Source organism: Herbaspirillum sp. RTI4, from assembly GCF_034313965.1.
Lineage (GTDB): Bacteria > Pseudomonadota > Gammaproteobacteria > Burkholderiales > Burkholderiaceae_D > Herbaspirillum.
Window position 1 is genome coordinate 1,901,733 of the sequence record NZ_JAVIWQ010000002.1, and the last position, 57,196, is coordinate 1,958,928.

Annotated in this window: 52 protein-coding genes (2 of these 52 only partly in view); 30 read left to right on the forward strand and 22 right to left on the reverse strand. The window is 56.7% G+C overall.

Annotation, left to right across the window (positions count from 1 at the left end; genetic code table 11):
• On the forward strand, positions 1–950 hold the 3' portion of the coding sequence (locus RGU70_RS08670; protein ID WP_322208999.1) for a diguanylate cyclase. The gene continues 733 nt to the left of window position 1, outside the view; only the last 950 of its 1,683 coding nucleotides appear in the window; its start codon lies off the left edge, out of view; it ends in the stop codon at positions 948–950.
• 14 nt (positions 951–964) lie between these two features.
• On the opposite strand, the gene RGU70_RS08675 is transcribed toward RGU70_RS08670, so the two are convergent.
• Positions 965–1,885: a LysR family transcriptional regulator gene (locus tag RGU70_RS08675; protein WP_322209000.1), complete on the reverse strand. Its 921-nt coding sequence runs from the start codon at positions 1,883–1,885 to the stop codon at positions 965–967.
• Positions 1,886–1,983: 98 nt separating this feature from the next.
• Here RGU70_RS08675 and metE point away from each other — a divergent pair, with 98 nt between their 5' ends.
• Positions 1,984–4,317 (forward strand): 5-methyltetrahydropteroyltriglutamate--homocysteine S-methyltransferase, encoded by a 2,334-nt coding sequence (gene metE, locus RGU70_RS08680; protein ID WP_322209001.1) that lies wholly within the window; start codon positions 1,984–1,986, stop codon positions 4,315–4,317.
• A 20-nt stretch (positions 4,318–4,337) separates the two neighbouring features.
• On the opposite strand, the gene RGU70_RS08685 is transcribed toward metE, so the two are convergent.
• Together RGU70_RS08685 and RGU70_RS08690 are read right to left on the reverse strand one after the other, a co-directional pair.
• The gene (locus tag RGU70_RS08685; RefSeq protein WP_322209002.1) at positions 4,338–6,572 is read right to left on the reverse strand and encodes an FUSC family membrane protein; all 2,235 of its coding nucleotides are present in this window, start codon (positions 6,570–6,572) and stop codon (positions 4,338–4,340) included.
• A 259-nt stretch (positions 6,573–6,831) separates the two neighbouring features.
• A complete protein-coding gene (locus RGU70_RS08690; RefSeq protein WP_322209003.1) occupies positions 6,832–7,362 on the reverse strand; it encodes a PaaI family thioesterase in 531 nt (176 codons plus the stop codon).
• A gap of 413 nt (positions 7,363–7,775) precedes the next feature.
• Between RGU70_RS08690 and aceA the strand changes: the two genes are divergently transcribed.
• From aceA to greB, 5 genes are all read left to right on the forward strand, one after another.
• Entirely contained in the window at positions 7,776–9,068 is a 1,293-nt protein-coding gene (gene aceA / locus RGU70_RS08695) for an isocitrate lyase (RefSeq protein ID WP_322209004.1), read from the forward strand.
• Positions 9,069–9,352: 284 nt separating this feature from the next.
• Positions 9,353–11,128 carry a ClcB-like voltage-gated chloride channel protein gene (locus RGU70_RS08700; protein WP_322209005.1) on the forward strand — a complete coding sequence of 592 codons (1,776 nt, stop codon included), beginning with the start codon at positions 9,353–9,355 and terminating at the stop codon, positions 11,126–11,128.
• A 265-nt stretch (positions 11,129–11,393) separates the two neighbouring features.
• Positions 11,394–12,326 (forward strand): 23S rRNA (adenine(2030)-N(6))-methyltransferase RlmJ, encoded by a 933-nt coding sequence (locus RGU70_RS08705; RefSeq protein WP_322209006.1) that lies wholly within the window; start codon positions 11,394–11,396, stop codon positions 12,324–12,326.
• A gap of 115 nt (positions 12,327–12,441) precedes the next feature.
• The gene (locus RGU70_RS08710) at positions 12,442–13,737 is read left to right on the forward strand and encodes an EAL and HDOD domain-containing protein (protein WP_322209007.1); all 1,296 of its coding nucleotides are present in this window, start codon (positions 12,442–12,444) and stop codon (positions 13,735–13,737) included.
• A 20-nt stretch (positions 13,738–13,757) separates the two neighbouring features.
• On the forward strand, positions 13,758–14,312 hold the full coding sequence (greB, locus tag RGU70_RS08715) for a transcription elongation factor GreB (protein ID WP_322209008.1): 555 nt from the start codon (positions 13,758–13,760) through the stop codon (positions 14,310–14,312).
• A 155-nt stretch (positions 14,313–14,467) separates the two neighbouring features.
• Here greB and RGU70_RS08720 read toward each other — a convergent pair whose 3' ends face one another.
• The 11 genes from RGU70_RS08720 to RGU70_RS08770 form a co-directional block, all read right to left on the reverse strand.
• Positions 14,468–16,594 carry a bifunctional (p)ppGpp synthetase/guanosine-3',5'-bis(diphosphate) 3'-pyrophosphohydrolase gene (locus RGU70_RS08720; RefSeq protein WP_323505569.1) on the reverse strand — a complete coding sequence of 709 codons (2,127 nt, stop codon included), beginning with the start codon at positions 16,592–16,594 and terminating at the stop codon, positions 14,468–14,470.
• A 207-nt stretch (positions 16,595–16,801) separates the two neighbouring features.
• Entirely contained in the window at positions 16,802–17,005 is a 204-nt protein-coding gene (gene rpoZ, locus RGU70_RS08725) for a DNA-directed RNA polymerase subunit omega (protein WP_322209010.1), read from the reverse strand.
• A gap of 42 nt (positions 17,006–17,047) precedes the next feature.
• A complete protein-coding gene (gene gmk, locus RGU70_RS08730; RefSeq protein WP_322209011.1) occupies positions 17,048–17,692 on the reverse strand; it encodes a guanylate kinase in 645 nt (214 codons plus the stop codon).
• Between the two features lie 196 nt (positions 17,693–17,888).
• Positions 17,889–18,590 carry an ABC transporter ATP-binding protein gene (locus tag RGU70_RS08735; RefSeq protein ID WP_322209013.1) on the reverse strand — a complete coding sequence of 234 codons (702 nt, stop codon included), beginning with the start codon at positions 18,588–18,590 and terminating at the stop codon, positions 17,889–17,891.
• A gap of 8 nt (positions 18,591–18,598) precedes the next feature.
• A complete protein-coding gene (locus RGU70_RS08740) occupies positions 18,599–19,372 on the reverse strand; it encodes an ABC transporter ATP-binding protein (protein WP_322209014.1) in 774 nt (257 codons plus the stop codon).
• A complete protein-coding gene (locus tag RGU70_RS08745; RefSeq protein ID WP_322209015.1) occupies positions 19,365–20,375 on the reverse strand; it encodes a branched-chain amino acid ABC transporter permease in 1,011 nt (336 codons plus the stop codon). Before RGU70_RS08745 ends, RGU70_RS08740 begins: the two co-directional genes overlap by 8 nt.
• Position 20,376: 1 nt before the next feature.
• Positions 20,377–21,249 (reverse strand): branched-chain amino acid ABC transporter permease, encoded by an 873-nt coding sequence (locus RGU70_RS08750; RefSeq protein ID WP_322209016.1) that lies wholly within the window; start codon positions 21,247–21,249, stop codon positions 20,377–20,379.
• Between the two features lie 124 nt (positions 21,250–21,373).
• Positions 21,374–22,489, reverse strand: coding sequence for an ABC transporter substrate-binding protein (locus RGU70_RS08755; protein ID WP_416186559.1), 1,116 nt, complete (start codon positions 22,487–22,489; stop codon positions 21,374–21,376).
• Positions 22,490–22,605: 116 nt separating this feature from the next.
• The gene (locus tag RGU70_RS08760; RefSeq protein WP_322209018.1) at positions 22,606–23,418 is read right to left on the reverse strand and encodes an alpha/beta hydrolase; all 813 of its coding nucleotides are present in this window, start codon (positions 23,416–23,418) and stop codon (positions 22,606–22,608) included.
• Positions 23,419–23,436: 18 nt separating this feature from the next.
• Entirely contained in the window at positions 23,437–25,020 is a 1,584-nt protein-coding gene (locus RGU70_RS08765) for a benzoate-CoA ligase family protein (RefSeq protein WP_322209019.1), read from the reverse strand.
• Between the two features lie 228 nt (positions 25,021–25,248).
• Positions 25,249–25,719 carry a DUF4863 family protein gene (locus tag RGU70_RS08770; protein WP_322209020.1) on the reverse strand — a complete coding sequence of 157 codons (471 nt, stop codon included), beginning with the start codon at positions 25,717–25,719 and terminating at the stop codon, positions 25,249–25,251.
• Between the two features lie 208 nt (positions 25,720–25,927).
• Here RGU70_RS08770 and RGU70_RS08775 point away from each other — a divergent pair, with 208 nt between their 5' ends.
• The 6 genes from RGU70_RS08775 (at position 25,928) to RGU70_RS08800 (ending at position 32,211) form a co-directional block, all read left to right on the forward strand.
• The gene (locus RGU70_RS08775) at positions 25,928–26,848 is read left to right on the forward strand and encodes a helix-turn-helix transcriptional regulator (RefSeq protein WP_322209021.1); all 921 of its coding nucleotides are present in this window, start codon (positions 25,928–25,930) and stop codon (positions 26,846–26,848) included.
• 169 nt (positions 26,849–27,017) lie between these two features.
• A complete protein-coding gene (boxC, locus tag RGU70_RS08780; protein ID WP_322209022.1) occupies positions 27,018–28,670 on the forward strand; it encodes a 2,3-epoxybenzoyl-CoA dihydrolase in 1,653 nt (550 codons plus the stop codon).
• Between the two features lie 61 nt (positions 28,671–28,731).
• Positions 28,732–30,159, forward strand: coding sequence for a benzoyl-CoA 2,3-epoxidase subunit BoxB (gene boxB / locus RGU70_RS08785; protein ID WP_322209023.1), 1,428 nt, complete (start codon positions 28,732–28,734; stop codon positions 30,157–30,159).
• 126 nt (positions 30,160–30,285) lie between these two features.
• Positions 30,286–31,521 (forward strand): benzoyl-CoA 2,3-epoxidase subunit BoxA, encoded by a 1,236-nt coding sequence (boxA, locus tag RGU70_RS08790; protein WP_322209024.1) that lies wholly within the window; start codon positions 30,286–30,288, stop codon positions 31,519–31,521.
• Positions 31,522–31,532: 11 nt separating this feature from the next.
• A complete protein-coding gene (locus tag RGU70_RS08795) occupies positions 31,533–31,700 on the forward strand; it encodes a hypothetical protein (RefSeq protein ID WP_322209025.1) in 168 nt (55 codons plus the stop codon).
• Positions 31,701–31,764: 64 nt separating this feature from the next.
• A complete protein-coding gene (locus tag RGU70_RS08800) occupies positions 31,765–32,211 on the forward strand; it encodes a MaoC family dehydratase (protein ID WP_322209026.1) in 447 nt (148 codons plus the stop codon).
• A 66-nt stretch (positions 32,212–32,277) separates the two neighbouring features.
• Here RGU70_RS08800 and RGU70_RS08805 read toward each other — a convergent pair whose 3' ends face one another.
• Complete coding sequence (locus RGU70_RS08805) at positions 32,278–33,192, reverse strand: LysR family transcriptional regulator (protein WP_322209027.1); 915 nt, start codon at positions 33,190–33,192, stop codon at positions 32,278–32,280.
• A 208-nt stretch (positions 33,193–33,400) separates the two neighbouring features.
• On the opposite strand from RGU70_RS08805, the gene RGU70_RS08810 reads away from it, so the two are divergent.
• Both RGU70_RS08810 and RGU70_RS08815 read left to right on the forward strand, forming a co-directional pair.
• A complete protein-coding gene (locus RGU70_RS08810) occupies positions 33,401–33,736 on the forward strand; it encodes a DUF4148 domain-containing protein (protein ID WP_322209028.1) in 336 nt (111 codons plus the stop codon).
• A gap of 615 nt (positions 33,737–34,351) precedes the next feature.
• Positions 34,352–34,687 (forward strand): DUF4148 domain-containing protein, encoded by a 336-nt coding sequence (locus RGU70_RS08815; RefSeq protein WP_322209029.1) that lies wholly within the window; start codon positions 34,352–34,354, stop codon positions 34,685–34,687.
• A 174-nt stretch (positions 34,688–34,861) separates the two neighbouring features.
• On the opposite strand, the gene RGU70_RS08820 is transcribed toward RGU70_RS08815, so the two are convergent.
• Positions 34,862–35,758 carry a YicC/YloC family endoribonuclease gene (locus tag RGU70_RS08820; protein ID WP_322210742.1) on the reverse strand — a complete coding sequence of 299 codons (897 nt, stop codon included), beginning with the start codon at positions 35,756–35,758 and terminating at the stop codon, positions 34,862–34,864.
• Positions 35,759–36,027: 269 nt separating this feature from the next.
• Positions 36,028–37,302 (reverse strand): D-amino acid dehydrogenase, encoded by a 1,275-nt coding sequence (locus RGU70_RS08825; RefSeq protein ID WP_322209030.1) that lies wholly within the window; start codon positions 37,300–37,302, stop codon positions 36,028–36,030.
• Between the two features lie 312 nt (positions 37,303–37,614).
• On the opposite strand from RGU70_RS08825, the gene RGU70_RS08830 reads away from it, so the two are divergent.
• The 3 genes from RGU70_RS08830 (at position 37,615) to RGU70_RS08840 (ending at position 39,377) form a co-directional block, all read left to right on the forward strand.
• Positions 37,615–38,106: an Lrp/AsnC ligand binding domain-containing protein gene (locus tag RGU70_RS08830; RefSeq protein ID WP_322209031.1), complete on the forward strand. Its 492-nt coding sequence runs from the start codon at positions 37,615–37,617 to the stop codon at positions 38,104–38,106.
• Positions 38,107–38,285: 179 nt separating this feature from the next.
• Positions 38,286–38,795, forward strand: a complete 510-nt coding sequence (locus RGU70_RS08835) for an HPP family protein (RefSeq protein WP_322209032.1) — start codon at positions 38,286–38,288, stop codon at positions 38,793–38,795.
• 87 nt (positions 38,796–38,882) lie between these two features.
• Positions 38,883–39,377, forward strand: coding sequence for an acyl-CoA thioesterase (locus RGU70_RS08840; protein WP_322209033.1), 495 nt, complete (start codon positions 38,883–38,885; stop codon positions 39,375–39,377).
• Positions 39,378–39,616: 239 nt separating this feature from the next.
• Here RGU70_RS08840 and RGU70_RS08845 read toward each other — a convergent pair whose 3' ends face one another.
• The gene (locus RGU70_RS08845; RefSeq protein ID WP_322209034.1) at positions 39,617–40,306 is read right to left on the reverse strand and encodes a M15 family metallopeptidase; all 690 of its coding nucleotides are present in this window, start codon (positions 40,304–40,306) and stop codon (positions 39,617–39,619) included.
• 574 nt (positions 40,307–40,880) lie between these two features.
• Here RGU70_RS08845 and RGU70_RS08850 point away from each other — a divergent pair.
• From RGU70_RS08850 to RGU70_RS08870, 5 genes are all read left to right on the forward strand, one after another.
• Positions 40,881–42,017: a branched-chain amino acid ABC transporter substrate-binding protein gene (locus tag RGU70_RS08850; RefSeq protein ID WP_322209035.1), complete on the forward strand. Its 1,137-nt coding sequence runs from the start codon at positions 40,881–40,883 to the stop codon at positions 42,015–42,017.
• A gap of 96 nt (positions 42,018–42,113) precedes the next feature.
• Positions 42,114–43,043 (forward strand): high-affinity branched-chain amino acid ABC transporter permease LivH, encoded by a 930-nt coding sequence (gene livH, locus RGU70_RS08855; RefSeq protein ID WP_322209036.1) that lies wholly within the window; start codon positions 42,114–42,116, stop codon positions 43,041–43,043.
• Between the two features lie 21 nt (positions 43,044–43,064).
• Positions 43,065–44,291 (forward strand): high-affinity branched-chain amino acid ABC transporter permease LivM, encoded by a 1,227-nt coding sequence (locus RGU70_RS08860; protein ID WP_322209037.1) that lies wholly within the window; start codon positions 43,065–43,067, stop codon positions 44,289–44,291.
• Complete coding sequence (livG, locus tag RGU70_RS08865; protein WP_322209038.1) at positions 44,288–45,058, forward strand: high-affinity branched-chain amino acid ABC transporter ATP-binding protein LivG; 771 nt, start codon at positions 44,288–44,290, stop codon at positions 45,056–45,058. The genes RGU70_RS08860 and livG overlap by 4 nt, the downstream gene beginning before the upstream one ends.
• A gap of 35 nt (positions 45,059–45,093) precedes the next feature.
• The gene (locus RGU70_RS08870; RefSeq protein WP_322210743.1) at positions 45,094–45,798 is read left to right on the forward strand and encodes an ABC transporter ATP-binding protein; all 705 of its coding nucleotides are present in this window, start codon (positions 45,094–45,096) and stop codon (positions 45,796–45,798) included.
• A 133-nt stretch (positions 45,799–45,931) separates the two neighbouring features.
• Here the strand turns inward: RGU70_RS08870 and hppD are convergent, their stop codons facing one another.
• Positions 45,932–47,035: a 4-hydroxyphenylpyruvate dioxygenase gene (gene hppD, locus RGU70_RS08875; protein ID WP_322209039.1), complete on the reverse strand. Its 1,104-nt coding sequence runs from the start codon at positions 47,033–47,035 to the stop codon at positions 45,932–45,934.
• A 183-nt stretch (positions 47,036–47,218) separates the two neighbouring features.
• Between hppD and RGU70_RS08880 the strand changes: the two genes are divergently transcribed.
• The 5 genes from RGU70_RS08880 (at position 47,219) to RGU70_RS08900 (ending at position 52,713) form a co-directional block, all read left to right on the forward strand.
• A complete protein-coding gene (locus tag RGU70_RS08880; protein ID WP_322209040.1) occupies positions 47,219–47,740 on the forward strand; it encodes an Lrp/AsnC family transcriptional regulator in 522 nt (173 codons plus the stop codon).
• Between the two features lie 434 nt (positions 47,741–48,174).
• A complete protein-coding gene (locus RGU70_RS08885) occupies positions 48,175–49,437 on the forward strand; it encodes an MFS transporter (RefSeq protein WP_322209041.1) in 1,263 nt (420 codons plus the stop codon).
• A 128-nt stretch (positions 49,438–49,565) separates the two neighbouring features.
• Entirely contained in the window at positions 49,566–50,237 is a 672-nt protein-coding gene (locus tag RGU70_RS08890; RefSeq protein ID WP_322209042.1) for a glutathione S-transferase, read from the forward strand.
• Positions 50,238–50,324: 87 nt separating this feature from the next.
• Positions 50,325–51,656, forward strand: a complete 1,332-nt coding sequence (locus RGU70_RS08895) for a hemolysin family protein (RefSeq protein ID WP_322209043.1) — start codon at positions 50,325–50,327, stop codon at positions 51,654–51,656.
• 112 nt (positions 51,657–51,768) lie between these two features.
• A complete protein-coding gene (locus tag RGU70_RS08900) occupies positions 51,769–52,713 on the forward strand; it encodes a hypothetical protein (protein WP_322209044.1) in 945 nt (314 codons plus the stop codon).
• 263 nt (positions 52,714–52,976) lie between these two features.
• On the opposite strand, the gene RGU70_RS08905 is transcribed toward RGU70_RS08900, so the two are convergent.
• Positions 52,977–54,338, reverse strand: a complete 1,362-nt coding sequence (locus tag RGU70_RS08905; RefSeq protein ID WP_322209045.1) for a DEAD/DEAH box helicase — start codon at positions 54,336–54,338, stop codon at positions 52,977–52,979.
• A 253-nt stretch (positions 54,339–54,591) separates the two neighbouring features.
• Here RGU70_RS08905 and RGU70_RS08910 point away from each other — a divergent pair, with 253 nt between their 5' ends.
• Complete coding sequence (locus tag RGU70_RS08910) at positions 54,592–54,888, forward strand: 2Fe-2S iron-sulfur cluster-binding protein (RefSeq protein ID WP_416186494.1); 297 nt, start codon at positions 54,592–54,594, stop codon at positions 54,886–54,888.
• Positions 54,889–55,255: 367 nt separating this feature from the next.
• On the opposite strand, the gene RGU70_RS08915 is transcribed toward RGU70_RS08910, so the two are convergent.
• Both RGU70_RS08915 and RGU70_RS08920 read right to left on the reverse strand, forming a co-directional pair.
• On the reverse strand, positions 55,256–56,017 hold the full coding sequence (locus tag RGU70_RS08915) for an alpha/beta fold hydrolase (RefSeq protein WP_322209046.1): 762 nt from the start codon (positions 56,015–56,017) through the stop codon (positions 55,256–55,258).
• A 39-nt stretch (positions 56,018–56,056) separates the two neighbouring features.
• Complete coding sequence (locus RGU70_RS08920; protein WP_322209047.1) at positions 56,057–56,854, reverse strand: inositol monophosphatase family protein; 798 nt, start codon at positions 56,852–56,854, stop codon at positions 56,057–56,059.
• 175 nt (positions 56,855–57,029) lie between these two features.
• On the opposite strand from RGU70_RS08920, the gene RGU70_RS08925 reads away from it, so the two are divergent.
• On the forward strand, positions 57,030–57,196 hold the start of the coding sequence (locus RGU70_RS08925) for an RNA methyltransferase (protein ID WP_322209048.1). It continues 610 nt past the right edge of the window; only the first 167 of its 777 coding nucleotides appear in the window; the start codon lies at positions 57,030–57,032; the stop codon falls past the right edge of the window.

Genomic DNA, 57,196 nt, shown 5'->3' on the forward strand with positions numbered 1-57,196 from the left:
CTTCACTTAACGAGCAGGAGCATCTGGAACGTCTGCCGGCCGACAGCAGCAGCAATCCTGCCATTCGCACCGTATCAGCCGTCGTATTGCAGGCAGCGCACGCCAGTTCAAAAGACGAGGCGCTGACTGCGATACGCGAAGTGAGCGTAGACCATGCTAAATGGGCGGTAGCAGTCAATCGCTTGCATGACCAGCATGGACTGGAGTGGCTGGTGGTCGCAGCGGTTCCTCGCCTCGATTTCCTTGGTTCTGTCACGGGTAGCGTTCTCCCGGCGCTGATTTTCGGTTTGCTGTCAGTGATACTGACCTTCTTTCTCGGTTTCCTGATACTGCGCTGGGTGCTGCGCGATATCCGCAAACTGACGCTGGCGGCGAAAAGTATTGGTAATGGCGAACCCTTCCCTCTGCTTAATATTGATCGCCGCGATGAAATCGGCCAGCTCGCGCAAAGCTTCAAGGACATGGAGCATAATTTACGGACTGACCGTCTGACCAGCGTACTCAATCGCGACTCGCTGGCTGCGCAGATCGATTTCCGGCGGCGCAGCGCCTCGGCGGTCAATCCCTTGCAATTCGCCTTGCTGTTCATCGATCTGGATAAATTCAAGGAAATCAACGACCGTTACGGACACGATGAAGGCGACCGGGTGTTAGTGGAAACCGCCGCCAATCTCCAGCGTGCGGTGCGCAAGGAAGATGCGGTTGCCCGTTTTGGCGGAGATGAATTCGTCATCTACCTGCACGGCGTCCAAAGCGAAGCAATTGCCGCCAGCATCGTCAGCAAGATTCACGGTTTTCTGGCGCAGCCGATTACAGGTCGGGAATGTGTGCTGTACCAGGTGGATGCCTCCATCGGTGCCGCGCTGTTTCCGCAAGACGGGCTGGACATAGAAACCCTGCTGCGCGTGGCGGACGAACGCATGTTTGCCGTCAAACGCAGCAAGAAGTAACTCCTCCCCGTCGTTCAGAGCAACTCCACATTCGGCAAACTCAGATAACTGGTCGCCCGGATAGTGGCAATAAAATCCTGCATATACGCCAGCGCCGATAGCTCCGGCTGACAAGCCGCATACAAGCGCCCGGTCAGCCCCTGCGCCGTGATGCGCTTGGCTAAAACATAATCCCGGTTCAGATAATTTTGCGCCGCCCAGACCGGCAGCGTGGCGATGCCGCGTCGGCTGGCGACCAGTTGCAGCATCGCCACCGTCAACTCCGTGGTACGGCGCGCCGTCTGAATGCCTGCCGGTTGCAGCACTTGCCGCACGATATCGAGCATATCGTCCGGTACCGGATAGGTAATGAGCGTATCGGTCGCAAAATCGGCCGCTTGCAGATAGTCCTTGCCCGCCAGCGGATGGTCGTGCGCCAGCAAAGCGACGATTTCAAACTGGAACAAGGGATGGTAGTCGACCGTTTCATCGGCATCGATTTCCGCGACGATGGCGACGTCGGCCCGGCGTTCGTAAAGCAAGCCGATAGGGTCTGCCTGAAAACCGGAAACGATATCGAGCTCCACTTCCGGCCAGCTTTTGCGAAACACATCCATCGACGGCATCAGCCAGTCGAAGCAGGTATGACATTCCACCGCAATGCGCAACTGGCCCGCCACACCCTGTTGCAGCCGCGCCAGATCGCGCTCGGCATCTTCTATCTGCGGCAGCACGCTGTCGGCCAGTTTTAAAAGTCGCTCACCGGCAGCGGTAAAACGCACCGGCTGCGACTTGCGCTCGAACAGGGACGTGCCGAAATGCGCTTCCAGTTGCTTGAGCTGATGCGACAGCGCCGACTGGGTCAGATTGAGCAGCGTCGCTGCCCGCAGCAGATTGCCGGAGGCGCGCAAAGCCAGCAGGGTGCGCAGGTGGCGGATTTCCAGAATCGATTGCATATGAATTTCATTCAAGTTAAGTGCAAATATTTATCGTTTGAATCATATTGTAATTTACTTGACCATACTATTCTTTCCTTACGAATACGGAGTCGGTCATGGCACTTGCACACATCCTGGGGTTTCCGCGCATAGGCGCGCAGCGTGAATTGAAGAGGGCGATGGAAGCTTTCTGGCGCGGCGACATCGACGAAACCGCCTTGCGTGCCACCGGCAGCGCCCTGCGCGAGCGTCACTGGCAGGCGCAGGCCGATGCCGGACTCGATTTTGTCACCGTCGGCGATTTTGCCTGGTACGACCAGATTGCCGGCATGCTGGCGCTGCTGGGAGCGATTCCGGCGCGCTTCGGTGTCGATCCGCGTCAACTGACGCTGACCGGCTACTACGCACTGGCACGCGGCGACCAGACCCATTTCGCGATGGAAATGACCAAATGGTTCGATACCAATTACCACTATCTGGTGCCGGAATGGACGCCGGGTCTGCGTTTCGACGGCGGCGTCGATTGGCTGTTTGAAGAAATCGCGCAAGCGCAGGCGCTCGGCCATAAGGTCAAGGTGGCGCTGACCGGCCCGCTGACCTTGCTGTATCAGGGCAAAATTAAATCCAGCCTGACGCACAAGCTGGACTTGCTGCAACCGCTGGTCGAGGGCTACCGGACGTTGCTGGCGCGACTGAAAACCTGCGGCGTCGAATGGGTGCAAATCGATGAACCGATGCTGGCGCTGGAGCTGGAGCAGGAATGGGTCGCGGCGTTCGCGCCCACTTACGCCGCGCTCAGCGAGGTCGCCCCCTCGCTGCTGCTGGCGACCTATTTCGACGAAGTCAGCGACCATGCCGCCTTGCTGCGCGAATTACCGGTGGCCGGCGTCCATCTCGATCTGGTGCGCGGCGCGGCGCAATTGCCAGCGTTTGCCGCCGACTGGCCGCAGGACAAAGTCTTATCCGTCGGCCTGATCGATGGCCGTAACATCTGGCGCGCCGATCTGGATGCGGCGCTGGCGGTGCTGCAACCCTTGCAAGCCGCGCTTGGCGACCGTCTCTGGATCAGCGCCAGTTGCTCGCTGCTGCATGTGCCGGTCGATCTGGCGCAGGAAAACCAGCTCGATCCCGAACTCAAAAGCTGGCTGGCGTTTGCCATGCAAAAGCTGGACGAAATCGCGGTGCTGAAACAGGCCGTCAACGGCCAGTCGGCTAAGGCCGAAGTCGTCTCCTCGGTTGCCGCCAGCCTGAGCGCGGCGCGTATCGCTCAGGCGCAGCGACAGGCTTCCACCCGCATCCACAATCGACTGGTGCAACAGCGCTTGCAAACCGTCACGGCGGCGCAGGCAGAGCGCGGCGCTGACTTTGCCACCCGCATCGTCCAACAACAGGCGCGCTGGGAATTACCGGCCTTTCCCACCACGACTATCGGTTCCTTCCCGCAAACGGCCGATATCCGCAAGGCACGCGCTGCATACAAGCGCGGCGAGATCGGCCATCTCGATTATCTGGCCCGCATGCGCGAAGAAATCCGACTGGTCGTCGGCAAACAGGAAGAGCTGGGACTCGACGTGCTGGTGCATGGCGAACCGGAACGCAACGACATGGTGGAATATTTCGGCGAACAGCTCTGGGGTTATGCCTTTACTTCGCATGGCTGGGTGCAAAGCTACGGCTCGCGCTGCGTCAAGCCGCCGCTGATTTATGGCGACGTCTATCGTCCTGAGGCGATGACGGTAGGCTGGAGCAGCTTTGCGCAAAGTCTGACCGACAAGCCGATGAAAGGGATGCTGACCGGCCCGGTCACGATGCTGCAATGGTCGTTTGTGCGCGACGACCAGCCGCGCGCCACCACGGCGCTGCAAATTGCGCTGGCCCTGCGCGACGAAGTCTGCGATCTGGAACGGGCGGGCATAGGGATGATACAAATCGATGAGCCGGCGTTCCGCGAAGGTTTGCCGCTCAAAGCGCGGGACTGGCAAGCCTATCTTGACTGGGCGGTGCGGGCCTTCCGGGTGACGGCCTCCGGCGTGGCCGACGACACCCAGATCCATACCCACATGTGCTATTCGGAATTCAACGACATCCTGCCCTGGATCGCCGCCATGGACGCCGATGTCATCACGATTGAAACTTCCCGTTCCGACATGGAACTGCTCGACGGATTCGGTCGTTTCAATTACCCCAACGATATCGGCCCCGGGGTCTACGACATCCATTCGCCGCGCATTCCGCAAGTTGCCGACATGGTGCGGCTGATGCAAAAAGCGCGGGGCGTGCTGCCTGACCGGCAACTCTGGATCAATCCCGATTGCGGCCTTAAAACCCGTAACTGGCCGGAAACCTATGCGGCGCTGGCGAACATGGTTAGCGCGGCGCGTCAGTTGCGGGCTACCTTACCGGCGGCGGCGCAGGAGGGGGAGCCGGAGCGCCGCAGCAAGATGGCGTAATCCGGGATCAGGCCTGGGGCCTATTGCAGCTTGCGTCCAATGGCCTTGGTTTGCTGGAGTATCAGCAGCAGATCTTCGTTGAGCAGCGTCGCACGGCGCTGCAAGGTGTGCCAGCCCGACCACTCGGTAACGGCCGGGTCGTCCACCGCGAGCGTTTGCAGCGGCATCCCGGCCAGCGCTTCGGCGTTGGCGGGAACCGGCTGCGGCACGGCGGACTGTGCGGCAGACGGCGTGGCGGCCGAGGTTCCCTCGGCGCTCAGGTTTTCGATGATGCTTTGGGCATTGTTCAGCGTCCCTGTCGCTTTGTTATAGGTTTCTTCCAGCAGATTGTTGACGTAAGCCCGCGGCAGGTTCTCAGCGTGTCGGCGCAACAAAATACGCAAGGCGGCAATATGCGCCGCCACCAGATAATTTTGCACCACGAAGCGATTGATTTCGCCGACTGCCCGCTGTTTGCTCAGCGGTTCGTCGGTCATTCTGACCAGCGCTGAAATCAGTGCCGCCAGACTATCCATGAAGCCCTTGCGGCAGATACGGTAAAAGAAATCGTCACGCACCTTGTCTTCCAGCATGTCGCGGCTGGCGCTGATATAACGCTGGCTGGCTTTGAACACGTTGGCGATCAGACGCGGCAGGCCGCGGTATTCCCAGCTTGGCAGTACCCGCGAAAATACCGTTGCCAGCACGACGCCGATGAGGGTGTCGATCAGGCGTTCCCCGACCACGCCCTGATGCCCGGTTGGCAGCAACATATTGAGCAGCAACAGAATTTGCACCGTGGCAGCGATAGCCGTATAGCGGTATTTGATATAGGTGAAAGCCGGTGCGGCCACACTGGCGACAAACAGAACGGCCAGCAACCCTGCCGGTTGATGCACGAAACGCAAAATGGCGGCAGTCAGCAGGCAACCGATGATGGTGCCTATCATCCGGTCGGCCAGGCGGCGTTTGGTCATGCTGAAATTCGGCTTGAGGATGATGACGATGGTCAGCACGATCCAGTAGCCGTGGGCGACATAGGGCAGGGTATCGGCCACCCACAGGCCGGTACTGACCGCCAGCGCCACCCGCAGCGCGAAGCGGAAAACCGGGGACTCCCAACGCAACTGAGCGATGAGCATGCCGGCCTTGAATTTCTGCTGGGTCAGGAACGGTGTCATGTCCACGCCCGGCAGGATGGGCAGCGGATCGACCGGTTTTTGGGTCGCCAGATGCAACTGGCCGATGAAATCGATGATGTCGACAATTTTGTCGTAGGTCAGTCGCAGCAGCGTCACTGCTTCTTCGGGAATGCGTCCGGCCAGCGCGTCTTGCTGTAACTGCTGGAGTTCGAACTGGACGGCGCGCAGCTCGGCCTTGTAATTGACGGTCGACGCCGAGGCGCGTTTGCGGGTGACGGCGTAGGCGATCGATTCGATATCGACCGCTGTTTTGTTGGCCAGGTCGCGCAGGAAAATCAGGACGTCGCTATCGGCGAAATAACTGCGCAGCAAGGCGTAATCGGCATGCGTTGAGAGGACTTGTTCATACAGCTCCAGCGCGCTCAGATGGACTTGCACCAGCAGACCGTCCTGCTTGGTGTGGTAGTCGCGCAGAATCAGGTCGCGCGCGGCTTGTTGCTTGTCTGCCAGCGCGATCTGGTGGCGCACCAGGGTGTTGAACTGGGTGCTCAGATCGGTGCGGACATCATAAAAATCGGCCTTGATGCGCAGGTAGCTGGCCAGTTCGAATAGTGATTCGGCAAGAATTTGCTGCTTGATGCGATTGCGCAAAAACCAGGACACCACCATCGAATAGCAGAGGTAACCGATGCCGCCACTGAAAAACACGCCGCAATACCAGAGGGCGGAATGGTTATCGTAGGTTTTTTCCATCGTCAGCGTCATGATCATCAGCGCGGCAAATTGCAGCGGCATGGTCTTTTTGCCGTACACCACCATCATGCTCGCCATGAAACTGACCACCACCATCATCACGCTGAGCAGCAGATGGTAGGGCGCGCACAGACTGATAATCAGCATGACGACGGTGCAGAGCAATACACCGGCCAGCATCTCGTTGAACTTGTGCCGTAGCGGGCTCGGCAAATCCATCAGGCTGGTGCAGAGCGCGCCAAGAAAGACCGACATGGTCGTTTGTATGTCCGTGACATTGAAGACCAGCAGGGTCAGTCCGACTACGCCGGTGGCGATGCGCAGGCCGGTGTAAAAATAGTGGCTGAACAGGAAGGTCCTGATATCGAGGGCGTAATCCATGGCAGATAGGCTTTACCGAGAAAAGTGAGGCGGTGAAGGTGCTGCGAAAAAGTGCAGCGGAGAAATACAGCAGGGAAATGCAGCAGAGAAATGCAGCAGAAAAATGCAGCAGAAAAATGCAGCCCAACGATGCCGTGAAGATAAGCAGCGAAAGGCGTGCAGGCATTCTCTACTGTATAGACCGAATAGACAACCTTGCCGGCAGCATCGGCATCGGCCGCAGGTAGCCATGTTAACTACCACGCTGCAAGTCAGACGGTTACGGCAAGGGGAAAATCAGACAGGTTGTGGTGGCGTGGGCGTAGATTTTGCCGTCGACGTCAACAATGTTGGCTTCCGCCACGCCGACTTGTTTACCGATCTGGATGATTTTTCCTTCGGCGCGCACCGGCCCGGTTTTGGCGGTCATGGCGCGGATCAGGTTGACCTTCAGTTCCAGCGTGGTGTAGCCGACTCCTTTTGGCAGCATGGAGTGCACCGCGCAACCGAGCGCGGAATCGAGCAAGGTGCAGAAATAGCCGCCATGCACGCTGCCCAGCGGGTTGTAATGCTGTACCCCGGGAGTGCCCTGGAACACGATGCGGCCGGGTTCGCCTTCCACCGGAACGAAATCCAGCGTATGGCCCATATAAAGAGAGGGTAATTCGCCGTCCCATATCCGTTGTAAAAATTCCATGCCGGTGCCGGCCTTCAATGCCTCCATGCCAGCGATACCGGGCGCGGCCAGTTTGGCGCGTACTTGTTTCTCTTGCTCCAGCCATGCGGCCAAGGTTGCTTCGCGTGTCGTCATAAAGTCTCTTTTAATTATTTGCTCGAATTATTCGCTAGAATTATTTCAAATTATTTTGAATGATTATAGGGGGTGTACGACCAGACGTGTTTCCCGGAGGGATGATTGCCGGTGATTGCTGCCCATCGCGGGGGATTATGCGGATTTTGTCGGGAGCACCTCTGGAGCTACGGTATTTCACGATGCGGTAAGTTGATTCCGCATCGTGAAATCTCGCGCTGCGCAGCATCATATTTGCATTTCATTTGTAGAGATGCGTCACCGCATAGTGAAAACGTGTTTGTATCTAATTGATTTTAAATGATAAAAATAAATAAATAGGTCTTATATAAGAGTATGTTGCAGCACAAATAAAACCTATGATGAATTCATGCATTCAGGGATACACCGATTATTAATCAAGGGAGTCAAGCATGAGCACACGTGAACAGCAAATACAGGAACTGACCAAAGACTGGACCGAAAACCCGCGTTGGAAGGGCATTACGCGTAATTATTCCGCCGATGACGTCGTCAGATTGCGCGGCTCCCTGCAAATCCAGCACACGCTGGCCGAACGCGGCGCGCAAAAACTCTGGCATCTGCTCAACACCGAGCCTTACATCAATACTTTGGGCGCGCTGACCGGCAATCAGGCCATGCAACAAGTCAAAGCCGGCCTGAAGGCGATTTATCTGTCCGGCTGGCAAGTCGCCGGCGACGCCAATCTGGCCGGTGAAATGTATCCCGACCAATCCCTGTACCCGGCCAATTCGGTACCGATGGTGGTCAAACGCATCAACAACACCTTCCAGCGCGCCGATCAGATTCAATGGTCCGAAGGCAAAAACGACATCGATTTCTTCGCGCCCATCATTGCCGATGCCGAAGCCGGTTTCGGCGGCGTGCTCAATGCCTATGAACTGATGAAGTCGATGATCGATGCGGGCGCTGCCGGCGTCCATTTTGAAGATCAACTGGCGTCGGTCAAAAAATGCGGCCACATGGGCGGCAAAGTGCTGGTGCCAACCCGTGAAGCCGTTGAAAAACTGAACGCAGCCCGTCTGGCCGCCGACGTTTCCGGCACCTCGACACTGGTGATTGCCCGTACCGATGCCGAAGCCGCTGATTTGCTGACGTCCGATGTGGACGATAACGACAAAGAATTCTGCACCGGCGAACGCACGGTCGAAGGTTTCTACAAGACCCGTCCTGGTATCGACCAAGCGATTTCCCGCGCGCTGGCCTATTCTCCGTATGCCGATCTGGTCTGGTGCGAAACCGGCAAACCCGATCTGGCGTTCGCCCGCAAATTCGCCGAAGCCGTGCATGCACGCTTCCCCGGCAAGATGCTGGCTTACAACTGCTCGCCTTCGTTCAACTGGAAAAAGAATCTGGACGATGCCACCATCGCCAAGTTCCAGAAAGAATTGGGCGCGATGGGTTACAAGTTCCAGTTCATCACGCTGGCCGGTTTCCACGCCTTGAACTATTCCATGTTCAATCTGGCGCACGGTTATGCACGTCAGGGCATGTCGGCTTTCGTCGAATTGCAGGAAAACGAATTCGCCGCCGCCGACAAGGGCTTTACCGCCGTCAAGCATCAGCGCGAAGTCGGCACCGGTTATTTCGATGCTGTCACCCAGGCGATTCAGCAAGGCAAGTCGTCGACGACTGCGCTGCATGGCTCGACCGAAGATGAGCAGTTCTTCGATGCAAAGAAATAAGCAATCTCTGATTAAGCTACCGCACGACGCTTACTCATAGCCTCCATAAATTGATGTAGAAAACCATCGCGCTGGCTGGTCGGTATTGATACCGGCTTCTCAGCGCGATGGCCGTTTACAGAGCAAGTATCTTCACATTTTCTTCCTGCGGCGAACCCTTCGCTGCAACAGCATTGATCCCCTTTCTGCGCTGGTTCTTCATCCGGTTCAAGTGTGTGCATTCCGTTCGTCTGCGATTCCTCCACCTTGTTACAATCGCCGCATGAATTATTCAAACACAATCCATGACTAATTTCTTCGATCAGACCGCCTCCTGGCTCTTGCAGGGCCGCCGCTTGTTACGTATTTCGGATGCTCACACCATGCTGCTGTGGGCGGCGCTGATCGGCTTGCTCGGGGCGCTGGCTACCATCGTGTTTCGTGAGGCGATCGGGATACTGCAAATTCTGCTGACCGGGCATAAAGGGAGTTTTGTCGAGATCGCCAAGGGCTTGCCGTGGCAGATGCGCTTGCTGCTGCCTGCGGGGGGCGGTGTCGTGGCCGGTGGGTTTCTGTGGTGGTCGCAACGCATGCCGGCGGCGGCCAATTCCGATTACATGGAGGCGGTGGCCATCGGCGATGGTCGGGTGCCGGTACGGCAGAGTTTGCTGCGCAGCTTGTCGTCGCTGTCGACGGTGGCTTCCGGCGGGTCGATAGGTCGTGAAGGGCCGATGGTGCAACTGGCTGCCTTGTGCGCGTCGCTGGCCGGGCGCGGTTTGCGCTTTCCGGTGGCGCGTTTGCGTTTGCTGGTTGCCTGCGGCGCAGCGGCCGGGATTACTTCTGCCTACAACGCGCCGATTGCCGGGGCGTTTTTCGTCACGGAAATTGTGCTGGGCGCGATGGCGATGGAAAGTCTGGGGCCGATTGTCGTGGCCGCCGTCGTCGCCAACATCACGATGCGCGCCTTGCCGGGTTATCAGCCGGCTTATGAAATGCCGTATTTCCCGGAAGTCGGCCTGAACGAAATTATCTTGTTCGTTTTTCTGGGCGTGTTTGCCGGTTTGATCGCGCCGCAGTTTTTGCGCGTGCTGAGCTTCGCCAAAACCGGCTTCGGGAAACTGGCCTGGCCCTTGCCGCTGCGACTGGGTTTGGGCGGCTTGCTCGCTGGCGGCATTTCCATCTGGGTGCCGGAAGTGTGGGGCAATGGCTATAGCGTGGTGAATTCGTTCCTGCATATCGATTGGATCTGGTGGGGCGTGTTGCTGCTGCTGGTGTGCAAGGTCGTGGCGACGGCGATGACGACCGGTTCCGGCGCAGTGGGCGGTATTTTTACGCCGGCGCTGTTTGTCGGCGCGGCGCTCGGTTTGTTGTTTGGTCAGCTGGTGCATGGCTGGTGGCCGCACGCTACGTCGGCACCATTTGCCTATGCGGTGGTCGGTATGGGCGCATTTCTGGCGGCGGCGACCAGTGCGCCCTTGATGGCGATACTGATGATTTTCGAAATGACCCTGAGCTATCAGGTGATGTTGCCGCTGATGCTGGCGTGTGTGGTGGCTTATTTTGTCGCGCGGGGCAGTAATGGCCCCTCGATGTACGAGATTACGCTCAAACGCAGTCGGGAAGAGGAGGCGCGCATTCGCCTGCGCGGCACGCACATGCGTGAGCTGATTAAACCGGCGCGCACTATTTTGCGCGAAGATGCGCCGTTTGCCGATGTGGCCGCCATGTTCCTGCGGTATCCGGTCAAATACGTGTACATCGTCGATGCGCAGCAGTGCTATCTGGGTGTCGTGGCCTTGCAGGATGTGACGTCCTTGCTGATGGAAAAAACAGCGACGGAAACGCGGGTGGCGGGGGATTTTTTACGTCCGCGGTTTTTGCATGAGGTGACGCCGGAGATGTCGCTCGGCGAGGCGCTGCAATTGTTTCTGGATCATCAGGGCGAGCGCTTGCCGGTGATTCAGGAGGGCGAGCAGCCGCTGTTGTTGGGCGTGGTCGATAAAACGACCTTGCTCGATGCCTATTTCCGGCTGGACAGGGCGCGCACCGATGCGACCTTGCCGCCGCCGGTGGGTCTATAAGCAGGTCTGAACATCTGCATCGGGGGTTTCTGCGGTGTCATGCGTTGGTTAATGACCTGCACAGTGCGGAATTCGTGCTTTATTACAATAGAAAAGGACTATTGACGCCGGTAGATTGTTAGAATCGAATATTACTGTCTGCGGGCGGGCGCGTCATCAGACATTTTCTCTGCCGCGCACCGTCCCCTACAGGCACACACAGTCCGAAACGCAAGCAATTACACCGGCTTTCGGCAACAGGGAATCGCTTTATGATGGATGTTTTATGCTGAGTTATCGCCACGCTTTTCATGCGGGTAATCATGCCGATGTGCTCAAGCACACCATAATCGTGCAGTTGTTACGCTATTTCGGACAAAAAGAAACGCCTTACATGGTGGTCGATACCCATGCGGGCGCGGGCGTGTATGCGCTCGATGGCAATTTCGCTTCCAAAAATGCCGAGTATGAATCCGGTATTGGACGTCTGTGGCATCGCAAGGATATGCCGCCGGCGCTGGAAGAGTTCGTGCAAATGGTGCGCGACATGAATCCCAGCGGGAAGATGCGCTATTACCCCGGCTCGCCTTATTGCGCCGAAAAGATCATGCGCGAGCAGGATCGTTTGCGCTTATTCGAGCTGCATTCGAGCGAAAGCAAAATCCTGCACGAAAATTTCAAGAAGCTCGATGCGCACGCAGCAGAGCAGGGCGTTCGCAGCAATGTACGCGGCAAGCGCGTCATCGTCGAGCGCGGCGACGGCTTCCTGGGATTGAAGGCGCTGTTGCCCCCACCATCGCGACGCGCGCTGGTGGTGATCGATCCGCCTTACGAAGACAAGCGCGATTATCAGCGCGTCAAGGAAACCATGCAGGATGCGCTGATCCGCTTTCCTACCGGGACGTATGCGATCTGGTATCCGGTCTTGCAAAGGATAGAGGCGCGTCAGTTCCAGGACAGAATGAAGCGTCTGGAAACCAAAAGCTGGCTTAATGTGACCTTGACGGTCAGCACGCCCTCGCCGGACGGTTTCGGTCTGCGCAGCAGCGGCATGTTCATTGTGAATCCTTCGTGGACGCTGGAACCGATGCTGCGTGAAATGATGCCGTATCTGGTCAAAATGCTGGGTACCGACCACGGTGCCGGCTTTACGCTCGAAACCAGCGAGTCCGATAGCCTGAAGAAAAAGTCAGATCGCGCTGAAAAAGCAGATTCCTGATTTTGAATACCGCACGGGCAAATCCTCCTCTTTTGTCTTATCCCGGTTTTCTCAGCGTCCCTCGACATTGCCCGCTTGTCTGGCGGATTAATCGAGAGCGATAAAGAAACTAACTATGCTCGAACCGACATCGGAATTGCTGATGACTGACAAAAACCCCAAGGATTTTTTCTTGGCGCGTCAGCCCATTGTTACGCGCAGTCAGGCGTTGATGGGATACGAACTGTTGTTCAGGAATGCCGCCACCGGTGGTGCCGTCATCAGCGACGATATGTCGGCGACGGCGGCAGTGATTGCGCATGCCGCCGAATTGGGCCTCAATAATGTGATCGGCAATCTGTACGGCTTCATCAATGTCGATGCCGCCGTCCTGATGAGCGACTTCATCCATTTTTTGCCGCGCGACAAAATCGTTCTGGAAATTCTGGAAACCGTTCAGGTCACGCCGACGCTGGTAAAACGGGTCAAGCAGCTGGCGCAGGCGGGATACCGTTTCGCGCTGGACGATGTCGTTGCCGAATCGAAGGACATCGAACAGATTTTGCCGTGGGTCGAGATTATCAAAATCGATATCCTGGCAGTCAGCCCCGGTAAATTGCTTGAGCTGTGCATCTATTTCACCAAGGCCAAGAAAAAGCTGCTGGCCGAAAAAGTCGAGACGCGCGCGCAGTTCGACGAATGTCTCGCGTTTGGTTTCGATTATTTCCAGGGCTATTATTTCGCCAAACCCTTCATCCTGCAGGGCAAGAAGCTGGAGTCGTCGTCGCTGATCATCATGCATATCCTGACGCTGGTCGTGAGGAATGTCGATAATGCTGAAATTGTGCGTTTTATCAAAAAGGATATGGCGCTAAGCCTGACCTTGTTGCGGCTGGTCAATACGCCGGTTTATGGCCTGAAAAAGCATATCGATTCGCTGGGCCATGCCCTGATCATGCTCGGCCGTCTGCACTTGAAACGCTGGCTGCAGATTTTGCTTTTTGCCAGCACCGATCAAGGGAAAATACATCAGTTATCGCCGCTGCTGATTCTGGCGGCCACGCGAGGGAAATTGCTGGAACTGATTGCTGAAAAGCGTTATCCGGCACATGCCACGATGTCGGAAACGGCGTTTACCGTCGGCATTCTGTCGCTGATCGATGTGCTGTTTGGCATGCCGATGGTCAGTCTGCTCAAGGAAATCTCCGTCAGCGATGAAATCCGCGCGGCATTGATGGACCGCAGCGGATTTCTCGGGGCGATACTTGAGTTGGCCGAATACGTCGAAGGGGACGGCGCGGACCAGTCGAAATTCAAAGACTTGCTCAGCCAGTCCGGGCTATCGACCGAGGAATTTTATGAGATCGAAAAAGCCGCTTTCGCCTGGAGTAACGATATTGTGAGCAAGACCGGCTTATCGCCCGATAGCTAATCAACGTGATGATTGTTTCGATGAATAAAGCGTTTGTCAAAGAATCCGACGGCGATGACGACGACGATATCGTCGCTCCTGAAATCCCGGTCGGCACCAAAAATTACATGACCCCAGCCGGCTATAGCGGCATGAAAGAGGAGTTGCTGCGCCTGATCGATACGGAGCGGCCGGAAGTGGTGCGTATCGTTTCGTGGGCCGCTTCCAATGGCGACCGTTCTGAAAACGGCGATTACATTTACGGCAAACGACGCTTGCGGGAAATCGACCGGCGCATTCGCTTCCTGACCAAACGGCTCGATCTGGCGGAAGTGGTGGAACCAAGCGTCCATTACGGCAGCGATCAGATATTTTTCGGCGCGACGGTCACTTACGAAAACCAGAATGGCCAGGCGCACACCATTACCATCGTCGGCATCGACGAACTTGATCCTTTGCATGGAAAAATAAGCTGGATTGCCCCGGTCGCGAAGGCCTTGACCAAGGCGCGCGAGGGTGATGAAGTCAGTTTGCAAACACCGGCGGGCAAGGATGTGCTGACGATTCTGGAAGTGACTTATCCGGCGCCGAAATGAATCGGGACGAGCGCTTCGAAACGGGGGGCTTGGGATGTCATGCGGCGAGTCGGCTCAGCGATAGGAAATAAGCACAAGGCCGCTTGATTTTCGTGGGCGCACTAGCTCAATGACACCGCGCAGCAGTTTAACCAGGGCGCTGTGTTTTGCGGTGTTTAGCTGCGTTCGCGCAGGATGCGGGTAACGCCCTCTACCGTACGCAGATTGCGCAATACGCGTGCAAGATGCACCCGGTCTTCAATCTGGATGGTGAAGCGCAATTGTTGCAGTGATCCGTGCTGCGGATCTTCATCCATGCCGACGTAGACGATGTTGGCGTCGGATTCCCCGAGCTGCATGGCCACCTGAGCCAGAATGCCCTTGCGGGTATTGATCAGCACCTTGATGCGGCAGTTGAAACGCCGTTTCAGGTCGTCGCCCCAGACCACTTCTATCCAACGATCGGTTTCTTTTTCGCGCTGGCGCTTGCCGGTTTCGCAATCTTCGGTGTGCACGATCAGCGCCTGATCGTGTTTCAGATAGCCGATCAGCACGTCGCCCGGAATCGGCTGGCAGCACTGCCCCAGTTGCACTGAGGCACCTTCATTGCCGTGAATGACCACTGGATCTGGTTTGCTGGGCAGTTTGCGACCTTCGACGTCGCGCAGCGACAAGTCGGGGTCCATGCTGTTCTCCATCAGACCCATGATATGACGCGCTACCAGCGGTGCCATACGAGTGCCGACGCCGATGTCGATGCACAGTTCGTCCAGCGTTTTGGTGCTGGATTCGCCGAGCAGCCGCTCGATCACGGGAGGAAGCATCTCTGCCGTCAGCCCCAGCATTTCCAGCGACTCTTGCAACAGCCGTTTGCCGAGTGCCAGCGATTCTGTCTGGTTGAAGGTGCGCAGCCGGTGCCGGATGGCCGAACGGGCCTTGCCGGTACGGACATAGCTCAGCCAGTTCGGATTCGGCCGGGCCGTCGGCGCAGTGATGATTTCGACGATGTCGCCGTTGTGCAATTCCGCCCGCAGTTCGACGGCTTCGTGGTTGACCACGACCGCAATGGTCTGGTCGCCGACATCGGTATGGATGTTGTAGGCGAAATCGAGCGCGGTCGCGCCGCGCGGCAAGGCAATAATCTTGGATTTGGGCGTGAATACATAGACCGAATCGGGGAACAGATCGACTTTGACATGCTCCAGAAATTCCGCCGAATCGCCGGTCTGCTGCTGGATATCGAGCAGCGATTGCAGCCAGGCGTGGGTGCGCTGTTGCAAGTCGGTCAGGTTGCCCTCGTCGTCTTCCTTGTACAGCCAGTGCGCAGCAACGCCGGATTCAGCAACCCGGTGCATGTCGGCAGTGCGGATCTGGAATTCGACCGGCGTGCCGTAGGGGCCGATCAGTGTCGTATGCAGCGACTGGTAGCCGTTGAGCTTGGGAATGGCGATGTAATCTTTGAACTTGCCCGGCATGGGCTGATACAGCGAGTGCAGAGTGCCCAGCGCGACATAACAATTGGCGAAGCTGTCGACCACGACCCGGAAGCCGTAGACATCGAGCACCTGCGAAAACGACAGATGCTTGTTGCGCATTTTGCGGTAGATGCCGTACAGCGTCTTTTCGCGACCGTCGACCAGCGACTGTATGCCGGCTGCTGTCAGGGTGCTGTTGACCGTTTCCAATATCCGCGAGACCACTTCGCGGCGATTGCCGCGAGCCGATTTGACCGCCTTGTACAAGGTCCGGTGGCGCAAGGGATAGAGGTGGGAAAACGCGAGTTCCTGCAATTCCCGGTAGATATTGTTGAGCCCGAGCCGATGCGCAATCGGGACATACACTTCCATGGTCTCGCTGGCGATACGACGTTTCTTGTCAGGCGGCATGGAGCCGAGGGTGCGCATGTTGTGCAGACGGTCTGCCAGTTTGACCAGAATCACGCGCACATCGCGCGCCATTGCCAGCAGCATCTTGCGGAAGTTTTCGGCTTGCGCCTCGATCTGGCTTTGAAACTCGATCTTGTCGAGCTTCGATAATCCATCCACCAGCGCTGCGACCGGTGCGCCGAAGCGCTCGATCAGTTCTTCCTTGGTAACGCCCTGATCTTCGATCACATCGTGCAGCAGCGCGGCCATCATGGCTTGCGCGTCGAGTTTCCAGTCGGCGCAGATTTCAGCGACTGCCAGCGGATGCGAGATATACGGCTCGCCCGACTTGCGCATCTGTCCCAGATGCATCTCATCCGAAAAACGATAGGCTTCCTTGACCTTTTTCAATTCCGAAGGGGTCAGGTATTCGGCCAGTTTGACGGTTAAATGGGTAAACGTGGCAACGCCGCTGTGCTGCGGTTCTGCAAGGGCTGTCGATGCAGGATCTGCACTCTGCGCGGACGTGCGTTTTTTGACGGGTGTCGGGGGTGATGCGGGGGAGGGGTATCCGTGGGGGAAGGCTTCATACGAGATTAGCTTCCGCCACGGAGAGAGTCATTGCTAACGATAGAGAGCGATGACTTAAGCAGGTACTTTTTTCAGCATTTCAATGCCGACCAGACCGGCGGCGATTTCGCGCAGAGCAATCACGGTTGGCTTGTCGCGGGAATTGACCTTTGGGGTATGACCTTGCAGCAACTGGCGTGTGCGATAAGTCGCGACCAGAGTCAGTTGGAAAGGGTTGGAAATTTTTCCCAGGCAATCTTCGATGGTGATACGGGCCATAAACACTCCAGAGGGCGGTATTGGTTATTGTCGGATGAGGATTCAAATTTGCGCGGCATGGATGCCGAGCTGATTGAATAGAGAAGCATTGCGCGCAGCCTGCTGGGGGAAGCGGCACCGCGCTGTTTTGACAATTGCAGTTAATTCGGACAAAGCTATTGCAAACTCTTGATTAATAATAACATATTCGAACTCCGGAGCGTGAGCGATTTCCCCGCCGGCGGCCAGAATGCGCCTCGTAATGACCTGCGGCTCGTCCTGGCCGCGCTTGTGCAGACGCTCTTCCAGCGCCGCAATGGAGGGCGGCAGGATGAAAATGCCGATCACGTTCGGGAATTGCTTGCGCACCTGCTGCGCGCCCTGCCAATCGATTTCCAGCAGCACATCGGTACCGGCCTTGACCTGCTGGCCTATCATCAGACGCGAGGTGCCGTAATAATTGCCATGCACCTCGGCCCACTCCAGAAATTCGCCTTCTTCCTGACGCTTCAGAAAATCCGGCACATCGGTGAAAAAATACTCGCGCCCGTGTTGTTCGCCGGGACGCGGAGGGCGCGTGGTGTAAGAAATCGACAAGCGAATTGCCGGTTCCTGTTGCAGCAGCGCATTGACCAGCGTCGATTTGCCGGCGCCGGAAGGGGCGACGACAATAAACAGGCTGCCAGAAGTGGGTGTATGGATGGACATGAAATTCTGGCTCCGGTGGTGGCTTATCGGCAGTATTGCGATCAACAAGCATCTTCAATGGGTATTCTGGAGCGCATTTTATCAAATTCGACCGTACTGACCTTCCGGCGACCTCGTAAGGGGCAATCGATCAGGCCTCGATCATGCGCTTAGTTGTCCTATCAATCGTCCGCTCAGTCGCCCCCTCAATCGTCCGCTATACCCCCAGATATTGTTTCAGCGCCGCCTCCGATCCCGCCAGCTCCGCCGAATTGCCGGCCAGCACGATACAGCCTTTTTCTATAATCACCGCCCGGTCGGTCTGCGCCAGCACAGTACGGAAATTGCGATCCACGATCAGCGTGCTGATGCCCGACTCTCCGATCTCCCGGATGACGCGCCAGATATCCTTGACGATCAACGGCGCCAGTCCTTCGGTGGCCTCATCCAGCACCATCAGTTCAGGGTTCGTCATCAGCGCCCGGCCTATGGCGACCATTTGCTGCTCGCCGCCCGAAAGCTGCTGGCCGCCATGCGTCAGTCGCTCCTTCAGACGCGGAAAAGTCTCCAGCACCCTATCGTAAGTCCAGTCCTGCCGTCCCGAGATACCGGTGCGCGCACTCATGATCAGATTTTCACGGACTGACAAATTCGGAAAAATTCCGCGTCCCTCAGGCACATAACCGATACCGAGCCGCGCCATGCGTTCCGGCGGCAGTCCGGTGACATTTGTCCCGCGCCATTCAATGCTGCCCGAGGTGACCGGCAGATAACCCATCAGCGAACGGATCAGCGTGGTTTTCCCCATGCCATTGCGCCCCAGCAGACCAACCGACTGACCGGCCTCGATATGCAGGTCGACGCCATGCAGGATGTGGCTTTCGCCGTAAAAAGTATGGATCGCGTGAATTTGCAGCATGGGCGGTCTCAGGAGGGGTGGGCCTCGCCCAGATAGGCGAGTTGCACTTCAGGGTTAGTGCGTATCGATTCAGGATTGCCGCTGGCAATCACCTGACCGTTGACCATCACGGTGATGCAGTCGGCAATGCGAAATACGGCATCCATATCATGTTCCACCAGCAGCACCGCATGTGCCTGCTTGAGGCGCTCCAGCATGGCCAGCATACGTTCGGTTTCTTCCGCGCCCATACCGGCCAGCGGCTCATCGAGCAGCAACACGCGCGGCCGGGTTGCCAGACACATGGCAATTTCCAGCTGACGCTGACGGCCGTGACTCATGCTGCCAGCGATAGTGTGTTCGGCATCGCCCAGACCGGCGGCGTCGATAGCTTCGCGCGCCGCGTGCAGAGTGGGGGCGCAGTGGGCCGCCGTTTGCCACCAGGCCCAGGGTCGCTGAAGCGCTGCCTGTGCCGCCAGCCGACAGTTTTCCAGCACGCTGAAGGCATGGAAAATAGTCGTGCGCTGATAGCTGCGACCCACTCCGGCGCGGGCGCGGCGCGGTTGCGACCAGGCGCCGATAGGCACACCGGCCAGCGTAATTTCGCCCGACGAGGGGGGGATTTCCCCCGACAGCATATTAATCAGCGTCGATTTCCCCGCCCCATTGGTACCAATGACGGCATGCACCTCACCGACAAACAAATCGACCGACACCGCATCCACTGCCAGCAAACCGCCGAAGCGCCGCGTCAGACCGGCCGCACTCAGCAATGGCGCGGTATTGCTGCGCTGCTTATCCATGCGTCACTCCTTGTTTCGCGCGCAAACCGCTACGCAATTTCAGTGGAAAACGCAGACCGATCAGTCCGTGCGGCAACAAGGCCACGCACAGAATCATGGTCACGCCCAGCGACATCTGCCAATGCAGTGCAAAGGGGCCGAACACGGCTTCCGACGAGTAAAACTCCTTGAGCAAAATGAAGGCCGCCGCACCGATCACCGCCCCGCGCAAACTACCCAGCCCGCCCAGGATCAGCATCAGCAGCACCGCCCCCGACTCATGCCACGACAAAAGTTCTGGATTGACCACACCGGTACGCGCCGCCATCAGAAATCCCGCCAGTCCCGCCAGCATCCCGGCAATCACAAAGGCCGCCAGCTTGTAGCCATAGGTAGGGAATCCGACGGCCCGCATGCGCTGTTCGTTGAGACGGATACCGGCCAGCGCCCGCCCGAAGCGGGAACGCAGCAGCACCGCCAGCAGCGCATAAGTGACCGCCAGACAAGCCAGCGTGAAAAAATAAAATTGTTGTGGTGATTCCAGATCGATCAGCACCTTGCCGGCTAGCGCCAGACTCGGGCGACTGCTGAGATACATCCCATCGCTGCCGCCGCCGATGGCGGTGTCATGGAAAATGAAAAACGCCATCTGGGCAAACGCCAGCGTCACCATGATGAAATACACCCCCCGGGTGCGCAGCGACAGGGCGCCCACAAATAAGGCATACGCCCCTGCGCCCAGCATGGCCGCCGGCAGAACCAGCAGCATATCGCCCGGTCCCGTGACCTCCATCAGTAGCGCCGTCACATACGCGGCGACACCGGAAAATGCCGCATGACCCAGACTCACCAGTCCGGTGGTGCCGACCAGCAATTCCAGGCTGAGCGCAAAGATCGCATAAATCAGAATATTGACCAGCAAGCTCTGCGTGTACTCGCTTAGAAACCAGGGCATGGCCGCGGCGATCAGCAGCGCCGCCAGCGGCAACCGGGCGCTGCGGTAAAGGGAAACGGACGTGGACATATCAATAACCTTTACTGATTAAGCCTTGCGGCCGCCAGATCAGAATCACCGCCATCAGCAGATAAATGCTGAGACCGCTGAACTGAGCGAAAAAGACTTTACCGAAGGTATCGACAAAACCGACCAGCAGCGCCGCGATCAGCGCACCGGAAATCGAGCCGATGCCGCCGATGACCACCACCACAAAACAGATAATCAGAATTTGCCCGCCCATGCCCGGATAGACCGAACTGACCGGTGCCGCAATCATCCCTGCCAGCGCAGCCAGCGCCACCCCGGCGGCAAACACAATGCGGTACAGCAAACGGATGTTAATGCCCAGACCGCGCACCATATCGCGGTTGCTGGCCCCGGCGCGAATCATCATGCCCAGCCGGGTACGATTGACGACCAGATACAGGCCGATAGCGACCACGATGCAGGCCGCCGACGCAAACAGGTTATAGATCGGATACTGCATCACATCACCGAGCCGGATGCTGCCCGCCAGCCAGGCAGGAATCGCCACGCCATGCACATCGTTACCGGCCAGCATGCTGCGCGCCTCTTCAAATACCAGAATCAGCGAGTACGTCATCAGCACCTGCTGCAAATGGTTGCGCTGGTACAGATAACTGAAAAACGCCCATTCGAGAACAAACCCGAACGCCACCGACAAGACCACGCCCACCGCCATTTGCAGCAAAAACTGATCGCCGAAAAAGGGTGCCAGCGCATAGGCCATGTAAGCGCCTATCATGTAAAAACTGCCATGCGCCAGATTGATGACGCCCATGATGCCGAAGATAAGCGTGAGCCCGCTGGCCACCAGAAACAGCAAAAGCCCATACTGAATCGCATTCAGGCATTGGACGAGAAAGATCGAGAGTTCCATGAAAATCCTGATGTGCGGTGCTGAAGAACGGGGCTAAATAAGCACTGCATCAGCGCGCCGCCGCTGCCAGAGTCCGATCCATTTCGTGGCGGACACTCGCAGCGGCAGGGCCGATCACAGCGTATTACATCCTGCAGCCTTTGGCCGGGTCAGCCAGCGCCTTGATGGCCACGCTTTGCGCTTCATTCAAATTGCCATTGACCTTGCGCAGATAAATATCCTGCACCGGATTGTGCGCGGCAGACAGCGTGAACTTCCCGCGTGGGCTATCGATCTGGCTGGATGCCATGGCAGCGATCATTTGATCGCGCTTCTTGATATCGCCATCGACCGCCTTGATACCGGCTGCCAGCAACTGCGCCGCATCGTAGCCCTGCACCGCATACACATCGGCATTGGTCTTGTAGAGCTTGGCAAAACTCAGACGGAAGGTATTGTCACGCGGGGTATTGAGCCGGTCGGCATAGTGCAAGGTGGTACTCATGCCTTGTGCCGCCGCGCCTTGCGCTTCCAGCGTGCCATCGGTCAGGAAGCCGGGGCCGTACAGAGGAATGGTCTTGTTGAGTCCCGATGCCGCGTAATCCTTGACGAATTTCACTGCACCGCCACCGGCAAAGAAGGCAAAGACCGCATCCGGTTTTTGCGCCGCAATTTCGGTCAGCAAGGCCTGGAATTCCACATTCGGGAAAGGCAAGGTCAGGTTTTGCGTCACTTTGCCGCCGCCTTTTTCAAAGCCTTCCACGAAACCCTTGGCCGATTCGATTCCCGCCGCGTAATTCCAGGTAATCGTCATGGCTTTCTTATGGCCGTTTTTGGCGGCAACGATGCCCATTGCATAGGCCGGTTGCCAATTGGTAAAGGAGGTGCGGAAAATATTCTTGGCGCACATGGCGCCGGTAATCACGTCGGCACCGGCATTGGGCACGATGAGCAGCGTATTGCTTTCGCGCGCCGCCTTGGCCATGGCCATCGCCACGCCCGAGTGAACTGTGCCGATCAGCACATCGACCTGATCGCGCTTGATCAGTTTGTTGACATTGTCGGTCGCCTTGGCCGGATCGGATTCATCGTCCACCTTGAAGTATTGCAACTCGCGTCCGGCCAGCTTGCCGCCCTGTTCGCTGACAAACAGCTTGAAGCCTTTTTCTATCATGTCGCCCAGACCGGCATAGGTGCCGGTTGCGGGGAGCATGAGACCGACCTTGATCGGCGCTTGCTGTGCTTGCTGAGCCTGCACCATGCCGGAAAAGAGCAGGGTAGCGGCGGCGGCCTTGAAGGCACTGGATTTGATGGACATGCTTGTCTCCCGCGTTATTGCGGCCTTGAATGGCCGCTTTGGTGATCAATTGCGGCCTTTCAGGCCGTCTTGGTGATGAAATTTGCTGCGATGAAACTGAGTGCTTCCGCTTGCTCCCGATGCGGCGAATGCCCGCACCCGGTGAGTGTGGACAGAACCGTGTGCGGCACCTGCTGCTGTATGCCCTGAATCTGCGCCATCGTGCCGTATTCATCCTGATCGCCTTGCACCGCCAGAACCGGGCAGCGAATGGCGGGCAACAGGGCTTCGATATCCCATGAACGGAAAGCCGGATCGAGCCAGACATCGTTCCAGCCCCAGAATGCCGAATCCACATCCGTGTGGTAGCGGGCGATGCGGCCGCGCAAGCCCTGTTCCAGATAGGCCTGCCGCGCTTCAGCGATGGCCTCGACCGTCATCTGTTCGACAAAAATATGCGGCGCGACCACCACAATGCCGCTCACCTGCTCAGGGGAAAAAGCGGCATACAACAGCGCAATCGAGCCGCCGTCGCTATGCCCGAACAGCCAGGGCGAGGTCACGCCGACCTCTTTGAAAAAGAGCGGCAGCACTTCACGCGCCTGCTGGTGCATGAAGTCCACCGGGAATCGCTCGTCGGCCGGGCGTGGGGTCGAGTTGCCATAGCCGTAGCGCGAAAACACCAGACCCTTCAGCCCGTGTTGAGCGCAGAATTGCTGGGGAAAATCCTTCCACAGCGCAATCGACCCCAGTCCTTCATGCAGAAAGACGACCACGGGATAGTCGGATTTTTCAGCGCCTACCCATTGATATTCAAGTGCAATTTCACGCTCGCGCCACTGGATGTGGGCGCAGCGGATCGGCTGTTCGGACGTGGTCATTGGCAGGGTCATGGGTAGAGTCATCCTTGCTCAGGCCTGCGCTGCGCGCAGTTTGAAGCGCTGGATTTTTCCGGTCGCGGTTTTCGGCAACTGGTCGATGAAGTGGATTTCGCGCGGATATTTATGCGGCGCAAGACGCGTCTTGACGAATTTTTTCAGATCGTCGGCCAGCGCATCGCAGGCCAGCTCCGGTTTTTTCAATACGATGAAGGCTTTGGTTTTGGTCAGGCCATCCGCATCGGGCATGCCGATCACGGCGCATTCCAGGACGGCTTCATGCCCCATCAGCACCGACTCGACTTCAATTGGCGACACATACTGGCCGCTGACCTTGAGCATGTCGTCGCTGCGTCCGGCGTACACATAGTAGCCCTGCGCATCAATCGAGTATTTGTCGCCGCTTTTGACCCAGTCGCCGACAAAGGTGCCGCGGCTTTTTTCCCGGTTCGACCAGTAGAGCAGGGCGGCGCTCGGGCCGCGGATGTACAGGTCGCCGATCTCGCCGGCAGGTACGGGCTTGCCCAGTTCGTCGCGCAGTTCCAGCGTATAGCCGGGCACCGGCAAGCCGGTCGATCCGTAATGCACGTCGTCGGCCCGGTTGGACAGAAAGATGTGCAGCATTTCAGTCGATCCGAGGCCATCCAGAATGTGGCAGCCAAAGTGACGCTGGAATTTTTCGCCGACTTCCTTCGACAAGGCTTCTCCTGCCGAGGTGCAGATACGCAGCGCTACTTGTTTTTTGGCGGGCAGTTCCGGCGACTCCAGCATTGCCACGTACAGCGTCGGGACACCGTAAAACACGGTCGGCTGGTGCTGCACGAGGCGCTTGAAAACGGCGTGCGGAGTCGGGCGCTCGGCCATCAGAATCGTGGTCGCACCGACGCTTAAAGGAAAAGTCAGGCCATTGCCGAGGCCATAGGCAAAGAACAGCTTGGCGGCGGAAAAGACCAGATCGGATTCGCGCAGACCGAGGATGGGTTTGCCATACAGCTCGGCAGTCCAGTGCAGATTGGCGTGCGAATGCACCGTCCCTTTCGGGCGTCCGGTTGAGCCGGAAGAATAAAGCCAGAAGGCAAAATCGTCGGCCAGCGTGTGGGCGTAGTCGTCGGTGGCCAGCGGAGGAGTTTCCAGCAAATGGCTCAAGCGTGTTGCGCCCGGCACAGTGATACTGCCGTCGCCCGAGAGAATGATTTGCGGCATGGTTTGCCGCTTGACTGTCTGTTGCAAGGCCACGCTGGCCAGCGCTTCCTCTACCACCGGCCATAGCGCTTCGGATGCCACCACCATGCGCGCGCCGCAATGTTCCAGCATATAGGCGTAATCCGCCGCAGGCAGCAGGGTGTTGACCGGCACCGGCACAATGCCGGCAAACATGGCGCCGAGCAGCGCCACCGGCAGATCGACCGTATCCTGCATGATCAGCAAAATCCGTTCTTCGCGACGCATGCCCAGACCGAGCAGGGCGGCGGCAAACTGGCGCACCCGCAGATCGAGTTCGCCATAAGTGAGCGTCTGGGTGTCGTCGATATAGGCGGTTTTCTGCGCCCGTTCCTGATTCAGACTGAGGATGGCGTGGGCAAAATTGAAGGAGATTCCCGGTTCTGCGTGTGGCATTATTTTTGTCTCCTGCTTGCCGCTCAGCACAGACGCGGCGGTATTTTTTCGAAGTGGGCGCGATCCTCTTGGTGATCGTTCGCCCGTCCCGCCCATAGACTTTGCCAATCTTTGCCAATACCGGCCGGTGCGTCTTTCTTCCTGCCTGGTTCAGCAGAAGATGCGCCGCAGCGGCTTTAGGCTACCACTGCTTGCTGCGATAGTTGGGTAAATAATCTGGCCTGTTTTTCAGGTTGCCGCTGTGAACTGGATCGCGCCTTGTGGCAACAAATACAGCACCAGTGCGCGGCCCTGTGAAACGGTCGGCCGATGGCTACTGTCTGCGGCATAGACGCACCAGCCAGCGGCATGGCCGTCGAACAGCGCGCCGTCGGTCAGCGGCATGATCAGGTCGATTTCGCCTTGCGGGTGGGTATGGTGCGGGCCGGCAATGTCTTCCATGTCGACCACGTCGACGCTGAAACCGTGGGTGGCGTCGGAAGGCTTGATGACGCGGCCATAACGGATGCCGCCCCCTTCGCGCTGGCACATCCAGCCTTCCTTGACGCCCGTAGCGCAGGCAGCGGCAAGGGCGATGAATGTCTGGCTACCAACACCATGCGAGGTATTCAGATAGGTTTCCAGGGCCGCATCGACAGGCTTGCCGGAGAGTTCTTCCGTCAAAACGGAGATCAGGTTTTGAAAGGCGGATACATCCATCGCTTACAATCTCCTTTTTGAATTTATAGTGCACTTTTTTTGACGTAAAGTGCATTGGTGTAATATTTTTATGAAGTGTATGTGTAATATCTTGCATGTGTCAAGCAAGGGCGCATGTTATATTTCATGCCAGTTTCATGTTAGTCGTCGGTCGGCGTAAGCGATGCCGATCCTCGTCAATGCAACATAACGGATGGAAGTTAGCGGTATGAACGACTCAGGTAAAAAGACAGAGATGACCCTGGTAGCCGGGGCAGAGGAAGAGAAAGACCCTTATTTAATTGCGCTCGGCGAGCGCTTGCGCGCCTTGCGTTCGCGGCGCGGGCTGACCCGCAAGGCGCTGGCGCGTCTGGCCGATGTGTCGGAGCGCCATCTGGCCAATGTCGAGTCCGGCGTCGGCAATGCCTCGATTCAGTTTTTGCGGCAACTGACCGGCGTACTCAATTGCACGCTGGCGGAAATGATCGGTGATGAAACCGCCACTTCGCCTGAATGGCTGATGATCCGGGAAATTCTGCGTGGCCGTTCCGACCGCGAACTGGCAGAGGCGCGTACCGCCTTATCCGGGGTATTCGAGACGCCGACCAGTGAGCGGGCGCGACGGCAGCGGGTGGCGCTGATCGGTTTGCGCGGCGCGGGGAAATCGTCGATAGGACGCATGCTGGCCGACCGCTGGGTCGTGCCTTTCATCGAGTTGAATCGTCATATAGAAGTGCTGGCCGGTTGCAGTGTGGCGGAAATCCATGCCTTGTATGGGCCGAATGCATATCGGCGCTATGAGTTCCGCGCGCTGGAAGACATCATCGGACGCTATCCGCAAGCGGTGATCGCGACGCCGGGCGGCATCGTCTCCGATCCGGCGACCTTCAATTTGCTGCTCTCGCATTGCTATACCGTCTGGCTGCAAGCCTCGCCGGAAGAGCATATGGGGCGCGTGGTGGCGCAGGGCGATACCCGGCCCATGTCCGGTAATAAAGAGGCGATGCAGGATCTGAAGGAAATCATTCAGAGCCGTACGCCGTTTTACTCGAAGGCAGATGAGGTATTCGATACCAGCGACATGACCCAGGAAAGCGCTTTCCTGGCGCTCGACGATCAGTTGCGCTCAGTCGCTCTTCCCAAACTTTAACCTCCCGGCGCGCCGCCTGCGCAGGTGGCGCGCTGCATTTCGGCTCCCTCTCTATCTCCCCCTGCTTGTTTTAAAGATGCAAGTAAGTGCTTGACTCGCTCATTAAGCTGCAATATAGTGCTTCTACGCCTTTTAAAATGCAGCATATTTCCACTTGGAGCCGATCCTCATGTCATCGATCATCAATTACGAGACTCATCCTGATTCCTATAAGCACTGGACCTTGTCCGTCGATGGACCGGTGGCGACGCTGACGATGGACGTCGACGAAGACGGCGGCATCAAGGAAGGCTACAAACTCAAACTCAATTCTTACGATCTGGGCGTGGATATAGAGCTGCACGACGCCGTTCAGCGCATCCGCTTCGAACATCCCACGGTGCGCACGGTAGTCATGACCAGCGCCCGCGACCGCATTTTTTGTTCCGGCGCGAATATCTTCATGCTGGGTAAATCCACCCACGGCTGGAAAGTGAATTTCTGCAAATTCACCAATGAAACCCGCAACGGTCTGGAAGATTCGAGCAAGCACGAAGGTTTGAAATTCATCGCTGCCGTCAATGGCGCCTGCGCCGGCGGCGGTTACGAACTCGCCGCCGCCTGCGACGAAATCATCCTCATCGACGACCGTTCTTCCTCGGTCAGTCTGCCGGAAGTGCCGCTGCTGGGCGTACTGCCCGGCACCGGTGGTCTGACCCGCCTGACCGACAAACGCAAAGTGCGACATGATCACGCCGATATTTTTTGCACCACCTCCGAAGGCGTGCGCGGTCAGCGTGCCAAGGACTGGCGACTGGTGGACGAAGTAGTAAAACCGGCGCAGTTCAAACAAGCCGTGCAGGATCGCGCGCTGGCGCTGGCCGAATTGAGCGAACGTCCGGCGCAAGCCGAAGGGGTGAAATTTACGCCACTGAACAAGAAAATCACGGACGAGGGTGTGAGCTATGGTTTTGTCAGCATCGGCATCGACCGCGCCGGCCGCAGCGCCACACTGACCGTCAAGGCCCCGACCGTCGAGCAGCCGAACGACATCGCCGGTATCGAAGCCGCCGGTGTGAACTGGTGGCCGCTGCAAATGACGCGCGAACTCGATGACGCGATCTTGCATCTGCGCACCAATGAACTGGAACTCGGCACCTGGATTATCAAAACCCAGGGTCATGCGCAAGATGTGCTCGATGTGGACGCCACTTTGCAGGCGTTCTCGTCGCACTGGCTGGTGCGCCAGACCGTGGGTTTCATGCGCCGTACCTTTGCCCGTCTGGATGTCACTTCGCGTAGCCTGTTTGCGCTGATCGAAGAGGGCTCCTGCTTCGCCGGCTCGCTGCTGGAACTGGCTCTGGCAGCCGATCGCAGCTACATGCTGTCGCGTCCCGACGAGCCAAAGAAAGGGCCGCGACTGACGCTGTCGGCGTCCAATTTTGGTCTCTTGCCGATGGTGACCGGACAGTCGCGTCTGGCGCGCCGTTTCTACGACAATGCCGAAGAAATCGCCGCCGTACAGGCGCAAACCGGGGTGGCACTGAACGCTGACGCAGCGCTGGCACTGGGCTTGATCACTTCCAATCCCGATGAGCTGGATTGGCAGGACGAAACCCGTCTGGCGCTGGAAGAACGCGCCAGCATGTCTCCCGACGCTCTGACCGGACTGGAAGCCAATCTGCGCTTCAACGGTAAGGAAACCATGGAAACCCGCATCTTCGGCCGTCTGACCGCATGGCAAAACTGGATTTTCATCCGGCCTAACGCCGTCGGTGAACTGGGTGCGCTTAAGGTCTACGGTAGCGGTAACAGCGCCAAATTCGACTGGAATCGAGTGTAAGGCCGGATCGAATCATTCAATAAACTGAATTTCACTTCTCCACCATGCAAAGGATTTTGCCGTGAGCACAATTGATTACAACGAAACCATCCCGAACAACGTCAATCTTTCCGAAGACAAGACCCTGCAACGCGCGCTGGAACACTGGCAGCCGAATTACCTGAACTGGTGGCGCGACATGGGCCCGACCGGTTCCACCGGCCACGATGTCTATCTGCGTACAGCGATCAACGTCACGCCGGAAGGCTGGGCGCATTTCGGCCACGTCAAGATGCCGGATTACCGTTGGGGCATTTTCATGGCGCAGGCGGAAGAAAACCGCAAAATCAATTTTGGCGAAAACAAAGGTCGTGACGCCTGGCAAGACATTCCCGGCGAACACCGCGCCAACTTGCGCCGCATTATCGTCACTCAGGGCGATACCGAACCTGCATCGGTAGAGCAGCAGCGCCATCTGGGTCTGACCGCGCCGTCGCAATACGATTTGCGCAATCTGTTCCAGATCAATGTGGAAGAAGGCCGCCACTTGTGGGCGATGGTTTACCTGCTGCATAAATATTTTGGCCGCGACGGGCGCGAAGAAGCCGAAGCGCTGTTGCAGCGCAATTCCGGCGATACCGACAATCCGCGCATCCTGGAAGCCTTCAACGAAGAGACCCCGGACTGGCTGGCGTTTTATATGTTTACTTATTTCACCGACCGCGACGGCAAGTTTCAGCTCAATGCGCTGGCGGAATCGGGCTTTGATCCCTTGTCGCGCACCTGTCGCTTCATGCTGACCGAAGAAGCGCATCACATGTTTGTCGGCGAATCCGGTATTTCACGGGTGATTCAGCGCACCTGTGAAGTGATGCGCCAATACGGCATCGAAGACCCGGAACAAGTGCGCGCTAAGGGCGTGATCGATTTGCCGACGATTCAGCGTTATCTGAATTTTCACTTCAGCGTCACCATCGATTTGTTCGGTGCGGATCAATCGTCGAACGCGGCCAACTTCTACAATTCCGGTCTCAAGGGGCGCTACGAAGAAACCAAGCGCGATGACGATCACTTGCTCAAGGGCCAGTCTTATCGTTTGATCGAAGTGTCGAACGGCGCGCTGGTGGAGAAGGAAGTGCCGATGCTCAACGCCCTCAACGAAGTGCTGCGCGACGATTACATCCGCGACTCGGTGGCCGGTGTCGGTCGCTGGAACCGCGTGCTGGAAAAAGCCGGCCAGAGTTTCCGCATGGTCACGCCGCACAAGGCTTTCAATCGTCATATCGGCGGTTTTTCCAACATGCGTATTTCGCCAGAGGGACAAGTGATTTCCGAAGCCGAATGGCTGAGCAAAGTGCGCAACTGGTTGCCGAGCGAAGAAGACCGCGCCTTCGTCGCTTCGCTGATGGGCCGGGTGATTGAACCGGGAAAAATGGCGAACTGGATTGCGCCGCCGCCAGTCGGGGTCAACCGCCAGCCAGTTGATTTTGACTACGTCCGGTTTAATTAAGCGGCGGTAAAGAGGTCTGCGGCGGTGCGCGTTACCAGCATGTAAATAAGGCGCACCGCCGTTTTAGCTTTCGTATTGAATTCTTATTGAGTTCTTCTAGAGTTCGCACCCCATGGCAGGTACATCATGAACGCTTCTGACTCCATCATTTTGTTGCGCCAGCATTTGATTGATCCCGAGATTTGCATCCGCTGCAACACTTGCGAAGAAACCTGTCCGGTCGATGCGATCACGCACGACAGCCGCAACTATGTCGTGGACGCCGATAAATGCAATGGCTGCGAAGCCTGCGTTTCGCCTTGTCCCACCGGTTCTATCGACCACTGGCATGTCGTCCCCAAAACGCAAGCCTATAGCTTGCAGGAACAATTCGGCTGGGATGAGTTGCCGCCGCAGCAAGCCGCACCGCTTGAAACACCGGACGCAATACGCCCGTCGGGCAATGCCTTGCCGGGAGAGATGCCGGCTGCGCCAAGCGCCTCCTCATCGACCCATGCGCCCTGGTCGGCGGCCCATCCTTATCTCAATTTGTATTCGCTGAAAGAACCGGTTACCGCCACAGTCGCCGGTAATTTTCGTTTGACGGCAGAGGATGCGGAAAGCGATATCCGTCATCTGGTGCTTGATTTCGGCACGCAGTTTTTCCCGCTGCTCGAAGGCCAGTCTATCGGCATCATTGCGCCGGGAACCGACGCCGCCGGCAAGCCGCATTATCTGCGCATGTACTCGGTCGCCAGCCCGCGTGACGGCGAGCGTGAGGGCTATAACAATTTGTCGCTGACCGTGAAGCGGGTAGTGCAAGACCATGAGGGCAATGCCGTGCGCGGTGTCGCCTCGAACTATCTGTGTGATCTGCAAAAGGGCGATACCGTGCAAGTCAGCGGCCCGTTCGGTGCCAACTATCTGATGCCGAATCATGCCAACGCGCATTTGCTGATGATTTGCACCGGTACCGGTTCCGCTCCGATGCGCGCCATGACCGAGCATCGCCGCCGGCAGACGGCCAAAGCGCAAGCGCAGAGCGGCAAACTGATGCTGTTCTTCGGCGCGCGCAAGCCGGAAGAGCTGCCTTATTTCGGCCCCTTGCGCAAACTGCCGCAGGAATTCATCGACATCCATCTCGCCTTTTCCCGTGTGCCGGATCAACCGCGTGCCTGGGTGCAAGACAAAATCCGTGAAGCCGGGCCGGCCGTGTCGCAACTGTTGCGGGAAGATACCTATATCTATATCTGCGGCCTGAAAGGGATGGAAACCGGGGTCATGGAGGCCTTGCGCGATATCTGTAAAGAGGCCGGAATGGATTGGCCGTCCTTGCATCAGCAGATGGTGAAACAAGGTCGTTTTCATGTGGAGACGTATTAATGGTGACGGTAATGGCGACGACGTTCTCAGTGGATACGGCGAGTTTTCGGGTCGATATCGATGCGCTGGGCAGTGCCCATCTGGTGTTTCAGGCTGCCAGCGGGGTGCCGGTCACGGACTCCCGGGGCTATGCCTATGCCTATGCCTATGCCCGCGAAGGCGTTGTTGCGATCAAGTAAAAACGCGCGCCGGTATTCGGCGAGATCAAGTAGAAACGCGCGCCGCTATTCGGCGCGATACGCGATGAAATTTGCCGAGATCACTGAGAACCGCCGTTTTAGCCTTGGGCCGGTGCGTGTAGAAGAGCCCGATGCGCTGGCGTTCGCCCGCAATTACGACGACCAATGGTTTCATACCGATCCGGTGCGGGCGCAGGCAGGGCCGTTTCAGGGCCTCATTGCGAGCGGCTGGCATACCTGCGCGCTGGCGATGCAACTGGTGTCGCGGGACATTCTGGCCGGTTCGGAATCGTATGCTTCGCCCGGACTCAGCTATCTGCGCTGGCCCAATCCGGTGCGCCCGGGAGACCTGCTGACTTTGGAAATTCAGGTGCTGGAATCGCGTATCTCGGCATCGCGCCCCTGGCTGGGCATCGTGCGCTGGCAATGGCAGATGCACAACCAGAAGGGCACGCAGGTGCTGGATCTGGAAGCGACCAGCATGTTTAAGATCGGCGAAGAGCCCGGCTGACGGGGCCTTTCTGCTGACGTGAATGGCGTGAATGGCGTGAATGAAGGGGGTGAGGGGTGGCAGACCTCACTGGCCGCGCCAGGGATCGCTTTCCGGCTGCGGAAACTGGCGCGTCATGAAATCCACAAAACTGCGCACGGTCGCTGACAATAAGCGACGGCTGGGGTAGACCATCATCACCGCTATCTTGCTGATGTGGTGATCCGGCAGTAAACGTGTCAGCCTCCCGCTTTCCATTGCATTGCTCATGGTGTACGAGGGGCGCAGGACAATTCCCATGCCGGCCGCCGCGCAGTTATTGAGCAGGTCGCCGTTATTGGCGGTGACCTTGTTCGTGATCTCGACCTCGGTTTCGCCTTCCGGCCCTTTGATTGACCAGTGATGGCGCAAATGCGCCAGCGCGAAACTGAGGCAGACGTGGTTCGACAAGTCTTGCGGCGTTTCTGGTGCGCCGTGGCGGGTGATGTAGTCCGGCGAGGCCCACAAGGAGACTTCCGTGATGCCTAGCTGACGCACAATCATGCTGGCGTCGAATTTTTGCAAGCCGGTGAAGATGCCGATATCGAAGCCTTCCTCCACCATATCTACCGTGCGGTCCGATAGAGTCGCATCGAGTGTGACGTCCGGGAATTCCTGCGCATACAGCGGTAATAGCCGCGACAACTCGTATTGTCCGAAACCCTGCTGCGAATACAGTTTGAGCGTGCCGTTCGGTCGTTTTGACTGAGAAGAGGCGATGGCTTCCGCCTCGTCGATTTCCGGCAGGATCTGACGCACGCGCTCCAGATACGCCTGGCCGGTTTCGGTCAGCGACAGTTTTCGGGTGCTGCGGTTGAGCAAACGGGTGCCGAGATGATTCTCCAGTTCCGCCACATGACGGGTGACCGCCGCGCTCGACAAGTCCAGCAATTGCGCTGCGCGGGTAAAGCTTCCTTGCTCCACGACCTTGTCAAACACTCGCATCGATTGCAGCCTATCCATATTTCAAGTCCTTTATTATTCCTAAAATTGGAATAGTGTATTACCACTAATGCTATTTATTACATTCAATGAAGGCAATATACTTTGCTTCATCGATGGGCGCTACACAGTTACTGAGGTAGACGAATCATCGAAGCGGGGTTGGAAGGAAGGCGTATCGCCGGATTTGCCAGACTCGCTGCTCATTCATCATCAAGGAGAATTAAAAATGAACGTCAAAAAATTAATCGTTGCCACTACTATTGCTATCGCTGCCGGTTCTGCTTTTGCTGGCACTGCTGTTACTCAGGGCGAGGTCGGCTTCAATAATGCCACTTATCCTGTGATCGCACAGACAGCCACACCGTTGACCCGCGAACAAGTCCAGGCAGAGCTGTTGACTGCCCGCGCTGATGGCGAGTTGAGCTACACCAATGCAACCTACCCGCTTCAGGCACAAGCCACCGCGCCACTGACACGCGCTGAAGTCAAGGCCGAGCTGAAAGAGTCACAACAACATAGCGCTAACAACGTTTATGGCGCCGGCGGTTATCTGGGTGCGTAATTGCTCAATGTGAATCAACCGGGTTGGCAGGATCATCCGGTGTAAGGAATGCAATATAGAAAAGTAAGAAAAAGAGTAAAAAAGAAATGCCCGTTCACATAGAGCGGGCATTTTTCATTTTCAGGTCGCGGATGCTTGGATCCAAGCAAGCCCAGTGATTGAAACCTTCTTCCATCCTATCGACAGTGTGATCCGACGGAGTGACATCCATTTACGGGCGCTGATGCTGCGCAAACGGGTGCCGGGATGATTCTTCGGTTCCGCCCCATGACGGTTGACCGCCGCGCCCGACAAGTCCCGCAGTTGCGCCGCCCGGGTCAAGCCTGCTTGCCCCACGACCTTGTCGATACCCGTGTCGATTGCAGCCTGTTTTATTTCAAGTCCTTTATTATTTCAAGTCCTTTATTATTTCAAGTCCTTTATTATTTCAATTATTGAAATAGTGTATTAGCACAAATGCTATTTATTTCGTATGCCGACCATAATATACTTTGCTTCATCGATGGGCGCTACACAGTTACTGAGGTAGCGGAATCATCGAAGTAGGGTTGGAAGGAAGGCGTATCGCCGGATTTGCCAGACTCGCTGCTTATTCATCATCAAGGAGAATTAAAAATGAACGTCAAAAATTTAATCGTTGCTACTACTATTGCTATTGCTGCCGGTTCCGCTTTTGCTGGCACTGCTGTTACTCAGGGCGAGGTTGGCTTCAATGATGCTACTTATCCTGTGATCGCACAGACAGCCACACCGTTGACCCGCGAACAAGTCCAGGCAGAGCTGTCGACTGCCCGTGCTGATGGCGAATTGGCTTACACCAATGCAAGCTATCCGATTCAAACTCAAGCCGTCGCGCCGCTGACACGCGCTGAAGTCAAGGCTGAGCTGAAAGAGTCACAGCAACACAGCGCTAACAATGGCTATGCTGACAGTATCTATCAGGGCGCTTGATTGCTCCGTTTGAATCGACCGGGTTGGCAGGATCGTCCGGTGTAATGAATGTATGAGAGTAGTAAAAGAAAAGGCACCCGTTCATAGCAAACGGGTGCCTTTTTCTTTGTTGTGTGGCGATTATTTTGTCCCGCGCTTGAGCTTCATTGGGATGGTTTATCGCCCCGGTCAGACCTATTCCAGATTTTGGACCTGCTCGCGCATCTGGTCGATCAGCAGTTTGAGTTCCATCGACGCGTCGGCCAGTTCTTTCATGGCGGCTTTGGAGCCGACGGTGTTGGCTTCGCGGTTGAGTTCCTGCATCATGAAATCCAGTCGTTTGCCGACCTGACCGCCCTTGTTGAGGATATGGCGGGTTTCGCTGAGGTGGGCGGACAGCCGCGCCAGTTCTTCGGCAATATCAATACGGATGCCGTACAGCGTGACTTCCTGGCGTATCCGTTCCAGCGTTTCTTCGCGCGAAAGAGTGGGATTGCCTGCCGATTTTCCGTGCAGTGCCAGACCGAGCGCTTCCTGCAAGCGTTCAGTAGCCTTGTGCTGGAATTGCGCCACCAGTTGCGGCACGAGCGGGTTGATGCGCAGCACGATGGCTTCCATGGCGTCGACCCGGCTCAGCAGTACCGCTTTCAAGGCAGCACCTTCGCGCGCGCGACTATCGATGAAGGCGTCGAGCGAGGCCTGCAGCGTGCTGAGCAAGTCGGCTTGCAAACTGTCCTGGCTGATGTGCGCTTCTTCAATCAGGCCTGGCCAGCGCAGCAGTTCATTGACCGAAAGCGGCATTGCCTCGCTGAATTTGGCGAGGACTTGCTGTTGCAGGTCGGAAAGGGAGTCGAGCAGGGCGGCGTTGATCGCCTGACCGTTGCCGCTGGATTTGCGGCCAAAACTCAGCCGACACTCGACCTTGCCTCTGACCACGCGTGCGGTAATGGCGTCGCGGAAGGCGGGTTCGATGGAACGCAAGTCGTCATTGATTCTGAATTGCAGATCCAGAAAACGTGAATTGACGCTTTTCAGTTCCACTGTGATGGCGCCGGCGGCGGTGTCCCGGGCGGTGACTGCATACCCCGTCATGCTGTAGATGCTCAATGTGGTCTCCTGCAAAGTTGTCGCGAAGTTGTCAGATAGGCATGCGTGCCTGAGCGTCGCCACTGCCCGGGCGAAATGTCCGCAGAGGGAGTGGCCTCGTTTGCGATAACGCATTGTAAAGACATTAGGCGCTGACGGGGCGCTCTTGCGTAGCTGGCAGAGAGCTTGCCGACGGGGGGCGCTTGCGTAGGACGGAGGTAGCGACGTGCTGAGTGACCTTACTGCGCACCTTACTGCGCACGTCGCGCCGGTGGTCAGAGATAGCGCAGTACGGAAAGATCGTCTGCCGCGATGGCGCTTGGCCGGCCGGATATCTGGTCGGCCAGCAATTGCGCGGAGCCGCACGACATGGTCCAGCCCAGCGTGCCGTGTCCGGTGTTGAGATAGAGGTTGGGGAGGGTGGTCGGCCCGACGATGGGCGTGCCGTCAGGCGTCATAGGGCGCAGCCCGGTCCAGAAACTGGCTTGCGCGGTGTCTCCCGCGTCGGGGAATAAGTCGTTGACCACCATTTCCAGCGTGGCCCGTTTGCCCGGCTTGAGTGTTTTGCTGAAGCCGGCGATTTCCGCCATGCCGCCCACCCGGATGCGCTGATCGAAGCGGGTAATGGCGATTTTGTAGGTTTCGTCGAGGATGGTCGATGTCGGCGCCATCGCATCGTTGAGGATGGGGACGGTGATGGAGTAGCCCTTGAGCGGATAGACCGGGATGGAGACAATCGATTTGAGCAGCGCGGTCGAGAAGGCTCCCAGCGCGACGACGTAAGCATCGGCGCGGCGGACTTCGCTTTTGCCTTTGCCTTCGTCGTCGTTTCCGCATTGCACGCCGGTGATCTTGGTGCCGTCGCTCAGCAGCCGGGTGATCGGGGTGTCATAGCTGAAACGCACGCCGAGTTCTTTCGCCATCTGTTCCAGCCGGGTGGTGAATAGCTGGCAATCGCCGGTTTCATCGTTGGGCAAACGCAGGCCGCCGGTCAGTTTGTGTTTGACTGCGGCCAGCGCTGGTTCCGCCGCCGTCAATTGATCGGCGCTCAGTAATTCGTAAGGCACGCCGAAGCGGGACAGCACCCGGATGTCTTTTTCGGCATCGGCGAATTGTTGTTCGGTGCGGAATAGCTGCATCGTGCCTTGCTGCCGGCTTTCGTAGGCAATGCCGGTTTCCGCGCGCAATGCCTTGAAGCAGTCGCGGCTGTATTCGGCCAGCCTGACCATTCTTTCCTTGTTGACGGCATAGCGCGCGCCGGTGCAGTTGCGCAGCATCTGCCACATCCAGTGCAACTGGAACCATGTGCCGTCGGGGACGATCGATAAGGGGGCGTGCTCCTGCATCATCCACTTCAGTGCCTTGAGTGGAATGCCCGGGGCGGCCCAGGGCGCTGCATAGCCGGGAGAGATTTGTCCGGCGTTGGCGAAGCTGGCTTCCTGCGCAGGGCCGGGCAGGCGGTCGATGACCTCCACTTCGTGACCGGCGAGCGCCAGAAAATAGGCACTGGTGACGCCGATGACGCCGCTGCCGAGAATAAGGATACGCATGCTGTTTGCCTCAGGTTTGCTGGTGGAGTGCATTGCTTGAAGGAGATTCAGGAGATGAAGGACTTTAAGGGTGGCCTAAGAAGGCTCTGATGACTGTGCGGCGATGGTCCTTATCACAGGCAGGCGCGGCGGCCTTATTTGACCTGGGACTGGCATCGCTGGCGGCATGGAATCAGAGGCTTATTAAGTATTTTCTTAAAATCAATCATTAAATAGTAATATTTGCTATGTTATTTCTAAATAGCTAGTTTTTGTTTTTGTATATATTCAAATTTTTAGTGAAAAATGTTGGAAATGGAAGCTTGAGGTTACATGCGCATACGTAAAGACACGACGCGGATTCTGGATAAGCTGGATCTGCATATCCTCCACTTGTTGCAAGAAAACGCCCGTATCCCGATGAAAGAAATCGGCGAGGCGGTCGGTCTCTCGATTACGCCCTGCATAGAACGCATCAAGCGCATGGAGCGCGACGGCATGATCGAGGGCTATCACGCACGCATCAATCCGGCGGCGATCAATGCCCATCTGTTGGTGTTTGTGGAAATTACTTTGCAACAGAAATCGGCCGGTATGTTCGATCAGTTCCGGCGCGAGGTGCTGCGCATTCCCGAGGTGCTGGAGTGCCATTTAGTATCGGGTGATTTTGATTATCTGATCAAGGCTCGCATTCGCGAAATGGCGGAATATCGTCAGCTTTTGGGAGACATGCTGCTGGCCTTGCCCGGTGCGGCGCAGTCCAAGAGTTACGTCGTGATGGAGGAAATCAAGGAAACGCTGGCGTTGCCGCTGATGGGGCGTTGATCACCCATGATTTGGCCTGAGCGCACCGTAGGCATCCACTGTACACTCGCTCAAAATTGCGCAAGGGGGCCGGTATCGCGGCACTTAATTTAATTCTTAATCGCACGCGATAGCTCGACCGGTTTTCCCGGCACCACGCTCATTCCTGACTTCCCCATAAAAAAAGAAAGGCCGTACCAATGCAAAACTATTTTAAGAAAATGCGTGGCGGTAGTGCGCTTCCTGCCCGGCCTGCATTGAGGCATGTGGCGCTGTCCTGGCTGGGCGGATTTCTGGCCATTACCGCCGTAGCGGGACTGACCGATATCGCTCATCTACCGCTGGTACTGGGTTCTTTCGGCGCGACTTGCGTGCTGGTATTTGGCTTTCCCGAGAGTCCGTTTTCGCAGCCACGCAATGTGATCGGCGGACATTTTCTCGCTTCGCTGGTGGGGCTGCTATTTTTGACGCTTTTCGGCGCGCATTGGTGGAGCATGGCGCTGGCGGTGGGCACCAGCATTGCTTTGATGCAATTGACGCGCACAGTGCATCCTCCTGCCGGCTCCAATCCTGTGATCGTGATGCTGGCCGCGCCAGCCTGGGGATTTTTGCTGATGCCGACCTTGATTGGTGCGGTCGTCATCGTGCTGGTGGCGGTGATTTTCAATAACCTGCCGCAAGAGCGGAGTTATCCGAAATACTGGTTGTAAAGGTCGCGCTGGTGCGTGACTGTGTTGCTTAGTGGATAAAAAGTTTATGATGTCGCGTCATTTATTTTTTAGCGAAGGTTGCCTCCCATGAACAATATGCCATCGCATCAGCTGACGATGACCGTCCTGATGACTCCCGACATGGCAAATTTTGCCGGTAATGTCCACGGCGGCACGATCCTGAAGCTGCTCGATCAGGTAGCCTTTGCCTGCGCCAGTCGCTATGCCGCGCAGTATGTCGTGACCTTGAGTGTTGATCAGGTGACTTTCCGTCAGCCTATCCATGTGGGTGAGCTGGTCAGTTTTCTGGCCAGCGTCAATCACACCGGGACATCGTCGATGGAAATTGGCATCAAGGTGGTTGCTGAACATATTCGCACCCAGGTCGTGAGGCACGTCAATAGCTGCTTTTTCACCATGGTGGCAGTCGATGATGGCCGTCGCCCTGTTCCTGTACCGCCATTAGTGCCGGTGACAGCGGAAGATCAACGGCGTTTCGATGCGGCTATCTTGCGCAAAAAATTACGCCATGAATTGGCAGAACGTTTTGCCGCAGAGGGTCTCAGCGGGCATAAACAGTAGTTATTCAACTAACAATTAGTTATTTTTGGGCAATATGTAATAAAATTGGCCCATAGCAACGACAGGCAATCCACATCACAGTTGTAGTTGTTCTCATCCGGTTCTCCCAATCCCCCCCGATCCCCGGGAGCCGGATTGCCTCGCGACCCAGTTCATTCTGAGTCGCGAGGGTTTTATCTTCCCTCTCCCCAATTTATCGGTCCATGTCTCGGCGGCAGGTAATGCCTATTTCCTGATGCCTATTGTTTGATGCGTGACACACAAGCGGTGCGCCGCTGTTCTGCTGCGGTCAGCTTGCTCTGCTGCCAGCAATCCCGATAACTTCTGGCATATGCAGCGAACGCGCGCGCGGCTGCGTCTTGCTTCATGGCGATCAGTTCGGCTATCCAGGCCCGGCTGCCAATTTCAAAATGCTGGTAATCGCGCGGTTGCCGCCAATCGCCACCCCAGATTAAAAATCCCTGTTCCGCAAAAATGTCGACTATGGATTCCGCCATTCCTGGTCGGACCGGTGTGCGTTTCAGATATCCGACCGCATCCGGCGGAAGCACTTTCGCGGCGCCGGAGCTGTCCGTCGTGACATAGGGGTTTTGCAGGGGGTTGATGTCAATGGCGACGCCATAGGCATGTTTCGACCAGCTACTGCCACCCGTGATCGGACGCGCATTGAAGGCCGAGCTATTGTTGGCTGCCATCGATATTGTATCGTCACCATCAAATGATTCCATCGGGTGCGCTTGTTCCAGCGGCAGGCCGCGGGCATAGAGCTGGGTGACGATCGCTTCGACCGCCGGTGCGACGACGTCGAGAACGATCAGGACGCCGTCGTCGTGTGTGCGGCCGTAAAAATCCTTGTATGAAAAACTGACTTTGCGCAATCGATGCGGCGGCAATGGGGCGCCAGCGGCAAGCACGCCGTTTGTTTGCATGGCGGCTATATCGGTTGAATTCAGTGAGGTGATGGCAGCGTGCGCTCCTGACGTTAAGAGCAAGGAGCAGATCAAGAAAAATACCCTGTTCATTGGTTTTTCTTTCCCGGGGTAGCGAAGATACGGTCAGATAACAAAAAAGAGATTTCGTTAAAAAAAGAGGCGCTGTTAAAAGAAGCGCTGTTAAGGCGTTTGTTCGATGCACTTAAAGGGCGGCGAGGTTCACCACTTTCCGCTTTTTTTTAGTGTAAAGAGCGCGCGGGCATAGTATAAATTTAATTGTGCAAAGTAATACTTGTCGTATTTATCCGAGTGTGGATTTGCAGTTAGTATTTTTCCCCGAATTCAGACAGAAATACATTTTTTCAGGCTGATTTTTTATCGCGATTCGATTCCTGTTTCTGCTTTAAAAAAACAAAAAATAAGCATTTTTGTAAAAAATGCATCGTATTTGGCAAGGGTGTTACACTTTCGCACCATTTGAAGGTCGACTACAGGCCGTGGCATAAGGCGGCAAATTATTTTGCAGAGTTGCCCCGTGCCGACATAACTTAATCCCTCTGGAGGAAACGCCATGAATTCATTCAATAAGCTCAAGGTCAACAAACTGAACCGTATCGCACTGGCCGTCGGCATCGCGGCGGCAATGATGGGCAATGCCCACGCTGAGACAGTGAAAATTGCGATTGCAGGGCCAATGACGGGTGCGGTCGCCCAGTACGGCGACATGGTCAAAGCCGGTGCGCTGACCGCGATTGAACAAATCAACGCCGCCGGCGGCGCGAACGGCAACAAGCTGGAAGCGGTCATCATGGACGACGCCTGCGAACCGAAGCAGGCCGTTGCCGTCGCCAACAAAATAGTCAGTCAGGGCATCAAATTCGTCATCGGCCATGTCTGCTCCGGTTCGACGATTCCGGCTTCCGATATTTATGAAAACGAAGGCGTGGTGATGATCACGCCGTCTGCCACTGCACCGCAGCTGACAGAAGCCAAGCCGCATCATTTCATTTTCCGCACCATCGGCCGCGACGACCAGCAAGGCCCGGTTGCCGCCCAGTACATCATCGACAAGCTCAAGGCGAAGAAAGTCGCCGTTCTGCACGACAAGCAGTCGTACGGGCAGGGCGTTGCCAGTTCCGTGAAAAAAGCCCTCGATGCGGCCAAGATTCCGGTGGTCATGTTTGAAGGCGTCAATGCTGGCGACAGCGATTATTCCGCGGTTGTGACCAAGCTGAAATCGCAGGGCGTGGATGTGGTTTATTTCGGCGGCTATCACCCTGAAATGGGCCTGATCATGCGCCAGGCGCGCGAGCAGGGCGTCAAGGCGGTATTCATGGGGCCGGAAGGCGTGGGCAACAAGGACATCACCGCCATTGCCGGTGCGGCGTCCGAAGGCATGCTGACGACCTTGCCGGCCGATTTTTCGGCAGACCCGGCCAATGCGGCCATCGTCAAGGCCTTCGCTGCCCAGAAGCGCGATCCGGTCGGCCCGTTCCAGATGCCAGCGTATGCCGGTGTGCAAATCATTGCTGAAGCTATCGCCGGCACCAAGTCGACCGATACCACCAAGGTGGCTGCCTATATCCACTCGCATCAATTCAAGACACCGATCGGTTTGCTTGACTATGACAAAAAAGGCGATCTGAAAAACTTCAAGTTCGTGGTGTTCACCTGGCACAAGGACGCCAGCAAGACGGAAGCGAAATAAGTTTTTCGTCGAACTACCTCCGATCGCTGCCGCGGATCTTTTCACCTGAATGCCCCATTGCGGTAGGAGTGGGGCATTTGCCTATCCCTTATTCATATGAATGAATTGCTTCCCCAACTGACGCAGCAATTGGTGAATGGCCTGAGTCTGGGCGCCATTTACGCATTGATTGCGATCGGTTACACGATGGTCTACGGCATCATCGGCATGATTAATTTCGCGCACGGCGAAATTTACATGATCGGCGCTTATGTCGGACTGGTCACCATGACCGCGATCGGCGTGCAGGCCGGCTATCCTTTGCCGCTGGTGCTGGCGGCGGCGCTGATTATGTCCGTGATCGTAACCGGTTTGTACGGCTGGACCGTGGAGCGCGTGGCTTACCGCCCCTTGCGCGGCGGACCGCGGCTAGTGCCGCTGATCTCCGCGATCGGTATGTCGATTTTCCTGCAAAACTTCGTTCAGCTCGGACAAGGTTCGCGCGACATGTCGGTACCGATGCTGATTTCCGGTGCCATCGAATTTCAGATGGGCTCCTCCGGCTTTTCCGTCACGATCCCCTATTCACGTCTGCTCATCGTCGGCGTCACCCTGATGCTGATGATCGTGCTGACCCTGTTTATCGGTCGTTCCCGGATGGGGCGCGCCTGCCGTGCCTGCGCCGAAGACATGGGCATGGCCAATTTGCTGGGTATTGATACCAACAAGGTGATTTCCTTCACCTTCGTTCTCGGCGCGATGCTGGCGGCGGTGGGCGGGGTGCTGATCGCGCTGACTATCGGCAAGCTCAATCCCTACATCGGCTTTATCGCCGGGATCAAGGCCTTTACTGCGGCGGTGCTGGGCGGTATTGGCAGCATTCCCGGGGCCATGCTGGGCGGTGTTCTGCTGGGTCTGGCAGAAACTTTTGCGGCCGGATTTCTCCCCTCCGAATACAAGGACGTCGTTTCATTCGCCTTGCTGATCCTCATCCTGCTGTTTCGCCCGACCGGTTTGCTGGGCAAACCCGACGTGGAAAAAGTCTGAACCAAGAAGGAAAGAAGCCTGATGCCTATTAATTTGAAAAACGCTGTGGTGGCAGCGATTCTGACCGCCATCCTGACGATCCCCATGCTCGGCCTGCGCCTGCAACTGGACGGTTACCATGTGGTGCTGGAAGCGCACTGGACGCCGGTACTGTTGGCCGTTCTGGCCGTATTTTTATTTCAACTGATCAAGCCGGCGCTGAAGAAATCCACCTCCGGGATACGGTTGCCCTCGCTGCCGCGCTTGCAGCCGCAGCATCAGCGCCATGTGGCCTTGCTGCTGCTGGTGGTGGCACTGGTCTGGCCGTTTTTCGGTTCGCGCGGCTATGTCGATATTGCCACGCTGGCGCTGATCTACGTGATCCTGGGACTGGGACTCAATATCGTGGTGGGCTATGCCGGTCTGCTCGATCTCGGCTATGTCGGATTTTATGCCGTGGGCGGTTATACCTATGCCTTGCTCAACCAGTATTTCGGTCTGACGTTCTGGGAGTGCCTGCCAATTGCCGCCGGCATGTCGGCGCTGTTTGGGTTTTTGCTGGGGTTTCCGGTCTTGCGCCTGCGCGGCGATTACCTCGCCATCGTCACGCTGGGATTTGGTGAAATCATCCGTTTGCTGCTCAATAACCTGACCAGTCTGACCGGCGGCCCCGATGGTATTTCCAGCATCCCCAAACCCAGCGTGTTCGGTATTGAAATGGCGCGCATGCCGAGCGTGGAAGGTACAACCACTTTCCATGACTTGCTGGGGCTGCCTTATCAGGGCGGCGATATGGTGATCTACTTGTACCTGATTGCTTTGTTGCTGGTGCTGTTTAGCTATTTCGTCACCGGTCGTCTGATTCGTATGCCGATGGGCCGCGCCTGGGAAGCCATGCGCGATGATGAAATTGCCTGCCGTTCGTTGGGAATCAATCCGACCAAGGTGAAGTTGTCGGCATTTACGCTGGGCGCAGCGTTCGCCGGGCTGGCGGGGGCCTTTTTCGCGGCGCGTCAGGGTCTAGTCAATCCCGAATCGTTCACCTTCATCGAATCGGCGCTGATACTGGCCGTGGTGGTACTGGGCGGCATGGGATCGCAACTCGGCGTAGTGCTCGCGGCCATACTGCTGACGGTGTTGCCGGAACTGGCACGCGGTTTTGCTGAGTACCGGATGCTGATCTTCGGACTGGTGATGGTGCTGATGATGATGTGGCGGCCGCAGGGCTTGCTGCCAGCGGTACGGCCGCATGTGGAGTTGCCGCAATGAGCGCCGCGCCATTACTGGAAGTGCGCGATCTGGCCATGCGTTTCGGTGGTCTGCTGGCGGTGGACGGTGTCTCGTTCGATGTGCTGCCGTCGGAAGTCTTCGCCATCATCGGCCCCAACGGAGCCGGCAAGACCACGGTTTTTAATTGCATTAGCGGGTTTTACCAGCCGGTTGCCGGCACGATACAGCTCGACGGCATATCGATTGCCGGACAGTCCAGTCATCAGGTGGCAAGACATGGGCTGGTGCGCACGTTTCAGAATATTCGTTTGTTCAAGACGCTGACCGTGGTCGAAAACCTGCTGGTCGCGCAGCACAATCAATTGGATAACAATATTTTGTCGGGCTTGTTGAAACTGCCGCGCTATCGTCGTTCGGAAAAAGCGGCGCTGGAGCGGGCGGCCTACTGGCTCGATTCTCTGGGCCTGACGGCGCTGGCCAATCGCGATGCGGGAACCTTGTCTTACGGTATGCAAAGACGGGTGGAAATTGCCCGTTGCATGATTACTCAGCCGCGTTTGTTGCTGCTAGACGAACCGGCGGCCGGATTGAATCCGCAGGAAAAACAGGAACTCCAGCAATTGATCCATCGTTTGCGCAGTGAGCACGGCATTGCCGTCCTCCTGATCGAGCATGACATGAGTCTGGTGATGGGGATTTCCGATCGTATTCTGGTAATGGAACATGGACTCCCTGTCGTGATCGGTACGCCTGACGTAGTGCGCAATGATGAACGGGTGATCAAAGCCTATCTGGGGGACGAATGATGACGGCCACGACAACTACTACTAATACTGCGGCCATGCTGTCGTTTGAGAATGTCAGTACCAGCTATGGGGCGGTGGAAGCCTTGCATGGCATTTCGCTGCACGTCAATCAGGGCGAAATCGTCACCCTGATCGGAGCGAACGGGGCGGGCAAGACGACCTTGCTGATGACCTTGTGCGGCAAACCGCGAGCCAGCAGCGGCAGCATTGTTTTTGAAGGACGCGATATTACGCAGGATGCGACCCACGACATCATGCGCCGGGGTCTGGCGATTTCTCCTGAGGGGCGGCGCGTATTTCCCAGTCTGACCGTGCTGGAAAATCTGCAAATGGGCGCGTTTTTCGCCGACCGGCAAGCGATAGAAGAAGGTGTCGAGCATGTATTCACCTTGTTTCCACGGCTGCGGGAACGACTTGCTCAGCGCGCCGGCACCATGTCCGGCGGCGAGCAGCAAATGCTGGCGATCGGCCGGGCGCTGATGAGCAAGCCGCGCCTGCTGTTGCTGGACGAACCTACGCTGGGACTGGCACCGTTGGTGATCGCGCAGATTTTCGACATCATCCGCATGATTCGCGATCAAGGCGTGACGGTCTTTCTGGTCGAGCAAAATGCCAACAAGGCATTGGGTGTGGCCGATCGCGGGTATGTGCTGGAAAACGGGGTGGTGGTGATGTCGGATACGGGCGCTGCGCTGATGGCCAATCCTGCGGTGCGTCAGGCGTATCTGGGACACGGTTGAGTGGTGTTTCGGGAGACTTGACAAGTCGCATTCCGGCAGGGAGAAAATGACCCCTGTCGGAATGGATTATTGAGGCTGCTGGCTGAATGTATGACGGGAATTTACAGAAGCGGGAATTTACAGCAGCGGGAATTTACAACACACCGCGCCGCATCTGATCCAGTTCTATCGATTCGAACAAGGCCTTGAAGTTGCCTTCGCCGAATCCGTCATTGCCTTTGCGCTGGATGATTTCGTAGAAAATTGGCCCGATCACGTTCTGCGTGAAAATTTGCAGCAGCAAACCCTGACCCTCAGTCGGTGCGCCATCGATCAGAATCCGCAGTTCGCGTAAGGCCGCCAGATCTTCGCCGTGGCCAGGAACGCGGCGCTCAACCAGATCGTAGTAGGTGTCTATCGTGTCTTGCAGGGGTACTTTGCGTTCGCGCAAGGCGCGTACGGTTTGATAGATATTGTTCGTGCCCAGCGCGATATGCTGGATGCCTTCGCCGTTGTATTGCTTCAGGAATTCCTCGATCTGCGATTTGTCGTCGGAGCTTTCGTTGATGGGGATACGGATTTTGCCGCAGGGACTGGTCATGGCGCGTGATTTCAGACCGGTCAGTTTGCCTTCGATATCGAAATACTTGATTTCACGGAAGTTGAACAGCGTTTCGTAAAACGAGGACCATTTGTCCATCGCTCCACGCATGACGTTATGCGTCAGATGATCGATATAGGTCAGGCCGACGCCGACCGGATGGCGCGGCACGTTGGGGAGAAATTCGAAGTCGATGTCGTAGATGGAGCCGCGCTCGTCGTAGCGGTCGACCAGATACAGCAGCGAACCGCCGATGCCGCGGATGGCAGGGATATTCAATTCCATCGGTCCCAGTTTGGCGGCGACGCCTTCCGCACCCAGTTCCAATGCGCGGCGGTAGACATACGCGGCGTCTTTGACGCGGAACGCCATGGCGTTGGCCGACGCCCCATGTACCTGGGCAAAGGCGGTGGCGTTGCTATCCGGTTCGGAGTTGATGATGAAGTTGATGTCGCCCTGACGGTAAAGCGTGACGTTTTTCGAGCGATGCCGCGCGACTGCCTGGAAACCCATCAGTTCCAGGACGGCGACAATGGGTGCCGGATCAAGTGCGGCATATTCTACGAATTCGAAACCATCCGTTCCCATGGGGTTGGCGAACAGGTCGCGGCTGGACGGCGCAGGGCCGTTGGCGGTGGTGGAAATGACGGTGTTCATGATGCTCTCCTGCAGAATGTGAAGTGGTAATAGCTCAGTGGTGGAGGGCTTGATAGTGATGAATGTTGTGTTAGCCCGGACTGCAAGTTTATTGCGTAAATAGCGCAAAAAGTGATTGTTATTTGAGTGTGCATCAATATAGTATGCATAAATAATTCAGTTTTATTCTAATTTAAGAATGTTATGACCACAATTACAGTCGATCGCTTCGATCTGGCGCTTCTCAATGAATTGCAGAAGGACGGCCACATTACCAATAGCGCCCTGGGGCAGAAGGTTCACCTGTCTACTTCGCAAGTCAGCCGGCGTGTGCAACGTCTGGAGGAAGCGCATGTCATTGAGCGGTATACCGCCGTATTGGATGCCGCAGTGGTCGGTCTGGGTGTGACTGCCTTTACGCATGTGACACTGGATCGCCAGGGCGAAAAGCGCGGCCTTGCCTTTGAACGCGAAATAGAAACGATGTCCGAGGTGCTGGAATGTTTTTCCGTGACGGGGGAGGCGGATTACATTCTGCGCATCGTCGCGCCCGATCTGGCCTCGTTTTCAGAATTCATGATGACCAAGCTGGTCAGGCTGGCTGGGGTAACGAATGTCAAATCGAACATTACGCTGAAAAAAATCAAGCAGTCGCATGTGTTGCCGCTGGACCATGTCATGCAGCCAAAACAAAGCAAGCAGAAGATCCGTTTTTCGCATTCGTAACACCCCCCTCAAAGAAAAACAGGCGGCGCACCCGCGTCGTGCATTCAGTCTTTCAGCGAGGGGTTCTCGTTGTACCCACCTCAGGAGACTGGATCATGAAAACAATAATACAAACAAGCGTACGCGTCGCAACGGCAATGTTGGCTCTGGCGAGCCTGACGGGCTGTTTTCGAATGGATTGGTTCAGTTCTGCTGAAGATGTCCTGGGCTATTTTTGGTAAAGGTCTGATTGCAGCCATTTAAAATCAATGGCAATTCCTGCTCTATCTACACGGCGCCCGCCCCCAGCTTTTTGCCAGGAGGTCGGCGCCGTTGCTCTGTGTGCTAAGGCGGCGATCGCGGGCATTTCAAAGAACTTGTCCTCCTCCTGAACGGTTTTCCTTATCTGGTTAAACTAGCCGACTAATTAACTTCGTAATGAGACGATACGCATCATGGAATCTGCGACCAATTCGGTGCTTGACCTGTCCGCCCCCGCTCTTATTTCAACGACGCTCCCCAAAGACCCTGCCACGCCTGAAAAAACCGGTTTCCGCATACTCGCTGCGATTAGCGTGTCGCATTTTCTGAACGATATGATCCAGTCGCTGCTGCTGGCGATTTATCCCTTGCTCAAAGGGGATTTTCATTTGAGTTTTGCGCAGATCGGGCTGATTACGCTGACCTTCCAGGTCACCGCTTCCCTGCTGCAACCGGTGGTGGGTTCCTATACCGACAAACATCCGAAGCCCTATTCGCTGGCCATCGGCATGGGCGCGACCTTGTGCGGCTTGCTGCTGCTGTCGGTGGCGCCGAATTTTTTGACGATTTTGCTGGCGGCCGCCTTAGTCGGTACCGGTTCTTCGATCTTCCATCCTGAAGCGTCGCGGGTGGCGCGCATGGCTTCCGGTGGTCGTCACGGACTGGCGCAATCCTTGTTTCAGGTGGGCGGCAATGCCGGCAGTTCGATGGGGCCGCTGCTGGCTGCCTGGGTCATTCTGCCGGGCGGACAGGCCAGCATTGCCTGGTTCTCGCTGGCGGCTTTGCTGGCGATTCTGATTTTGCGTCAGGTCGGTCACTGGTATGCGCATCAGCAATCGCTGGGGAAAACCAAGTCCATCAGAAAACCCGTGGGGCATGTCGAATTGCCGCGCAATAAGGTGATTTTTACGGTGGGCATTTTGCTGGTGCTGATTTTCTCCAAGTACTTTTACATGGCCAGCCTGTCGAGTTACTTCACGTTTTATCTGATCAGCAAATTCCAGTTGTCGGTGCAGGATGCGCAGTTCCATTTGTTCCTGTTCCTGTTCGCGGTAGCGGCAGGTACGGTGGTGGGCGGTCCGATAGGCGACCGCATCGGTCGCAAGCTGGTGATCTGGATTTCGATCCTCGGCGTTGCGCCGTTTACCCTGATGCTGCCGTACGCCGATCTGTTCTGGACCAGCGTCCTGACGGTCATCATCGGTCTGGTGCTGGCCTCGGCTTTTTCCGCGATTCTGGTGTACGCGCAAGAATTGATTCCGGGTAAAGTCGGGATGGTTTCAGGGCTGTTCTTCGGCTTTGCCTTCGGCATGGGGGGAATTGGCGCGGCATTGCTGGGGAAACTGGCCGATATGACCAGTATTGGCTATGTCTATCAGGTGTGCTCTTTCCTGCCGCTGATTGGTTTGCTGGCAGCGTTTCTGCCCAATTTCAACAAACTGCGGCACGCAGCCTGAACCAGGAAGCGGGTATTGCCGGGCGCTTCGCCATGAGGCGGCCGGCAATATCGGACTAGTCTGTTACAGTGGGTGGAGGAATGGCGCTGCTTTGCAGGCCGATTGTTTCATCTAAAGGCGACAGGATCATGATTACGGTTCACCACTTAAATAATTCGCGCTCGCAGCGCGTGCTCTGGCTGCTGGAAGAGCTGGGGCTGGAATACGACATCCGGCACTATCAACGTGATCCGGTCACTATGTTGGCTCCTGAGTCCTTGCGCAAAATCCATCCATTGGGAAAATCTCCCGTCATCACCGATGGCGATCTGACGATTGCCGAGTCGGGAGCCATCATCGAGTATCTGGTCGAGCGCTACGGACAGGGGCGGCTGGCCCCTGCGGTCGGTACGCCGGAGCGCTTGCGTTATACCTATTGGCTGCATTATGCGGAAGGTTCCGCCATGCCTCTGCTGGTGCTTAAATTAATTTTCGGGCGCTTGGGAAAACCACCGATGCCGGCGTTGATTCGTCCGATTGCCGGTCTGATCGGCAAGGGATTGCAGGATCGTTTTATTGATCCGCAACTGGCGCGGCATAGGGATTATCTGGAAGCGGAATTGGGTCACACGGGCTGGTTTGCCGGCGCGGATTTTAGTGCGGCCGATATCCAGATGAGTTTTCCTATTGAAGCCATGCACGCCCGTGGCGGCGCCGATGCGCGTTACCCCCATTTGCAGGAATTTCTGACCCGCATCCACGCTCGTCCGGCCTATGTGCGCGCGTTACAACGTGGGGGACCCTACGAATTAGGACGTTAATCGTTGCTGTGCCCCAAGTCTTCACCGCGAGCCTTCACCGCCAGCTGTAACCAACGGGTTCCGTTGGTTCGATAGAGAAAGACAGGAATGAGTTTTTTTGCCAGTGTGTTCGTTATTTTTTTACTGCTGTTATTCAGCGCATTTCTTTCGTGCGCGGAAATTTCTTTAGCGGCTTCACGCAAAATCCAGCTCGATATGCTGGCCAAGGCGGGAGTGCAAGACGCGGTCAAAGTACTGGCCTTGCAGGCATTGCCGGGAAATTTCTTTACGGTCGTGCAAATCGGTTTGAATGCCGTAGCGATTCTCGGCGGGGTGGTGGGCGAACCGGCGCTGACGCCGCATCTGCAGGCAGCAATAGGCTGGCTGTATCAGGGGCCCTGGCTGGAAAATATTGCGTTTTCTTGTTCGTTCATTCTGGTGACCTCGGTGTTCATTCTGTTTGCCGATCTGATCCCGAAACGGCTGGCCATGTCGTCGCCGGAGCGGCTGGCGGTGCTGCTCGTGCGGCCCATGCTATTTTTTGTGGTGCTGTTCAAGCCCCTGATATGGGTATTCAACGGTTTGTGCAAATTGATCTTCAGCCTGTTCGGTTTGCCACAGGCACGCCTCGATACGATCACGCCGCATGAGATTCACGCCATGGTGGACGCTGGCGCGCAAGCGGGTGTGCTGCTGGACCAGGAACACCATCTGATCGAAAACGTCTTTGAGCTGGAATCGCGCTATGCGCCGTCGGCCATGACGCCGCGCGATAGCATCGTCGCATTTTTTCTGACCGACGATGAGGCGCAGATCCGTCAGAAAATTGTCGATTATCCCTATTCGCGCTTTTTGGTGTGTGAGGAGAATATCGACGAGATACGCGGCTACATCGATACCAAGGATGTGTTGAAACGCTTGTTGCGTGGCGAACATTTCAGCTTGCTCGACAAGGGGCTGATGCACATTCCGCTAACGATTCCCGATAGTTTGAATTTGTGGGAAGTGCTGGAACGCATGAAAACCATCGATGAGGATTTCGCCGTGGTGGTCAATGAATATGCGCTGGTGGTGGGCATTATCACGATTACCGACGTCACCAATGTGTTGATGGGCAATCTCTTGAATATCGCCGTGGAAGAGCAGCAAATCGTTAAACGCGATGCGCATTCATGGCTGATGGATGGGGCAACGCCGCTGGCCGATGTGATGCACGCGCTCGATCTGACGGCATTCCCCAATCCCCTCGGTTATGAAACCCTGGCCGGATTCATCATGTACAAGCTACGCAGGATTCCCAAAAAAGCCGATTTTGCGACGCACGAGGATTTCAAATTTGAAGTGGTCGATATCGAGGGGCATCGTATTAATCAACTACTGGTTACCCGCATTAGTGGGGGCAGTGCCGTGGAGAGTATTGCTGCGAAATTATTGGGGTAGTACCAGTCTTATTAATTCATAGGAATCACTCGGGTTCTTTGAATTCTATTTTCTGTTTCTATAAAGCGTGGGTCATCTCCATTAGATTTAAGAATTTAATGGAGGTAGCGCCATGTTTCATTTCAATGCCGGTTTGCCTGTTTTATCCACATCATCTTCTATTACAACGCCTTACGGACTGGCTAATTTTCGCAGCTGGTCGGTCTATGTGCCGGATGGGCTTGAGCAGGAATTATCCCGACGCACAGGGGCGGTGGAGCATGCCATGCTCAATGCGTTGGCAACCTATTGGGGATGCAACGTGAGCATCAGTGGCTTCGAGGGTATGCCAGCAACAGTCAGCAACCCTTATCTGAGCGGCAGTCTTCAGCCTAATTCTGTAGAAATGCGTTTTGTGCGGCTTCCCGCGCCTCAGCATTGGCGTAGCGAGCAGCCGTATTTAATGTATCTGGATATCGATGAGGCCGCTCTCGGTCACCGGACCGCTGTGGTGCAGTTTCCGGCCGATCCGGCAGCGCGTAATCAGGAAATTTTTTATCGGAATCCAGCGTTCTATCAGGCGATTTCCGCCGCCAACATCATCGTCCGAAAATGGGATATCCGAACCTTGGATCAAACCACCTGCATTGCCGAGCTGAGGCAGGCGCTGACCTTGATTCTGGGCTTCGATTCGAATGAATTTCCAACATTGGCGGAGGCGCTAGCTGCGCACTTGCCGGGGACGAATCAGGCGCGCCAGGAGCAAGCTGTGCAACCTGCGCCAACCGATTTGCGATTGCGAGAAAACAAGCGAAGAATCAGTCAGGTGGAGGGCCCCGCAAGTTCGTCTGCCGGTCCGAGAGACAACCGCTTGCAGCATTCTGTCGCAGGCAATGCCACTCCTACGCCCAGCTCAAGCATGCAAAATCCAGGGGATGAGGCTTATGATGAATCTTTTCTTGCCGAATCATTGGCAAACCCTTCCATGGGCGCTGTGCAACGCTGGTTACAGGATAACCAGAAGATGTTGGAGCGCAATCCAGATACCTTTGATGAGGATGCCAGGCGGGGTCATTAAAGTAGGCTAATTAAAGTAGGCTAATTAAAGTAGGCTAATTAAAGTAGGCTAATTAAAGTGAGCGAATTAAAGTAGGCTAATTAAAGTGGGCTTAATTAAAGCCAGCTCATTTTATCGGGCTGATTTCGCTCCTAACGAAAAACCCTCTGACAATCCGGCGATAGGCCGTTTTGTTCAGAGGGTTTTTTCATGCAAAGCAATCTTGCTTAGTGCGGTTGTCGTGACATTGTGGATGAGGCGATGTCAGGCGCTGGAGCCGATAATTAGCGTCCGCGTCCGCCAGAGCGATGCGTCGGGCCTGCTGGCCGGGCAGCCGGTCCGCGTCCACCTGGTTTGGCAGGGCCAGTATTGGGCCTTGGCGCACCTGCCGGTTTATTGCCGGAACCTGCATTGCGATTGCCACCGCCGCCGCCGCTACGGCCATTGCCACCACGTCCGCCGCCGCCTGCGCTACGCAGTTGAATCGGTTCGGCTTTCGCATTTGGATCCGGTTCGAAACCGGCGATCACTTCGACCGGGATTTCGCGCTTGATGAAACGTTCGATATCGCGCAACAGCATGTGTTCGTCGACGCAGACCAGCGAGACTGCTTCGCCAGTCGCGCCAGCGCGGCCGGTACGGCCGATACGATGGACGTAATCTTCAGCGACGTTCGGCAAATCGTAGTTGACGACGTGTGGCAACTGGTCGATGTCGATACCGCGCGCGGCGATATCGGTAGCAATCAGGGTTTGCAGCTTGCCGTCCTTGAATTCGGCCAGCGCCCGGGTGCGTGCTGCCTGGCTCTTGTTACCGTGAATCGCCATGGCGCTGATGCCATCTTGTTCCAGTTGTTCCACCAGCTTGTTCGCGCCGTGCTTGGTGCGGGTAAACACCAGCGTTTGCTTCCAGCCGTTAGTCTTGATCAGATGCGACAACAGGGGATGCTTGGCATTGCGATCGACCGGATGGATTTTTTGCGAAATCACTTCCACGGTAGAGTTGCGACGCGCTACTTCGATCATGGCTGGGGCATTCAGCAGGCTATCGGCCAGCGTCTTGATTTCGTCCGAGAACGTCGCGGAGAACAGCAGGTTCTGACGTTTCTTCGGCAGGGCGGCCAGCACCTTGCGGATGTCGCGAATGAAACCCATGTCCAGCATGCGGTCGGCTTCGTCCAGGATCAGGATTTCGACGTGTTGCAGATCGACGGTATTTTGTTGCATGTGATCGAGCAGGCGGCCAGGGGTGGCGACCAGCACATCAATGCCTTGCTTGAGGATGCGGATTTGCGGGTTGATACCGACGCCGCCGAAAATGCAGGTGGAAGTCAGTTGAACGTATTTGCCGTAGAGGCGCACGCTTTCTTCGACTTGTGCCGCGAGTTCGCGTGTCGGGGTCAGGATCAGCGCGCGGATCGGGGTGTGGCCGTTGATCTTGGCGCGGGGATTGGCCATCAGGCGTTGCAGCATCGGCAGCGTGAAACCGGCTGTTTTACCAGTACCGGTTTGCGCGCCGGCCAGCAGATCGCCGCCGGCCAGTACTGCGGGAATGGCTTGCGCCTGAATAGGGGTAGGGACGGTATAACCTTGTTCGGTAACGGCACGAACGAGTTCCTCAGACAAGCCGAGAGCAGAAAATGACATAGTGGTGGTGTAGGGTAAAAATTATCGGCCTGTCGCCGTAAAAGGCGCCAGTCGCAGGCAAACGGGATTGGGAGGTCGGGAGACAGCGGTCGTTGACTGGAACATGAACCGCACGGTGGGCAGTATAACAGCCCGTTCCGCATTGCAGCTAAAAATCTCACGATGTGGTAACTGAGGGCCTTTTGCACCGCTTGGGCAGGTAGACTGTTTGTCATCGAGCACTGCAACAAACGATCCCGGAGGACGCTTCTCATTGAGTACCAAAACTTACCGCGTGACGCTGGCCGCGCAGGAATGGCATTTTGAGGTATCGACAGAGACGACTTTGCTATCGGCTGCGGCGGCGGCCGGTGTGATATTGCCCAGTTCTTGCCGCAATGGTACCTGCCGTACTTGCCTGTGCCGCTTGCAGCAAGGGCGCGTAAGTTACGGTATCGAATGGCCGGGATTAAGCCGGGAAGAAAAAGAGGAGGGCTGGATTTTGCCCTGTGTCGCGCAGGCAGAGTCCGATCTGGTGATTGAGGCACCGGCTGCGCTGCGCAGCCAGTAGGACTGACGCAAAAGGTCACTGCCGTTGTTGCATCGCCTTGCCGTGCCACCGCACTGTCTGCGGCAATGCGCCTGGCCCGCGACCTCGTGCGTCAGTCCTACTGGCTACGCTGCGGATCCGATAGGACTTCCGCAAAAGGCCACTGGCGTTGTTGCATCGCCTTGCCGTGCCACCGCCACTGTCTGCGGCAATGCGCCTAGCCAGCGACCTCGTGCGTCAGTCCTACTGGCTACGCTGCGGATCCGATAGGACTTCCGCGAAAGGCCGTTGGCGTTGTTGCATCGCCTTGCCATTTGCACTGTATGCGGCAATACGCCTGGCCAGCGGCCTTTTGGGGAATTCCTAATTATGCAATTGAGGACGGGATTTATGCGCGTGCGCGCTGTTCCAGCAGGAAGGCCGTTACCAGTGGCAATACCAGATCGCTGCGCATCAGGCCGGCGAAATGACTGACGCCGGGTAGCGAGGCAAATTGCCCTTGCGCCAGACTGGAAGCAAAACGCTGCACCGCTTCGTGACGGGCATCGGCATCGCCGCAATAGAGCAGGCAAGGCATGTCCATTCCGCTTAATAGCGCTTCCATGGAGGGACGTGAGTGTTGCGCGGCCGCCGCCAGCGCCTGCAAATCGTTGGCGCGGACCAGCATCTTGACGGGTTCGCTCAGCGCTTCGTCGAGGACGGCTTCGAACGCGGTAATGAAGGCATCGGCGTCACGACCGTCGATGCCGAGAAAGTGATCCCACTGCGTATCGGCATAGGGGTGGGCCGCGCCCAGCACCATTGATCTCAGACGCTGCGGCGCGGACTGCGCCAGACCGTAACCGATCCAGCCACCCATCGAATAACCGAAGAAATGCGTGCGCTCAATACCCAGCGCATCGAGCACCGCCAGGACATCGGCGACGCGTTCAGCTTGGGTATACGAGGCGGGGTCGTGTGGTTTGTCGCTGAGACCATGGCCGCGTGCATCGGGCATGATCAGCTGAAAATGTTTCTGTAACGCTGCGGTGAAGCCGAAGTGCTGCCAGGCACCGCTGCTGCTGGTAAAGCCGTGTTGCAGCAACAGTGGCGGCCCTTCCCCCAGCACCTGGTAGTGCAGACGACAACCACGGTGCAGGACGTAGGGCATGGCGGCTCAGTGAGTCAGTGGCAAGTCAGTTGCGGGTGTTCAGGCGAACTGAGAGAGCAGATTGACCTGTTGCGAAAAAATCTTCGGGTTACCGGCCAGCACATCGCCCTTGTACAGGTAGTCGGATTCACCGGTGAAATCGCCGATGAGACCGCCGGCTTCCGTTACCAGCAAGGAGCCGGCAGCGATATCCCACGGTTTCAAGCCTTTTTCGAAGAAGCCATCCAGACGGCCTGCTGCGACATAGGCCAGGTCCAGTGCGGCAGAACCGGGGCGGCGCAGACCGGCGCAACTTTCGGTCATGAGACGGAACATTTTCAGGTATTGCTCAAGGTCGTCGTCGGCACGGAAGGGAAAACCGGTGCCGATCAGGCCATCGGCGATTTTGTCGCGCTTGCTGACGCGGATGCGCTTGTCGTTCAGGTAGGCGCCGGCACCCTTGGAGGCGGTAAACAAATCGTTGCGGGTAGGGTCGTAAATCACGGCTTGGGTGATCTGGCCGCGCTGTTGCAGGGCGATAGAGACGCAGTATTGCGGGAAGCCGTGAATGAAATTGGTGGTGCCGTCCAGCGGGTCGATGATCCAGACATTGTCGTTGTCATCGTGCAGGTTGTCGGACGCGCCGGACTCTTCGGCCAGGATGGCGTGGTCAGGGTAGGCCGAGTGCAGGATGTCGATGATGGCTTCTTCGGCCGCTTTGTCGACTTCGGTTACGAAGTCATTGTGTTGTTTTTTTGTGACTTTCAACAGGCCAACGTCGAATGACGCCCGGCTGATGACGCTAGCGCCACGGCGCGCTGCTTTAATTGCCGTGTTGAGCATTGGAGAGTTAATCATGCCGATGGCTTCCGTTAAAATGATGCCTTCACCAGCGGCTAAGCCGCAGGCAACCTGCATACAAGGCGTTAATGAGCAATACCACCAGGAGTGCCAGGAGCGTTGATTGCGCCGAAAACGGCGATCAATCACGACGGGCAGAACTGATTTCCGGTGGCGAAGCCCTCTATTTTAAATGAACCTGCACAAATCCGATAATCCGATTTTTCAGCGCCTGCGTTTCGTGCTGGTCAATACCAGCCGGCCGGGCAATATCGGCGCCGCCGCCCGCGCCATGAAAACCATGGGTTTCAGCGAGCTGGTGCTGGTCAATCCACGCTTTCCCGATCCGGCCAATGAGCC

What these genes read in the sequence shown, in the direction of transcription:
- livH (WP_322209036.1), top strand. Translation starts at nt 42,114, where the DNA reads ATGAATGAATTGCTTCCCCAACTGACGCAGCAATTGGTGAATGGCCTG.
- gmk (WP_322209011.1), bottom strand. Translation starts at nt 17,692, where the DNA reads ATGTCCATCCATACACCCACTTCTGGCAGCCTGTTTATTGTCGTCGCC.
- RGU70_RS08690 (WP_322209003.1), bottom strand. Translation starts at nt 7,362, where the DNA reads ATGACGACACGCGAAGCAACCTTGGCCGCATGGCTGGAGCAAGAGAAA.
- RGU70_RS08750 (WP_322209016.1), bottom strand. Translation starts at nt 21,249, where the DNA reads ATGGAACTCTCGATCTTTCTCGTCCAATGCCTGAATGCGATTCAGTAT.
- greB (WP_322209008.1), top strand. Translation starts at nt 13,758, where the DNA reads ATGAATAAAGCGTTTGTCAAAGAATCCGACGGCGATGACGACGACGAT.
- RGU70_RS08815 (WP_322209029.1), top strand. Translation starts at nt 34,352, where the DNA reads ATGAACGTCAAAAATTTAATCGTTGCTACTACTATTGCTATTGCTGCC.
- livG (WP_322209038.1), top strand. Translation starts at nt 44,288, where the DNA reads ATGAGCGCCGCGCCATTACTGGAAGTGCGCGATCTGGCCATGCGTTTC.
- RGU70_RS08705 (WP_322209006.1), top strand. Translation starts at nt 11,394, where the DNA reads ATGCTGAGTTATCGCCACGCTTTTCATGCGGGTAATCATGCCGATGTG.
- RGU70_RS08835 (WP_322209032.1), top strand. Translation starts at nt 38,286, where the DNA reads ATGCAAAACTATTTTAAGAAAATGCGTGGCGGTAGTGCGCTTCCTGCC.
- hppD (WP_322209039.1), bottom strand. Translation starts at nt 47,035, where the DNA reads ATGAACACCGTCATTTCCACCACCGCCAACGGCCCTGCGCCGTCCAGC.
- RGU70_RS08830 (WP_322209031.1), top strand. Translation starts at nt 37,615, where the DNA reads ATGCGCATACGTAAAGACACGACGCGGATTCTGGATAAGCTGGATCTG.
- RGU70_RS08745 (WP_322209015.1), bottom strand. Translation starts at nt 20,375, where the DNA reads ATGTCCACGTCCGTTTCCCTTTACCGCAGCGCCCGGTTGCCGCTGGCG.
- RGU70_RS08905 (WP_322209045.1), bottom strand. Translation starts at nt 54,338, where the DNA reads ATGTCATTTTCTGCTCTCGGCTTGTCTGAGGAACTCGTTCGTGCCGTT.
- RGU70_RS08915 (WP_322209046.1), bottom strand. Translation starts at nt 56,017, where the DNA reads ATGCCCTACGTCCTGCACCGTGGTTGTCGTCTGCACTACCAGGTGCTG.
- aceA (WP_322209004.1), top strand. Translation starts at nt 7,776, where the DNA reads ATGAGCACACGTGAACAGCAAATACAGGAACTGACCAAAGACTGGACC.
- RGU70_RS08805 (WP_322209027.1), bottom strand. Translation starts at nt 33,192, where the DNA reads ATGGATAGGCTGCAATCGATGCGAGTGTTTGACAAGGTCGTGGAGCAA.
- RGU70_RS08700 (WP_322209005.1), top strand. Translation starts at nt 9,353, where the DNA reads ATGACTAATTTCTTCGATCAGACCGCCTCCTGGCTCTTGCAGGGCCGC.
- boxC (WP_322209022.1), top strand. Translation starts at nt 27,018, where the DNA reads ATGTCATCGATCATCAATTACGAGACTCATCCTGATTCCTATAAGCAC.
- RGU70_RS08775 (WP_322209021.1), top strand. Translation starts at nt 25,928, where the DNA reads ATGAACGACTCAGGTAAAAAGACAGAGATGACCCTGGTAGCCGGGGCA.
- metE (WP_322209001.1), top strand. Translation starts at nt 1,984, where the DNA reads ATGGCACTTGCACACATCCTGGGGTTTCCGCGCATAGGCGCGCAGCGT.
- RGU70_RS08810 (WP_322209028.1), top strand. Translation starts at nt 33,401, where the DNA reads ATGAACGTCAAAAAATTAATCGTTGCCACTACTATTGCTATCGCTGCC.
- RGU70_RS08675 (WP_322209000.1), bottom strand. Translation starts at nt 1,885, where the DNA reads ATGCAATCGATTCTGGAAATCCGCCACCTGCGCACCCTGCTGGCTTTG.
- RGU70_RS08795 (WP_322209025.1), top strand. Translation starts at nt 31,533, where the DNA reads ATGGCGACGACGTTCTCAGTGGATACGGCGAGTTTTCGGGTCGATATC.
- RGU70_RS08735 (WP_322209013.1), bottom strand. Translation starts at nt 18,590, where the DNA reads ATGCTGCAAATTCACGCGATCCATACTTTTTACGGCGAAAGCCACATC.
- RGU70_RS08820 (WP_322210742.1), bottom strand. Translation starts at nt 35,758, where the DNA reads ATGACGGGGTATGCAGTCACCGCCCGGGACACCGCCGCCGGCGCCATC.
- RGU70_RS08685 (WP_322209002.1), bottom strand. Translation starts at nt 6,572, where the DNA reads ATGGATTACGCCCTCGATATCAGGACCTTCCTGTTCAGCCACTATTTT.
- RGU70_RS08710 (WP_322209007.1), top strand. Translation starts at nt 12,442, where the DNA reads ATGCTCGAACCGACATCGGAATTGCTGATGACTGACAAAAACCCCAAG.
- RGU70_RS08890 (WP_322209042.1), top strand. Translation starts at nt 49,566, where the DNA reads ATGATTACGGTTCACCACTTAAATAATTCGCGCTCGCAGCGCGTGCTC.
- RGU70_RS08850 (WP_322209035.1), top strand. Translation starts at nt 40,881, where the DNA reads ATGAATTCATTCAATAAGCTCAAGGTCAACAAACTGAACCGTATCGCA.
- RGU70_RS08825 (WP_322209030.1), bottom strand. Translation starts at nt 37,302, where the DNA reads ATGCGTATCCTTATTCTCGGCAGCGGCGTCATCGGCGTCACCAGTGCC.
- RGU70_RS08885 (WP_322209041.1), top strand. Translation starts at nt 48,175, where the DNA reads ATGGAATCTGCGACCAATTCGGTGCTTGACCTGTCCGCCCCCGCTCTT.
- rpoZ (WP_322209010.1), bottom strand. Translation starts at nt 17,005, where the DNA reads ATGGCCCGTATCACCATCGAAGATTGCCTGGGAAAAATTTCCAACCCT.
- RGU70_RS08800 (WP_322209026.1), top strand. Translation starts at nt 31,765, where the DNA reads ATGAAATTTGCCGAGATCACTGAGAACCGCCGTTTTAGCCTTGGGCCG.
- RGU70_RS08900 (WP_322209044.1), top strand. Translation starts at nt 51,769, where the DNA reads ATGTTTCATTTCAATGCCGGTTTGCCTGTTTTATCCACATCATCTTCT.
- RGU70_RS08765 (WP_322209019.1), bottom strand. Translation starts at nt 25,020, where the DNA reads ATGCCACACGCAGAACCGGGAATCTCCTTCAATTTTGCCCACGCCATC.
- RGU70_RS08895 (WP_322209043.1), top strand. Translation starts at nt 50,325, where the DNA reads ATGAGTTTTTTTGCCAGTGTGTTCGTTATTTTTTTACTGCTGTTATTC.
- RGU70_RS08870 (WP_322210743.1), top strand. Translation starts at nt 45,094, where the DNA reads ATGCTGTCGTTTGAGAATGTCAGTACCAGCTATGGGGCGGTGGAAGCC.
- RGU70_RS08755 (WP_416186559.1), bottom strand. Translation starts at nt 22,489, where the DNA reads ATGGTGCAGGCTCAGCAAGCACAGCAAGCGCCGATCAAGGTCGGTCTC.
- boxA (WP_322209024.1), top strand. Translation starts at nt 30,286, where the DNA reads ATGAACGCTTCTGACTCCATCATTTTGTTGCGCCAGCATTTGATTGAT.
- RGU70_RS08920 (WP_322209047.1), bottom strand. Translation starts at nt 56,854, where the DNA reads ATGATTAACTCTCCAATGCTCAACACGGCAATTAAAGCAGCGCGCCGT.
- RGU70_RS08760 (WP_322209018.1), bottom strand. Translation starts at nt 23,418, where the DNA reads ATGACCCTGCCAATGACCACGTCCGAACAGCCGATCCGCTGCGCCCAC.
- RGU70_RS08840 (WP_322209033.1), top strand. Translation starts at nt 38,883, where the DNA reads ATGAACAATATGCCATCGCATCAGCTGACGATGACCGTCCTGATGACT.
- RGU70_RS08740 (WP_322209014.1), bottom strand. Translation starts at nt 19,372, where the DNA reads ATGGATAAGCAGCGCAGCAATACCGCGCCATTGCTGAGTGCGGCCGGT.
- RGU70_RS08860 (WP_322209037.1), top strand. Translation starts at nt 43,065, where the DNA reads ATGCCTATTAATTTGAAAAACGCTGTGGTGGCAGCGATTCTGACCGCC.
- RGU70_RS08845 (WP_322209034.1), bottom strand. Translation starts at nt 40,306, where the DNA reads ATGCAAACAAACGGCGTGCTTGCCGCTGGCGCCCCATTGCCGCCGCAT.
- RGU70_RS08880 (WP_322209040.1), top strand. Translation starts at nt 47,219, where the DNA reads ATGACCACAATTACAGTCGATCGCTTCGATCTGGCGCTTCTCAATGAA.
- RGU70_RS08770 (WP_322209020.1), bottom strand. Translation starts at nt 25,719, where the DNA reads ATGGATGTATCCGCCTTTCAAAACCTGATCTCCGTTTTGACGGAAGAA.